54 protein-coding genes and 1 pseudogene (2 of these 55 cut by a window edge) are annotated in these 56609 nt (G+C 69.3%); 28 read left to right on the plus strand and 27 right to left on the minus strand.

The features are described 5' to 3' along the window. Positions 1–408, plus strand: partial view of an AraC family transcriptional regulator gene (locus HH310_RS31515; protein ID WP_169179410.1) — the final stretch only. 444 nt of this gene lie to the left of the window's left edge; 408 of the gene's 852 nt are visible here — the last part of the coding sequence; its start codon lies beyond the left edge, outside the window; the stop codon is at positions 406–408. On the opposite strand, the gene HH310_RS31520 is transcribed toward HH310_RS31515, so the two are convergent. The 3 genes from HH310_RS31520 to HH310_RS31535 form a co-directional block, all read right to left on the minus strand. Beyond that, entirely contained in the window at positions 397–1221 is an 825-nt protein-coding gene (locus HH310_RS31520; RefSeq protein WP_169179354.1) for an alpha/beta fold hydrolase, read from the minus strand. The genes HH310_RS31515 and HH310_RS31520 overlap by 12 nt on opposite strands. A 164-nt stretch (positions 1222–1385) precedes the next feature. After that, on the minus strand, positions 1386–2066 hold the full coding sequence (locus tag HH310_RS31525) for a cytidylate kinase family protein (RefSeq protein WP_169179355.1): 681 nt from the start codon (positions 2064–2066) through the stop codon (positions 1386–1388). A gap of 118 nt (positions 2067–2184) precedes the next feature. Continuing rightward, positions 2185–4524, minus strand: a complete 2340-nt coding sequence (locus HH310_RS31535; RefSeq protein WP_248294617.1) for a LamG-like jellyroll fold domain-containing protein — start codon at positions 4522–4524, stop codon at positions 2185–2187. Between the two features lie 564 nt (positions 4525–5088). Between HH310_RS31535 and HH310_RS31540 the strand changes: the two genes are divergently transcribed. From HH310_RS31540 to HH310_RS44325, 4 genes and pseudogenes are all read left to right on the plus strand, one after another. Then, entirely contained in the window at positions 5089–5460 is a 372-nt protein-coding gene (locus HH310_RS31540) for a hypothetical protein (protein ID WP_169179356.1), read from the plus strand. Positions 5461–5525: 65 nt separating this feature from the next. Beyond that, positions 5526–6404 carry a helix-turn-helix domain-containing protein gene (locus HH310_RS31545; protein ID WP_169179357.1) on the plus strand — a complete coding sequence of 293 codons (879 nt, stop codon included), beginning with the start codon at positions 5526–5528 and terminating at the stop codon, positions 6402–6404. A gap of 206 nt (positions 6405–6610) precedes the next feature. Continuing rightward, positions 6611–7849: an NAD(P)/FAD-dependent oxidoreductase gene (locus tag HH310_RS31550; RefSeq protein ID WP_169179358.1), complete on the plus strand. Its 1239-nt coding sequence runs from the start codon at positions 6611–6613 to the stop codon at positions 7847–7849. Positions 7850–8231: 382 nt separating this feature from the next. Beyond that, positions 8232–8675 (plus strand): annotated as a pseudogene (locus tag HH310_RS44325) (BTAD domain-containing putative transcriptional regulator); the annotation flags it as partial. Positions 8676–9231: 556 nt separating this feature from the next. Here the strand turns inward: HH310_RS44325 and HH310_RS44330 are convergent. Beyond that, a complete protein-coding gene (locus tag HH310_RS44330; RefSeq protein WP_248294618.1) occupies positions 9232–9744 on the minus strand; it encodes a sigma-70 family RNA polymerase sigma factor in 513 nt (170 codons plus the stop codon). On the opposite strand from HH310_RS44330, the gene HH310_RS31560 reads away from it, so the two are divergent. Both HH310_RS31560 and HH310_RS31565 read left to right on the plus strand, forming a co-directional pair. Beyond that, positions 9706–10866 carry an AfsR/SARP family transcriptional regulator gene (locus tag HH310_RS31560; protein ID WP_169179360.1) on the plus strand — a complete coding sequence of 387 codons (1161 nt, stop codon included), beginning with the start codon at positions 9706–9708 and terminating at the stop codon, positions 10864–10866. The genes HH310_RS44330 and HH310_RS31560 overlap by 39 nt on opposite strands. A gap of 63 nt (positions 10867–10929) precedes the next feature. After that, positions 10930–11376 carry a MarR family transcriptional regulator gene (locus tag HH310_RS31565; protein WP_211192845.1) on the plus strand — a complete coding sequence of 149 codons (447 nt, stop codon included), beginning with the start codon at positions 10930–10932 and terminating at the stop codon, positions 11374–11376. A gap of 7 nt (positions 11377–11383) precedes the next feature. Here HH310_RS31565 and HH310_RS31570 read toward each other — a convergent pair whose 3' ends face one another. Continuing rightward, on the minus strand, positions 11384–12070 hold the full coding sequence (locus tag HH310_RS31570) for a pyridoxal-dependent decarboxylase (RefSeq protein ID WP_169179362.1): 687 nt from the start codon (positions 12068–12070) through the stop codon (positions 11384–11386). Between the two features lie 215 nt (positions 12071–12285). Here HH310_RS31570 and HH310_RS31575 point away from each other — a divergent pair, with 215 nt between their 5' ends. After that, a complete protein-coding gene (locus HH310_RS31575) occupies positions 12286–13260 on the plus strand; it encodes a zinc-dependent alcohol dehydrogenase family protein (protein WP_169179363.1) in 975 nt (324 codons plus the stop codon). 66 nt (positions 13261–13326) lie between these two features. On the opposite strand, the gene HH310_RS31580 is transcribed toward HH310_RS31575, so the two are convergent. After that, a complete protein-coding gene (locus HH310_RS31580) occupies positions 13327–14697 on the minus strand; it encodes a M20/M25/M40 family metallo-hydrolase (protein WP_169179364.1) in 1371 nt (456 codons plus the stop codon). A 494-nt stretch (positions 14698–15191) separates the two neighbouring features. On the opposite strand from HH310_RS31580, the gene HH310_RS31585 reads away from it, so the two are divergent. From HH310_RS31585 to HH310_RS31595, 3 genes are all read left to right on the plus strand, one after another. Further along, positions 15192–15641, plus strand: coding sequence for a hypothetical protein (locus tag HH310_RS31585; RefSeq protein WP_211192846.1), 450 nt, complete (start codon positions 15192–15194; stop codon positions 15639–15641). A 23-nt stretch (positions 15642–15664) separates the two neighbouring features. Then, positions 15665–17071, plus strand: a complete 1407-nt coding sequence (locus HH310_RS31590) for an amidase (RefSeq protein ID WP_169179365.1) — start codon at positions 15665–15667, stop codon at positions 17069–17071. 77 nt (positions 17072–17148) lie between these two features. Beyond that, positions 17149–18036 carry an NmrA family NAD(P)-binding protein gene (locus HH310_RS31595; RefSeq protein ID WP_169179366.1) on the plus strand — a complete coding sequence of 296 codons (888 nt, stop codon included), beginning with the start codon at positions 17149–17151 and terminating at the stop codon, positions 18034–18036. Positions 18037–18070: 34 nt separating this feature from the next. Here HH310_RS31595 and HH310_RS31600 read toward each other — a convergent pair whose 3' ends face one another. Both HH310_RS31600 and HH310_RS31605 read right to left on the minus strand, forming a co-directional pair. Continuing rightward, positions 18071–18532 (minus strand): MarR family transcriptional regulator, encoded by a 462-nt coding sequence (locus HH310_RS31600; RefSeq protein WP_211192847.1) that lies wholly within the window; start codon positions 18530–18532, stop codon positions 18071–18073. 46 nt (positions 18533–18578) lie between these two features. Next, the gene (locus HH310_RS31605) at positions 18579–19283 is read right to left on the minus strand and encodes an alpha/beta hydrolase (protein WP_169179367.1); all 705 of its coding nucleotides are present in this window, start codon (positions 19281–19283) and stop codon (positions 18579–18581) included. Between the two features lie 157 nt (positions 19284–19440). Between HH310_RS31605 and HH310_RS31610 the strand changes: the two genes are divergently transcribed. Then, positions 19441–20259, plus strand: a complete 819-nt coding sequence (locus HH310_RS31610) for a tautomerase family protein (RefSeq protein WP_169179368.1) — start codon at positions 19441–19443, stop codon at positions 20257–20259. A gap of 42 nt (positions 20260–20301) precedes the next feature. Beyond that, positions 20302–20919 (plus strand): TetR/AcrR family transcriptional regulator, encoded by a 618-nt coding sequence (locus tag HH310_RS31615; RefSeq protein WP_211192848.1) that lies wholly within the window; start codon positions 20302–20304, stop codon positions 20917–20919. Between the two features lie 786 nt (positions 20920–21705). Here the strand turns inward: HH310_RS31615 and HH310_RS31620 are convergent. The 6 genes from HH310_RS31620 to HH310_RS31645 form a co-directional block, all read right to left on the minus strand. Beyond that, positions 21706–22959 (minus strand): IS4 family transposase, encoded by a 1254-nt coding sequence (locus HH310_RS31620; RefSeq protein WP_169179369.1) that lies wholly within the window; start codon positions 22957–22959, stop codon positions 21706–21708. A gap of 451 nt (positions 22960–23410) precedes the next feature. Then, positions 23411–23620 (minus strand): hypothetical protein, encoded by a 210-nt coding sequence (locus HH310_RS31625; RefSeq protein ID WP_169179370.1) that lies wholly within the window; start codon positions 23618–23620, stop codon positions 23411–23413. A gap of 52 nt (positions 23621–23672) precedes the next feature. After that, complete coding sequence (locus HH310_RS31630; RefSeq protein ID WP_169179371.1) at positions 23673–24803, minus strand: Clp protease N-terminal domain-containing protein; 1131 nt, start codon at positions 24801–24803, stop codon at positions 23673–23675. Between the two features lie 3 nt (positions 24804–24806). Continuing rightward, positions 24807–25055, minus strand: coding sequence for a hypothetical protein (locus tag HH310_RS31635; protein WP_169179372.1), 249 nt, complete (start codon positions 25053–25055; stop codon positions 24807–24809). Positions 25056–25171: 116 nt separating this feature from the next. Then, positions 25172–26212 (minus strand): IS630 family transposase, encoded by a 1041-nt coding sequence (locus HH310_RS31640; RefSeq protein WP_169179373.1) that lies wholly within the window; start codon positions 26210–26212, stop codon positions 25172–25174. Positions 26213–26384: 172 nt separating this feature from the next. Next, entirely contained in the window at positions 26385–28790 is a 2406-nt protein-coding gene (locus HH310_RS31645) for a phosphoketolase (protein ID WP_169179374.1), read from the minus strand. A 142-nt stretch (positions 28791–28932) separates the two neighbouring features. Here HH310_RS31645 and HH310_RS31650 point away from each other — a divergent pair, with 142 nt between their 5' ends. Both HH310_RS31650 and HH310_RS31655 read left to right on the plus strand, forming a co-directional pair. Continuing rightward, complete coding sequence (locus tag HH310_RS31650; protein WP_169179375.1) at positions 28933–30546, plus strand: sulfatase-like hydrolase/transferase; 1614 nt, start codon at positions 28933–28935, stop codon at positions 30544–30546. A 4-nt stretch (positions 30547–30550) separates the two neighbouring features. Beyond that, positions 30551–31450: a nucleoside hydrolase gene (locus HH310_RS31655; protein ID WP_169179376.1), complete on the plus strand. Its 900-nt coding sequence runs from the start codon at positions 30551–30553 to the stop codon at positions 31448–31450. 266 nt (positions 31451–31716) lie between these two features. Here the strand turns inward: HH310_RS31655 and HH310_RS31660 are convergent, their stop codons facing one another. Further along, on the minus strand, positions 31717–31881 hold the full coding sequence (locus HH310_RS31660) for a hypothetical protein (protein WP_169179377.1): 165 nt from the start codon (positions 31879–31881) through the stop codon (positions 31717–31719). Between the two features lie 682 nt (positions 31882–32563). Here HH310_RS31660 and HH310_RS31665 point away from each other — a divergent pair. Next, positions 32564–33022, plus strand: a complete 459-nt coding sequence (locus tag HH310_RS31665) for a hypothetical protein (RefSeq protein ID WP_169179378.1) — start codon at positions 32564–32566, stop codon at positions 33020–33022. Between the two features lie 93 nt (positions 33023–33115). Here HH310_RS31665 and HH310_RS31670 read toward each other — a convergent pair whose 3' ends face one another. Further along, positions 33116–33472, minus strand: coding sequence for a metalloregulator ArsR/SmtB family transcription factor (locus HH310_RS31670; protein WP_169179379.1), 357 nt, complete (start codon positions 33470–33472; stop codon positions 33116–33118). Between the two features lie 114 nt (positions 33473–33586). Here HH310_RS31670 and HH310_RS31675 point away from each other — a divergent pair, with 114 nt between their 5' ends. Next, positions 33587–35386 (plus strand): heavy metal translocating P-type ATPase, encoded by a 1800-nt coding sequence (locus HH310_RS31675; protein WP_169179414.1) that lies wholly within the window; start codon positions 33587–33589, stop codon positions 35384–35386. On the opposite strand, the gene HH310_RS31680 is transcribed toward HH310_RS31675, so the two are convergent. Both HH310_RS31680 and HH310_RS31685 read right to left on the minus strand, forming a co-directional pair. Next, positions 35358–36194 (minus strand): serine/threonine-protein kinase, encoded by an 837-nt coding sequence (locus tag HH310_RS31680; protein ID WP_169179380.1) that lies wholly within the window; start codon positions 36192–36194, stop codon positions 35358–35360. The two genes, HH310_RS31675 and HH310_RS31680, sit on opposite strands and share 29 nt — an antisense overlap. Before the next feature lie 116 nt (positions 36195–36310). Continuing rightward, complete coding sequence (locus HH310_RS31685; RefSeq protein WP_169179381.1) at positions 36311–38062, minus strand: ABC transporter ATP-binding protein; 1752 nt, start codon at positions 38060–38062, stop codon at positions 36311–36313. 77 nt (positions 38063–38139) lie between these two features. Here HH310_RS31685 and HH310_RS31690 point away from each other — a divergent pair, with 77 nt between their 5' ends. The 4 genes from HH310_RS31690 to HH310_RS31705 all read left to right on the plus strand — a co-directional run bounded on the left by HH310_RS31690 (position 38140) and on the right by HH310_RS31705 (position 42462). Further along, positions 38140–39450 carry a sensor histidine kinase gene (locus HH310_RS31690; protein ID WP_169179382.1) on the plus strand — a complete coding sequence of 437 codons (1311 nt, stop codon included), beginning with the start codon at positions 38140–38142 and terminating at the stop codon, positions 39448–39450. Continuing rightward, complete coding sequence (locus tag HH310_RS31695; protein ID WP_169179383.1) at positions 39425–40051, plus strand: response regulator transcription factor; 627 nt, start codon at positions 39425–39427, stop codon at positions 40049–40051. Before HH310_RS31690 ends, HH310_RS31695 begins: the two co-directional genes overlap by 26 nt. A 183-nt stretch (positions 40052–40234) precedes the next feature. Further along, on the plus strand, positions 40235–41413 hold the full coding sequence (locus HH310_RS31700; protein WP_169179384.1) for a CdaR family transcriptional regulator: 1179 nt from the start codon (positions 40235–40237) through the stop codon (positions 41411–41413). 86 nt (positions 41414–41499) lie between these two features. Continuing rightward, the gene (locus tag HH310_RS31705) at positions 41500–42462 is read left to right on the plus strand and encodes a TIGR03619 family F420-dependent LLM class oxidoreductase (protein WP_169179385.1); all 963 of its coding nucleotides are present in this window, start codon (positions 41500–41502) and stop codon (positions 42460–42462) included. Positions 42463–43551: 1089 nt separating this feature from the next. Here the strand turns inward: HH310_RS31705 and HH310_RS31710 are convergent. Further along, a complete protein-coding gene (locus HH310_RS31710; protein ID WP_169179386.1) occupies positions 43552–44052 on the minus strand; it encodes a hypothetical protein in 501 nt (166 codons plus the stop codon). 200 nt (positions 44053–44252) lie between these two features. On the opposite strand from HH310_RS31710, the gene HH310_RS31715 reads away from it, so the two are divergent. The 4 genes from HH310_RS31715 (at position 44253) to HH310_RS31730 (ending at position 47558) form a co-directional block, all read left to right on the plus strand. Continuing rightward, on the plus strand, positions 44253–44750 hold the full coding sequence (locus HH310_RS31715; protein WP_169179387.1) for a hypothetical protein: 498 nt from the start codon (positions 44253–44255) through the stop codon (positions 44748–44750). A gap of 100 nt (positions 44751–44850) precedes the next feature. Next, the gene (locus HH310_RS31720) at positions 44851–45108 is read left to right on the plus strand and encodes a hypothetical protein (RefSeq protein WP_169179388.1); all 258 of its coding nucleotides are present in this window, start codon (positions 44851–44853) and stop codon (positions 45106–45108) included. Positions 45109–45327: 219 nt separating this feature from the next. Next, a complete protein-coding gene (locus HH310_RS31725) occupies positions 45328–46179 on the plus strand; it encodes a DUF4231 domain-containing protein (protein ID WP_169179389.1) in 852 nt (283 codons plus the stop codon). Positions 46180–46214: 35 nt separating this feature from the next. Then, the gene (locus HH310_RS31730) at positions 46215–47558 is read left to right on the plus strand and encodes a transaminase (protein ID WP_169179390.1); all 1344 of its coding nucleotides are present in this window, start codon (positions 46215–46217) and stop codon (positions 47556–47558) included. Here HH310_RS31730 and HH310_RS31735 read toward each other — a convergent pair. Next, positions 47555–47791 (minus strand): hypothetical protein, encoded by a 237-nt coding sequence (locus tag HH310_RS31735; RefSeq protein ID WP_169179391.1) that lies wholly within the window; start codon positions 47789–47791, stop codon positions 47555–47557. The two genes, HH310_RS31730 and HH310_RS31735, sit on opposite strands and share 4 nt — an antisense overlap. 100 nt (positions 47792–47891) lie before the next feature. On the opposite strand from HH310_RS31735, the gene HH310_RS31740 reads away from it, so the two are divergent. Then, complete coding sequence (locus tag HH310_RS31740) at positions 47892–49412, plus strand: methyl-accepting chemotaxis protein (protein ID WP_169179392.1); 1521 nt, start codon at positions 47892–47894, stop codon at positions 49410–49412. Between the two features lie 810 nt (positions 49413–50222). Here HH310_RS31740 and HH310_RS31745 read toward each other — a convergent pair. The 6 genes from HH310_RS31745 to HH310_RS31770 form a co-directional block, all read right to left on the minus strand. After that, a complete protein-coding gene (locus HH310_RS31745) occupies positions 50223–50456 on the minus strand; it encodes a hypothetical protein (protein WP_169179393.1) in 234 nt (77 codons plus the stop codon). A gap of 79 nt (positions 50457–50535) precedes the next feature. After that, the gene (locus tag HH310_RS31750; RefSeq protein WP_169179394.1) at positions 50536–50733 is read right to left on the minus strand and encodes a DUF1918 domain-containing protein; all 198 of its coding nucleotides are present in this window, start codon (positions 50731–50733) and stop codon (positions 50536–50538) included. 2 nt (positions 50734–50735) lie between these two features. Beyond that, on the minus strand, positions 50736–51959 hold the full coding sequence (locus HH310_RS31755) for an alpha/beta hydrolase-fold protein (protein ID WP_312034440.1): 1224 nt from the start codon (positions 51957–51959) through the stop codon (positions 50736–50738). Between the two features lie 62 nt (positions 51960–52021). Then, positions 52022–53407: an NAD(P)(+) transhydrogenase (Re/Si-specific) subunit beta gene (locus HH310_RS31760; RefSeq protein WP_169179395.1), complete on the minus strand. Its 1386-nt coding sequence runs from the start codon at positions 53405–53407 to the stop codon at positions 52022–52024. Next, positions 53404–53676, minus strand: a complete 273-nt coding sequence (locus HH310_RS31765; protein WP_169179396.1) for an NAD(P) transhydrogenase subunit alpha — start codon at positions 53674–53676, stop codon at positions 53404–53406. Before HH310_RS31765 ends, HH310_RS31760 begins: the two co-directional genes overlap by 4 nt. Then, positions 53673–54839: an NAD(P) transhydrogenase subunit alpha gene (locus HH310_RS31770; RefSeq protein WP_169179397.1), complete on the minus strand. Its 1167-nt coding sequence runs from the start codon at positions 54837–54839 to the stop codon at positions 53673–53675. Before HH310_RS31770 ends, HH310_RS31765 begins: the two co-directional genes overlap by 4 nt. A 52-nt stretch (positions 54840–54891) precedes the next feature. Here HH310_RS31770 and HH310_RS31775 point away from each other — a divergent pair, with 52 nt between their 5' ends. Beyond that, positions 54892–55626, plus strand: coding sequence for an acetoacetate decarboxylase family protein (locus HH310_RS31775; RefSeq protein WP_211192850.1), 735 nt, complete (start codon positions 54892–54894; stop codon positions 55624–55626). Positions 55627–55664: 38 nt separating this feature from the next. On the opposite strand, the gene HH310_RS31780 is transcribed toward HH310_RS31775, so the two are convergent. Continuing rightward, a complete protein-coding gene (locus tag HH310_RS31780; RefSeq protein WP_211192851.1) occupies positions 55665–55961 on the minus strand; it encodes a hypothetical protein in 297 nt (98 codons plus the stop codon). Positions 55962–56168: 207 nt separating this feature from the next. Here HH310_RS31780 and HH310_RS31785 point away from each other — a divergent pair, with 207 nt between their 5' ends. Beyond that, on the plus strand, positions 56169–56609 hold the 5' portion of the coding sequence (locus tag HH310_RS31785; protein ID WP_169179399.1) for a GNAT family N-acetyltransferase. Its footprint extends 39 nt past the window's final position; the window shows 441 of its 480 coding nt (coding positions 1–441); the start codon lies at positions 56169–56171; its stop codon lies off the right edge, out of view.

Raw genomic sequence — 56609 nt, forward strand, 5'->3', positions numbered from 1 at the left:
GCGCTCGCCCACCTGACGCTGCTGCTGGTGGACGTCGCGCGGCTCTCGACGGACGTGGCCGGCCAGTTACGCTCGGCCGACGAGCCGCTGCTCGCCGCCGTGTTCGACGTCATCGAACAGCGCTATCACGAGCCCATCTCGCTGTCCGATGTGGCCGTCTCGCTGGCACTGACGCCCGGGCATCTCACCACTTTCGTACGCCGCCGCACCGGGCGCACGGTGCAGCAGTGGCTGGCACAGCGCCGGATGCAGGAGGCACGCGCCCTGCTGACCGACACGGATCTGACGGTGGCGGCGATCAGCCGGCGAGTCGGCTACCCGGACGTGAGTTACTTCATCCGGCGCTTCCGATCCGACCACGAGATGACGCCGGCGCGGTGGCGCGCGGCGGCCGCCTCACGACCGTAGCCACTCCAGCAGGTCCCGGTTGATGACCTCGTGCTGCGTGGTGATCATGCCGTGCGGGTACCCCTGGTACGACTTGAGCGTGGCGTTCCGCACCAGCTTGGCGGTCAGCGGACCGGCGTCGTGGAACGGCACGACCTGGTCGTTGTCGCCGTGCATCACCAGCGTCGGCACGGTGATCTTCTGCAGGTCACCGGTGAAGTCGGTCTGCGAGAAGGCCACGATGCTGTCGTACGCCGCCTTCGCGCCGCCCATCATGCCCTGCCGCCACCAGTTCTCGATGAGGGCCTCCTGCGGTTCGACGCCGGGCACGTTGAAGCCGTAGAACGGGCCGGAGGCGATGTCTCGGTAGAAGCCGGAGCGGTTGGCGGCCAGCTTCGCCTGGAAGTCGTCGAAGACCTCCTTGGGCGTACCCTCCGGGTTGGCCTCGCTCTTCACCATGATCGGCGGAACCGCGCTGATCAGCACCGCCCGCGCCACCCGGCTCTCGCCGTGCCGCCCCAGGTATCGGGCCACCTCGCCGCCGCCGGTGGAGTGCCCGACGTGGATCGCGTCGTGCAGGTCGAGATGGTTGACCACGGCGGCCAGGTCGTCCGCGTAGTGGTCCATGTCGTGGCCGTCGGCGACCTGCTCGGACCGCCCGTGGCCGCGGCGGTCGACGCCGATGACGCGGTACCCGTGGTTCAGGAAGAACATCATCTGCGGATCCCAGTCGTCAGATGACAGCGGCCAGCCGTGGCTGAACACGATGGGCTGCCCCGACCCCCAGTCCTTGTAGTAGATCTGGGTGCCGTCATTCGAGTTGATGAAAGGCACTGCTCCCCCTTGAAGACGTGAGCGTCCGGACGCTCTCCGTTACGTCATGTCCCCAGCCTTCAAGGGACTGCCTGATCCGGCAAGACACGAGCGACTCAATGATTAGCTAGATCGGCTCAAACCCACCTCGTCGGGCAGATGCCGGACGAGGCGGTGCGGCCTGGTCATCGTCCCGGGCTGAGGCGGCTCTCCCAGACCGGCTGCCGCGGCTCGTCGTTGTGCACGATGAAGTCGGCGTGATCGGTCGGGCGGGCCCTCGCGAAGTAGAGCTGCTGCGCGGGGAGGTAACGCTCCCGCCAGCGTCGCTCGACGTCGGCCCGGGACGACACCCTGCGCTCCCGGGTCACCGCGCGAGCCACCGTCTTCTCGGGGGTGGTCGACACGAAGACGCGCAGATCCCACCGATCGATCAGTTCCGGGCGCATGAGGAAGACACCGTCGAAGACCAGCACGGCGCCGGCGGGTGCGGTCGTGACCGGCGGCGACACCACGCTGTCCGTGGTGCGGTCGTAGACCGCGTGCCGGAAGCGGCGATCCCCGCCCGGACCGAGCGGATCGAGCAGTACCCGGTTCAGCGCGTGGTAGTCGTGGGCGTCGAAGTAGCAGCCCTCGGCCGAGTACTCGCCGCGCCGGTAGCGCCGAGCTCGGGGAAAGAGGAAGTCGTCGATCGACGCCCGGATGACGTCTCGGCCCCGCGCGCTTAGGACGGCGGCCAGCTCATCGGCGAGCGTGGTCTTGCCCGCGGCCGGCGGCCCATCGACCGCGACCCGCGCCGGGTGGCCGAGCGCGACCGCATCGGCCAGTCCGCCGAGCAGCTCGTCGCGCGTGCCTCCCACGACGCTCATCGGCTCGCTGCGAAGTGCTCACGCAGCTTGTCCGCGTACGGCAGGCGCTCCTCGTTGAACACCCGCCCACCGTATCCCGTCTCCGGCGGCTCGCCCCGGAGACGGGAACGGCGGTGCGCTACTTGCCGATCATGAACTGGTCGACGGGCAGCGCACGGTTGACGATGCGGACGTCACCGACCGAGCCGTGGAAGATCTGGTCGATCTTGCCGCCGTACTCGTAGCCGCCCAGCATCCACTGCAGACCGAGCGTGGCGATGCCGTTGGAGACAGTGTCCGGGTTGTCGATGGTTTCGGCGCCCTCCACGTACAGCGTGGTGTGCCGGCCGTCGTTCACCACGGCCACGTGCCACCAGGTGTCCTCGGGCAGGCTGTGACCCCAGTTGGTCGTCGGGCTCTTCTGGTTCAGCGGGTAGACGTTGAACTGGGGTTCGCGGCCGTCGGAGAAGCTGAGCGAGGCCACCGGCTCCTGCAGGTCGGTGTTGGCGCCGCTCTTGCCGGCCTTGCCCGCCTCACCCCACCGGCTGAGGACCGCCGACCAGGCGTTGTTGCTGGAACTCCAGTCCAGCGGGAACTTCACGAACGCCTCGATGGTGAACCCGCGGCCGAACGTCTCGGCGTTCAGCGCAGCCTTCGCCGCGGTCGTCAGATACGCGCCGTGCAGCGGGTTCTTGCCGCCGGCGAAGGTCAGGCTGGCGTGCGCCGGCTGGTCGGGGTGGTGGTCGGCGGACCAGACCAGCGCGTGGTTCGCCCCGTCGCCGAGGTCCCATTCGCCGAGTTGCAACAACGCGTCGCCCGAGTTCGCGGTGATGGCGAGCCGGTAATAGGCGTACGCGGTCGTGTTGGTGAAGGTGTAGGTGTTGGTGGCCAGCCGGGCGCTGAAGCTCTGCCCGGTCTGCGCGTCCAGGTCGGTCCACGCGTTGCCGTCGGCCGAGCCCTGCAGCGTGAAATCCTTGGGATCGCGGCCCGGTTCGTCGTTCGCGGAGGTCAGCGAGTACGACCGCGCCACCACCGGCTTCGCCATGCGGTAGGTCACCGAGCCGGTCGTGTCGAACACCAGCCACTTGGACGACGGGTTGCCGTCCTTGAGGTTCACGGCAACCTCGTTCGGCGCGTTCTCGGCGCTCGCGGTTACCGCGCTGACCTGGTCGCGCAGGCTGCCGAGGACCGCGGCGCCGACCGACTCCAGCGTCAGGTCGTTGCCGTGCCCGGACAGGTCACGGATCGTCTGGTCCGCGGTGACCGGGGTGCCGGGCGCGCCGCCGCCGTCGAAACGCCAGTACGCCAGGGTGCCCGGCACCAGCAGCTTGCCGGCCGGCCGGGACGCCCGCTGCGGGACCGGGATGAAGCGTGCGAACCGCTGCTCGAAGTCGATCGGCACGGAGAAGTCGTCGGTGGCGGTGGTGAGCCGCGCCTGCTGGGCGGCGAGCACGTTACGCTTGTCCGGGTCCTGGGCCAGGATCCACGGCGCGACCGTCTCGACGTCGATGATGTTGCGGTCCAGGTCGAAGTGGTAGAGCCGCAGCATCGCGGCACCACCGTAGTAGCGATTCTGGTAGTTCGTGAGGTGCAGGTGCACGTCGTTGCCGGCGGCGTTCTGCCTGGTCATCCGCGCGGCCGGCCAGTAGTGGCCGTTGAGGGTCAGGAAGATCTGGTCGTTGTCATTGATCAGCTTGTTCCAAACCGTTTGCCCGTACGAGGACAGCGATGCGTTGTTCTCCGGATCCCCGTATACGTAGGGGAACACGTTGTCGCCGTAGTTCGGGGCGACGATCTCGTGCGTCGTCAGGATGACGGGGAGCTTCGGGTGCGCCTTGATGAAATTGTCGGCCCACGCGAAGCCCTGGTCGGTGGTCCGCCAGTCCAGCGCCAGCACTAACCAGTCCTGGCCGGCGGCCCGGAAGATGTGCGCGGTGTTGTAGCCGCTCGGGTCCGACCCGGCGAACGTCTTCGCGCGCTTGAACCGCTGCGGCCCCATGGTCTGCAGGTACGAGGTCGAGCCGCGGCTGTCGTCGCCGCTCACGTCGTGGTTGCCGGCCAGCACGCTGTATCCGACGCCCTGCGCGTCCAGCAGCTCGAACGCCTTGCCGACCTCCTGGAACGAGGACGGGTCGGCGTCCTCGGTCAGGTCACCGAGATGCGACATGAAGACGATGTCGTTGCCGATGATGTAGCGGAACGACTCCTCCTGCGGCTCGCGGTTGACGCTGTGCTGGCTGCCCCAGTACAGAAACTGCGTGTCCGGCATGACGGCCAGCGTGAACTGCCGGCTCGTCGTGTCCGGGTTCCACTTGCCCTTCTGCGCGGACGACCGCTCGGCGTCATCGGCGAACGCGGGCGTGGCGGCGGTCGCGCCCAGGGCGGCGGCTCCCGCACCGGCCAGCGCCGCGTTACGCAGGAACCCGCGCCGGCTCTGCCCCGCCTGCCGCGCGTCACCGCCTTCATGATGAACGGACATTGCTCTCCCCCTCCGGGCGAAAATTCAGCGACCGGAGGTTCCCAGAGCCGATCCAATGGGGAGCAGACACCAGGTAACACGTTATGATCAACTGGCTGACCAGCCTCAGCCCGCGCCGGAGCGTCCGCGTCCATTATGTGGGATGAACGTCCGCTGAGCGGGACCGGCGCCCACATCGTGGCGACGAGTTCACAACGTGAGATTTTGCTCCACTATGGACATCCTTTCCTCCCGTTTCTAGGCCTTTGTTCGGCTGGTTTTCCTGGCTTGACGCGGACCTTGGAGACTTATGGCTCGCATGTGGGCACAACTCTCCAAGGTCGCCGCAAAGTTCAGAGTGTGGTCGCGAACGCCACATTGTGGGATGCCGCCCGATACCAGGCAGAGCCCGGGCTGGCACGATGCATACCGGCGAGCGGACACCCCTCAGTGAGCCGTGCCGACAAAATCCGGATTTTTCGTATGACGACATGAAAAGTCATTCCAGGCCGCCCGCCGACACCCCGGCCGTCGAGGACGTGCGGCGTGAACGGGAAACCACCTGGCCCCCCGTAGCATTCGATCGTGACGGAGACGAGGCGGGTTCGGGGTGTCTTGTTCGATTCGGGTGGGGTGCTGTTACGGCCGGTCGGCGGGCGTTGGAATCCGCGGTACGACTTCGAGGAAATCGTCACGGCGCATCACCCCGGGACTCCGGTCGAACTGTTCCCCGCGGCGTTCGCGGCGGGCCGGCGGGTGCTGGACGCGAGCGCGACGACGGCCAACCGCACCGAATACCACCGGGCGATGCTGCGCGTGCTGGGCGTCGACGAGCCGTCCGCCGAGCTGCTCCGGGAGCTTGAGGCGCCGGCCGCCGGGGAGGTATCGGCACCGCCATCCGTCCCGGTGATCAGGTCACTGGACGAGTTGCCGTCGATTGTCTCTGGTACGTCCTAGCCGCGTGGTTGACGTCACCGGCGTTCCGGTGAACCACCGGAACCCGTTAGCGTCACATTGCCGTGGTGCTCGCATACCAATTCAACGAGCCGTACGAAATCCTGACGGCCGTCGCCGGCTTCTCCGGCCGGATCACCATGCAGGGGCTCGGCGACGGCGTGATGCTGACGCGGGTTCGATCCGACGGTTCGGTCCGGACCGTCCCGAGGAACCGCCCCGGAACCCGCACAATGGGCAACGACCTGCTGATCTTCGACATGCACTTGGGCGGCGGCGCTCACGTGCGCCACTACGGCGAGGAGTCCGAACTCACCGCGGGCACCGCCCTGCTGTACGAAGGGCGCGGCCCGTGGGAGCTGACCACCACCCGCGACGGCGACGACTTACTCCTGCAATTCCCGCGCGGCATGCTACCGCTGCGTGCCGGCGAGATCACCGAGAGCTGCGCGCGCGTGCTGGACCTCCGGGCGCCGGCCCTGCAGGTGCTGACCGGTCATCTCGAATGGCTCGAATCAGCCGCCGACGACTTGAGCGCCCGGCAGCGTGCCGACGGCGGCCGGGCCGCGCTGGACATGCTCACCACGATCCTGCAGAACGCCGAGACCGTGGCCGCCGAGGAGCAGGTGCGCATCGAGACGTTGCAGGCGTACGTGCTGGAGCATCTCGCCGACCCGGGCCTGACCACCGTGGAGCTGGCCCGCCGCCACCGCATCTCGCACCGGCAGGTCTACCGCCTTTTCGCCGGCACCGCGACGACGCCGAGTGCCTTCATCCGCGACCAACGGCTCCGCGCTGCACAATCCATTCTGACCGATCCCCGAAGTGCCGAGCTCGCCATCTCCACCATCGCGGAAAGCACCGGCTTCGTCGAGGTGCGAACCTTCGAGCGAGCATTCCGCCGCGCGTTCGGGCTGACTCCGGCGGCCTGGCGGCAAACACAATGAGCGCGCGGATGACTGAACGATGCGCGGTCCGGTGCGTTTCCCTTAGCGCGCGGGACGATCCGTACTCCGAAGCTTGAGGTGCTGTTGGAGCGACGCTTCACCCCGGCCACGTGGGTCGACACGTGGTGGTCTTGCCCGGCCTTCGTTAATCAACAGGCCGGGCAAGGCCCGCATCGTCATCGATGAATAGCTGAGGGAAACCGCACATGAAGCCGGGCGGCCAGGCAGTCGTCATCGGGGCAAGCGTCGCGGGACTGCTCGCGGCGCGCGCGTTGAGCCCTTTCTTCGAGACGGTGACCGTGCTGGATCGAGACACTCTCCCGTTGTCGCCGGTCCCACGGCGTGGGGTGCCGCAGGGCCGGCACGTGCATGCGTTGGCCGCCCGGGGAGCCGCGGGCCTCGAAGCACTGTTTCCCGGCTTCCTCGACGACCTGGCCGTGGCCGGCGTCCCGCACGGCGACGCTCAGGGCGATGCGGTGTGGTATCTGGACGGGCACCGGATGGCGCACGGCACGGTCGGTCTGCCGCTGTACCTGGTGACCAGGCCGCTGCTGGAGCACCTGATCCGGCAGCGCGTGCGGGACCTGCCCAACGTCGTGCTCCACCCGGAGGTCGAGGCGACCGGAGTGATCGTCGCAGGCGGGCGCGTCACCGGCGTCCAAGCCGGGCGTCCACTCCCGGCGGACCTGGTCGTCGACGCGGCGGGGCGCGGTTCGCGGGTGCCGGCGTGGCTCGGCCGGCTGGGCTATCCCCCGCCCGAGGAGACGACGATCCGGGAGAACCGGGTCTATGTGACCCGCCATTTCGAGGCGGACCCGGACCTGCTGGACGGCAAGCTGATGGTGGGCTCCACCTCGTACCCGGGCGTACCCCGAAGCGGCAGCGCCGTACGTCAGGAGGGCGACCGGATCGCGGTCATGATTACCGGCCGTGCCGGCGAGCAGCCACCCACCGACGACGACGGCATGATCGCGTACGCCACCACCCTCGCGGCACCGCAGATCGCCGAAGTCCTGCGGACGGCAAAGCCACTCGATCGACCGACCACGATGCGCTACTCGCAGAGCTCGCTCCGGCACTTCGAGAAGCTCGTCGAGGGCTACCTCGTCGTCGGGGACGCGTTGTGCAGCTTGAACCCCACCTACGGGCAGGGCCAGGCGATCGCGGTCCTGGAGGCGGAGCTGATCGTGTCGCTGCTCTCGACCGGGCACGGCGACCTGGCTTCTCGTTACTTCCACCAGGTCGCGACGTTGCTGGCCGAGCCGTGGGCGCTCACCGCCGGCCGGCCGGATCAGGCGGCGGGCGGTTACCTGACCCGGTTGCGCGCCGCGACGGCGACGGATCCGGACCTGAGCGGCGCGTTCCTGCGCGTGGCGAACATGGCGGCGCCGATCGCCTCCTTGTTCACCCCGGACGTACGACGCCGCGTCCCGCCGGCTCCGTGATTACCGGCACATGCCCTCATTTTCCGGCACATCACCGCTGTACTGTCACGTTTCGTAACCCCGGGGGGAACGGAGAAGGCGCACGACTAGCGGGAGCCTGCGTTTCAGCGTCCTGGGACCGCTGCGCGCGTGGCGCGGCGAGGTCGAGCTGGACCTCGGCCCACGCCAGAAACGTCTCATCCTCGCGTTGCTGCTGGCACGCGGCGACGACCCGACCGGCACCGGCGAATTTGTCCGCCTGCTGTGGAGTGAGGGCACGCCGCGCAGCGCGGTCAACACGGTCCACCGCTACGTCGGCGCGCTGCGACGGCTCTTCGAACCGGACCTGCCCGCCCGCACCCCCGGGCGCCGGCTGGTACGCGACGACCGGGGCTACCGGTTGATGGCACCGCCGGAAGCGGTCGACCTGTGGCTGTTCGCGCGCCGGCTGTCCGCGGCCCGGCAAGCGGCGGCCGACGGGGACCAGCAGGCGGCGGCGCGGCTCTACCCGAGCGCGCTGGCGCTCGTGCGCGGCCAGTGCGCGGCCAACGAGACGGCCCACGGCAACCGCCACCCGGCATTTACCGCGGTCGACCTGGAGGTTGTCGCGGCGGCGCAGGAGGCGGCCACGTCGGCGCTACGGGCCGGAAACACCGAACGCCTGCTGCCCGCGTTGCGACGGGTAGCCGCGCTGCATCCCCTTCACGAGCCCCTGCAGGCGGCGTTGATGACGGTGCTGGCTGCCGACGGCCGGCAGACCGAAGCCTTCCACCTGTACGAACAGAAGCGCGCACTGCTGTCCCGGGAACTCGGCGTGCGCCCGGGACCGGAGCTGAGTTCGGCTCACCTCGCCGTGCTGAGGCGACCGATCGCGCCGGCGTCGGGGGCCCGGCGCCCGGACAGGATGACGACGGACGGCCTCCATCGATTCACCGTGCTGGGCCGGGTCCGGGCCTGGCACGGCGATCTCGAGATCGACCTGGGCACCCGGCAGCAGCGCGAGGTCTTCGCCCTGCTGGTGCTTCGCGCCGGGCGGGTGGTCCCGGTCCAGGAGTTCGTGGTGTTGCTGTGGGGGGACGCTCCCCCGCCGAGCGCGGCCAACAGTGTCTATCGTTTTGCCGGTTCCCTGCGCCGGATCCTCGGCGGCGGGCCGGCCGTGCTACGTCCCGGCGACGGTGGCTATCGGCTCGATCTTCCGCCCGGAAGCACCGACCTCGACGTTTTCCGACGACTCCTCGGTCAGGCCAGGGCGGCGACATCCGGCGTCGAGGCCCGCGCCAAATTCGCCGCGGCGTTCGAGCTGGTCTCGGGCCGGTACGGCGGCCGGCCCGCCGACCGAGCTCAGCCCGCGGTCTTCGCCGCCATCGACGAGGAGATCGCGGCGGCGCTGCACGAAGCCGCGCTCACGCGGCGGCCTTCGGCTCCCGATCACGCACCCGGCGCGAGTGAGACGGCCGCGCCGCCGGCTCTTCGTCGCCGGTCGAGTAGGCACCGTCCCGCAGAGCCCGCAGCGCGTAATGGGCCCGGGACTTGACCGTCCCGATCGGTGTTCCGAGCCGCTTCGCGAGCACCTCGCTCGATTCCCCGCCGACGTGCACGTCCAGCAGCAACTGTCGCTGCCCCGACGTCAGGGCCCGCCACGCCAGCGGAATCGAGACGGCCGCCAGAGCACTCGCCATCGTGTCGTCGTCGGCCGGCCTGGTCCGCGCCTTGGCGAGCTCGACCTCGGGCGGCCGGGCATTCCGCCGCCGTACCGCGTCGATGGTGAGACGCCGCGCCACCGTGAAGAGCCAGCTCAACGTCGACGGATCGTCCTGAAGATCATCCACGTGTTGCCAGGCGCGCAACATCACCTCCTGGAACAGGTCCTCGGCGGCATGCCGCTCGCCGTTGGCCAGCTTGCGAAGAAAACGCATCAGCGGCGCCGAATGACTGCGGTAGATCTGCGCCATTCGCTCCCGGCGAGCCGAATCGTCGGGCGGCTCCGGCGAACGAAACGATTTCTCGGGTACCACGGTCGGACCTCTCAGGTCACGGAGGAACGAAGTCGTCACCCGCGACCTTACGCACCGGCCGGTGGATTTTTACTGAGCAAGGATCCCGCTCGCATTGACTACCGCATGCGACCGCGCCGAAACCTCACGTACCGGCGGGAAGATTGCGACGCGCGCGAACCAAATTTACCGCTGATACGCTTTCCGAACGAGTACAAAAGGGTGGGTGCCATCGATTCCGACCTGCGTTTCCAGATCCTCGGAAAGGTCCGTGTCCGCCGCGGCGAACGAGACCTGACGCCGACCGGGATGCAACAGAAGACAATCCTCGCCTTGCTACTGGCCAATGCCGGGCAGGTGGTTTCGCCGTACGCGCTGGTCGAGATTCTCTGGCCGGACGAACCGCCCGCCCGGGCGATGAACATTCTGCATCGGCACATCGTGGCGTTGCGGCGGCATTGGCAGCCGGATCTCCCGAACCGATCCGCGGGACGCTGGTTGCTGCGGCAGGCCGGTGGGTACCGGCTCGCCGTCGCCGAGGACTCGCTCGACCTGCTGCACTTCCGCCGGTTGATGACCGAAGCGGGCGCCGACGACACCGGGTCCGGTCTGCGGACATACGCCGAGGCCATCAATCTGTGGCAGGCGCCGGCGGCGGCGGACCTCGATCCCCGGGTCCGCGCGCACCCCGACATCGTCGAGGTCCGCTACGAATTCGGTGCCGCTTCCCGTGACTTCGCGCGCGCCGCCGTCCGTCTCGGCGAAGCGGCGTACGCGCTGCCGGTGCTCTTGCGGGCCATCGAATGCCAGCCTTTCGACGAGACGTTGCAGGCCCGGCTGATTCGCCTGCAGGCGGCCGCCGGACACCGCGCGGACGCGCTCGATCGCTACGAGTGGCTGCGCGAACGACTGGCCGACGAGTTCGGCGTCGACCCGGCGCCGGAGCTACGCGAGGCGTACGAAAGCGTGTTTTGCAACCGCGCGAACGACCCCATGGAAACGGGAACGGATGCGCGGGCAGGAAGTTGCCCGCCGCCCGAATAAGTGATTATGGGCACATGCCTGCATGTCCGGCATGCGGGCATCGGTCTCGTCGTTGCTCCCTGCGTGGAGACGCACGATGAAACGATCCGGCTGTGCTACGCGACGGCGACGCGAAAAGCATCGAGACGCCTGACCGCCCTGTATGACGAGGTGATGGCACCCTCCGGGCTGCGGTCGACCCAGTTCGCCATTCTCGGCGAACTCGCCCACGCCACGTCGCTCACGATCAACGAGCTGGCGGAACTCCTCGTGATGGACCGATCGGCGCTGGGTCACTCGTTGCGGCCGCTGCAGCGCGACGGCCTGATCAGCCTGGACAAGGACACCACCGATCGGCGCAGCGTGAACGTGTCGCTGACCCGCGAGGGCCGCCGGCGGTTCACCAAGGCAACGGTCCTGTGGAACGCGGCCCAGGAACGTGTCGAATCGGCGCTCGGCCTCACGCAGGCGGACCGGTTGCGCACCAAGCTGCTCGGCATCGCCACCGACGACCGCCTCACCACACCCTGACCCACATTCATTCCCGGTACGCCTCGACGACGCCCAGTGCGGCGCGATACGCCACCGGATGCCGGCAGATCGCGATGCCACCGTCGGCGGCGACGTTGAGCATCGGGTGACCGTCGGCCGACCACGAGTCCAGGCGGTTGAGACCGGCGATGGCACCGGTCATGTCCGGGGATGCGGCGGCCAGCAGCGTGACCGTGCCGTCGACGTGCACCCACGTCGGGTCACCTCCGGCCTCGTGCAGCTCCGCCAGGTCCGCGACGGCGTTCAGGTTGTCGAACCCACCGGCGCCGGCGTCGCCGCACTCCACCGCCACGATTGTCGGACCGTGTATCCGGGCCAGCGCCCGCCGTAACGCGTCCGGACTGATGCCGTTGCGGGTGTCGGAGTCCACGGTGACCACCGAACGGTCGCCGAAGCCGAGGATGCGCAGGGCCCGCCGCAGGTGGGCGGGCGCTCCGGCCTTGACGACGACGGTCACCGCCGGTGCCCCGATCAGTCCGTCGGCCTCGACGTCCCATCCCGCCTGCAGCAGCACCTCGTGCCGGGCGGCGGCGAGGCAGGAGACCGTAGCCATCTGACCACCCGTGACGAAATCGACGGAGCTCAGCGGCGGGAGCCCGAGAAGGTCGACGACGACCCGCTCGGCCGCCCGGCGCTCGGCGTCGAGTGCTGACTTCCGGTCGGAGCGCGGCATCGGTTACCCCGGGACGAGAACGCGGAACTTACGTACGGCCCAGAGTCCTTCGAATGTGGGCACACCCCCCAGTGATTACAGGCACATGCCCATACGAGAACTTTCGCCAGGCCGAGCACGTGGGGTGTCCGTCGTTACTAAGGGCGTATGCCCATTCTGAGGCATGCTGAAAGGGTGTCCACCCGAATTCGAGCCGAGGAAAAGGAGCTTGATCCATGCGAGCACTGCAATACGACGTATTCGGCGACGCCGTCGAGGTGCTGAAGCTCGTGGACCTGCCCGAGCCCGGCGCACCCGGCCCCGGCGAGGTCCAGGTCGCCGTGCTGTACGCGCCGCTCAACCACCACGACCTGCTGACCATCGCCGGGACCAAGAAGCCGAACCCCGCACTCCCGGCGGTGGCCGGCAACGAGGGCCTCGGCCGGGTGGTCGCGACCGGCCCCGGCGTCGGCAACGTCGAACCCGGCGACATCGTCGTGCTCCCACTGCTGCTGGGGACCTGGCGGGAGCGGATGACCGCGCCCGCGCACGGACTCACCCCGCTTCCCGACGGTGATCTGCAGCAGTTCTCCATGCTCGGCAGCAACACGCCCACCGCCGGGCTGGCACTGTCCGAGTACGTGCCGCTCGCCAAGGGCGACTGGGTCGCGCAGTCCAGCGGGAACGGCGGCGTCGGCCGCAACCTCATCGCCCTGGCCAAGGCGCGCGGGTTCCGGACGGCGAGCCTCGTACGCAGGCCGGAGCTCGTCGACGAGTTGCACGCCGCCGGGGCCGACGTCGTCGTGGTCGACGGGCCGCACGCCGCCGCCGAGATCGCGAGCGCGACCGGCAACGCCCCGATCCGGCTCGCCGTCGAGGGCGTCGGCGGCCGCGTCGCCGACGAACTGCTGGGCCTGCTAGCGCCCGGCGGCACGCTGCTGCGTTACGCCGCCCGGGACGAGATCGACCAGGACGGCAGCGCGGCGGCCCGCGGCATCCACATCGACCGGCTCTCGGTGGCCGGCTTCGACTACGCGACGAAAATCGTCCCGGTCATCGCCGAAGCCGTGCCGTTGATCGAATCCGGGGCGCTGCGGGTGCCGGTCGAGGCCGTCTACGGCCTCGACGAGATCCGCACCGCCATCGCCCACCTCAAGCGCGGCGGCAAGATCATCCTCCGGGTTCCGGACCAGGGCCAGAGACCCGCCTGACCAGCGCCGCCCGCGGACTGCCGGGTCCGGGGACAGCCGGCCAAGGAGGCGGCAGGACTCACCCGCTCAGCTTTGCGCGTGCACGGCCAGCAACAGCGCGATCGCCTCGGTCAGGCGGTACGCGTACGGCAGGTTCAGGAACTCGTCGAGCGCGTGCATGTTCGAGTCGGGGCCGACCGCGCCGGTCACCACGAACTGCGCGGCCGGGAACCGCTCGGCCAGCATGCCGATGAACGGGATGCCGCCGCCCACGCCGACCGTCGCGTTCGGCTTCCCGAAAACCTGCGAGCCGATCTCGTCCAGCGCCGCGGTCAGCCACGGCGCCGGCGCGGGCGCGTCCCAGCCGTCGATCAACATCAAATCCGAGACCTCAACCGTCGCCCCGTACGGGACATCGGTGGTCAGGATTTTGGTCAGCGCGCCGGCTGCCGCCTCGGCGGAGACTCCCGGAGGCGTACGGAAGCTCAAGCGCAAGGTGGTCGCGGAGCGCAACACCGCACCCGCTACCTCCGGTGCCGGCATGCCCGCGGCGCCGATCACCGAGAGTGTGGGCCGCCACGTGCTGTTGAGCAACAGCTCCACGTCGTCGTCGCTGACCCGCCGAGCCGTCCCGGTCAGCGGGAACGAGGCGCCGACGCCCGGCTGCAGCGCCGCCAGCAGTGCTGCCTCCTCGCGCCGGATCGCGGGGATCGGCACGTTCATCTCCGGAACGGTCACCGCGCCGGTCGCCGAGTCCTCGACCCGGTCCAGCAGCTGGCGCATGATCCGGAAGGAGCTGGGCACGATGCCGCTGGCGACACCCGAGTGCAGCGGCGTGTCCAGGATGCGGACCGTGACGGTGGCCTGCACCGCGCCGCGTAGCGAGGTGGTCATCCACAGCCGCTCGTAGTCGAGGCCCATCGAGTCCAGGCAGATCACCAGCGAGACCTCGCCGATCCGGTCGGCCAGGTCGGCGAGGTAGTCCTCCAGGCCGACGCTGCCGGACTCCTCGCAGGTCTCGAGCAGTAACACCGTACGGGCGTGCGCGCGCCCCGCCGTCAGAGCGGTGACCGCCGCATATGCCGCATAGCCGTCGTCGACCGAGCCGCGCCCGTAGAGCCGCCCGTCCCGGACCACCGGCTGCCACGGGCCGAGACCCTCCGACCAGTCACCCAGCGGCGGCTGCTTGTCGAGATGGCCGTAGATGACGACGGTCCCGCCCTCGGCCGGTCCGGCCGCCTCGGCGAACAGCAGCGGCGTCCGGCCGGGACGCTCGATGACCTCCGCGGTCAGCCCGTCGTGCGTGGCGATCCATTGCCGCACGTGCTCGGCCGCCGCGAGCAGATGACCTTTTTCCCACCATTGCGGGTCGTACGCCGGGGACACCGCCGGAATCTCGATCAAGCCCGACAGGCTGGGCAGCACGTCGGACTCCCACCGGCTCGCGATATCAGTCATTGCCGTTACTCCGTTTCCTGGCACCGCCGGGCACACGCTGGGACTGGTAGTGGGGACGCCGTCCAGCGAGCAGACAGTACAAGTCAAGCGTCCGGACGTCCCCGGACAGGATGGGCATGTGCCCGTGATCACCCGTCCGCCGGGTGGTTCGAATCACGCCGCCCGCCGCGACTGAACAGATCGTGGGTTGGTGCGTTCCCCTCAATCGCCGCCGCGGCTCGATCATCAGAATGCCCTCCGCGGCCGCGGCGGCGCCCGGCCGGATCGAGGTATCTCCACCCTCGATCCGGTCCGGCGCTCAGGACCGGCACCGACGTCCGACAGTCAGGCCGATACGGGACGGTGACGAATAATCCGCGCGGCACGAGTGAGCGATCATCGCGCATCTATACCGGGGTGTCGGCCGACACCTTTCCCCGCCATAGCCAAACGACGGCGATCGCCTTTACCTTGGTTAAGGGCACATGCCCACATTAACCAAGACGGGAGGGGTCATGACCGACACGAAGCATGACGTCCACAATGCCCACGAGCACGTCCATGGCGAGGACTGCGGACACGCGGCCGCCGAACATCTCGGCCACGTCGACTACATTCATGACGGCCATCGCCATCACGCGCACGAGGGCCACTACGACGAATGCCACCTCGAAGCGCACGAGACCGCGAACGAACGGCACCCGCACGTGCACGGCCCCGGCTGCGGACACGCCGGCGTCCAGCACGGCGATCACGTCGACTACCTGCATGACAACCACGTGCACCAGGAGCATGACGGGCACTACGACGAATGCAGCTCCGAGACGCACGTGACGGCCGAGACCCACGACCACGTGCACGGCGACGACTGCGGCCACGAGGCGGTCACCCACGCGGATCACGTCGACTACGTGCACGACGGCCACCGGCACGCCGCCCACCAGGGCCATTACGACGAGCACTGACAAGAAAAGGGAAGGGATTCGCCATGTCCACTGATCTGACGCGCTACGACGCGACCGAACTCGCCGAATTGATCCGCAAGGGAGAGGTCTCCTCGGTCGAGGTGGTGCGCGCGCACCTGGACCGGATCGCGGCTGTCGACGGCAAGACCAATGCGATCGTCACGATTGCCGGCGGCGCGCTGGAAGCGGCCCGGGCCGCGGACGCGCAGCAGGCCGCGGGCGCCGAAACAGGGCCGCTGCACGGCGTGCCGTTCACCGTGAAGGACGGCTACGACACCGCGGGTGTACTGACCCAGCGCGGTTCCCCCATTTTCGCGGGGCGGGTGCCGGACACCGATGCCACGGTGGTGGCGCGGATGAAGCGGGCCGGCGGAATTCTGCTGGCGAAGACTAATCTGCCCGAATTCTCGTACTGGATCGAGTCGGAGAACCTGCTTTCGGGTGCGACGAACAACCCGTACGACCTGAATCGCAGTTCCGGTGGTTCCAGTGGTGGGGAGTCCGCGGCGATCGCGGCCGGGCTGTCGCCGATCGGTATCGGCAGTGACCTTTCCATTTCGGTACGGGGTCCGGCCGCCGATACCGGAATCGTGGCGCTCAAGCCCACGCACGGGCGCATTCCGATGACCGGTTTCTGGCCACGGGAGCCGCGGCGTGACTGGCATGCCGGTCCGATGGCCCGCACGATTCGGGACCTCGCGCTGGCCTACCCGCTGCTGGCCGGCCCGGACGGCGCCGACGGCTTCTCGGTGCTGCCGCCCGAGTACGACACCGGCCTGGGCACCTCCCCGAGCCGGCCGGTCCGGGTGGGCTGGCTTGTCGACTCCGGCCTCGGCCCGGTCGACCCCGAGGTCGCCGCCACCGTACAGAAGGCCGCCGCGGCGCTGCAGGAGGCCGGGGTTCAGGTCGACGCGGTGGACATCCCGGCCCTCAAACGCGACAACCCCCTCGATCTGTGGAGCCGGCAGCACATCATGGAGATGAAGCCGCCGGTGCGGGAGGTCACCGCGGGTCACGAGGACCAGATGTTCACGCCGTCCAAGACCATGCTGTCGACCCCGGACACCCCCATCGCCGAGTACGTGGACGCCGAGCAGGGCGTGGAACGGCTGCGGGACGGCTTCGCCGACTACTTCCAGCGGTACGACGCCCTGCTGCTGCCGGTCACCACGATCCCCGCGCACGAGCACCGGCTGGCCCAGATCACTCTCGACGGCAAGACCGTCAGCGCCTTCCACGTCAGCTCCACGACGGTTCCGTTCAGCGTCACCGGCCTGCCCGCCCTGGCCATGCGGTTCGGCACCACGCGCGACGGGATGCCCATCGGCGTGCAGCTGGCGGCCAGCTGGTACGCGGAGTCGACGATCCTCTACCTCGCCTCGCTGCTGGAGTCGCTCAGCCCGGTCCGCGGAGTGTTTCCCTCCCTCTGACCTTCGCGTGCTATATAGGGGCATGTGCCCGTAACTACCGCATGCGGGCACGAACGCTCTGGAAAGGAAGTCTCGCAATGGCAAGAAGCATCCTGGTCACCGGCGCGACCGGCAAGACCGGCGAGTACGCGACGGCCGCGCTGCTGCGGCGGGGCCTGCACGTCCGGGCACTGGTCCACCGGGCCGGTGAGCGCTCCGAGAAGCTCACCGCGGCCGGCGCCGAGGTCGTCGTCGGCGACCTGTTGGACCTGGACTCGGTCAGCCGGGCGGCCGACGGTGTCGACGCCGCATACTTCGTCTATCCCGTCGCGCCGGGCCTGCTCGAGGCCACCGCCACGTTCCTGCAGGCCGCCGAGGAGAACGGTGTGCGGTCCATCGTGAACATGTCACAGATCTCGGCCCGCCGCGACGCCGTCAGCAACGCCGCCCGCCAGCACTGGGTGGCCGAGCGGCTCCTCGACCACTTCGGCGGCACGGTGACCCACCTGCGGCCGACCTTCTTCGCCGAGTGGCTCATCAGCACGTTCGACCGGAGCACCGGCGAGCTTCGGCTGCCGTTCGAGGACGCGCGTCACGCGCCCATCGCGACCGAGGATCTGGGCCGCGTGATCGCCGCGGTGCTGGCCGACCCGGAACCGCACGCCGGCAAGAGCTACCCGCTGTACGGTGCGGTTGAGCTCGATCATCACCAGATGGCCGAGATCATGACCCGGGTTCTGGGCCGGCACGTCACCTATGTGCCGGTCGAGCTCGACGAGTTCCAGGCGGGTCTGGAGAAGCGCGGCGCCGACCCGCACTTCGTACAGCACATGGTCAACATCGCGATCGACTACCGCAACGGGATCTTCACCGGCAACAACGACGTGGTTCGTACGATCACCGGTACCGGCCCGCTGATGGTCGACGCCTTCATCGAGCGGAACAAGCCGGCCTTCGCCGACAGCGCGAACTGGAATCGACGCTGACACACGGCCGCCGCCGACGTGTTCGGCGGCGGCCTCACAGCGACGTGAGCCGGTCGTCCTGAGCGATCCGGAGCAGCCGGCCGCGCAGCTGGTCGGCCTGCTGAAGCCCGACCACCTCGGCGACCCGGTCCTGGGCCGAGCGCCAGAGCACCATGCCGCTCGCCAATCGCTTGCGCCCCACGGCGGTGATGGTGACGTTGACGCTGCGCCGGTCGGTGGTGTCCTGGTCCAGGCTGATGAGCCCGTCGCGCTGCAACGGCCGTAGCGAATGCCCGAGTGCCGAGCGATCCATGACGAGGGCCTCGGCCAGCTCGTTGATCGAGATCGGGGCGCTGCGGGCGAGTTCGCGGAGAATGGCGAACTGCGTCGACCGGAGACCTGACGGGGCCATGACCTCGTCGTACAAAGCGGTCAGGCGCCGTGACGCCTTGCGCATCGCCGTCGCGTAGCATTGGGGGCCGGTTTCGCCGGCTTCATTCGGGGACTGTTTAGCCACGAGGATCTCCCTTCCGCACACAGTCTATAACGGCATGTGCCCATAATCACCGCTTCTCGACGTCGGCAAGGTCTTGCCGCAGCAGTTCGGCGAGTTCCCGGGGCCGGTTGAGGAACGGCGAATGCGCCGTCGCGATCTCCCGCACCCGGTGCGCACGCTTCGCGAAGGGGCCGAACCGCGCGACCTGGGCCTCCCCCGTGGTCCGGATGTACGTGGTGTCGATCGTGCGCCACGCCGCCTGAGTCAGCGACTGCTCCATCGAGGCCGCCGATTGCGGGCCGAGAGCGTCGACGGCGATCTTCGCCTCGGCGGGGTCGAGGTCCGGATAGAAGATCGCGACGGGATCGGTCATCTCGAAATAGCCCTCGTCGTAGTGATCGGCTCCGAAATAGTAGGGACGCTTGCCCTCGGAGCGCGACAGCATCGACTCGCCGACATCCAGCTGGAAGCCGGCGAGGGAGACGATCCGGACGACGTTCGCCGAGCCGGCCAGGCCTTGGTTCGCCGGGGCGGCGCCGTAGGAGTGGGCCACCACGACAACCGGTCCGTCGACGGCGTCGGCCGCCGCGCGGATCGCGTGCGCGTCGTCGTACAGATCGCCCAGTTCGGACGCCGGAACGGGCGCGCTGGACGGCGACTGCAGGATGCGCACGTCCAGGTCGTCGGGCAACTGCTCGATCAGCTTCCGCCACATCTGCATGCGATGCCAGGCTCCGTGCACCAGCAGCATCGCGGGCTTGCGCTCACGCATGTCTTCCCCCTTGGAAAATGAGTGGTCGCATCGATCCTCACATAAAAGGGGCACCTGCCCCTATGCCCTGGATCGATGGGGCTCCTCACACTCCTTTCCATGTATGTACGCATGCATAGTAAGTTGGACTCGACACAAGGTCAGGAGAGGAGTTGCCATGCCGTTCGTTGACATTTCGCTGGCACGGGGGAAGTCGGCCGACTATCTGCGGGCCGTCTCGGGGGCGGTGCGCGACGCGCTGATCGCCGAGTTGAGCATGCAGCCCGAGGACGACTTCCAGCTGATTCACCAGTTAGCCCCTGAGGAGATGGTCTTCAGCCGGGAGTTCCGTGGCGGCCCCCGGTCGGACGACTGGATCGTCTTCAAGATCACCGAGGGGATCGATCGGGGCGCCGCAGCCAAACGCCGGTTCTATCAGACCCTGGTCCGCCTGCTCGAACAGGGGCCGAAGGTCCGCCCGGCCGACGTCTTCGTGATGTTCACGCTGACCCCGGCCCAGAACTTCTCGTTCGCCGACGGCGCGTTCGGGCCGGACGTCGCGGCCGCCGAAGCACTCGACGCCGACGCGAAGAACGGCGGCCGCGCGGCCTCCTTCACCCGGCCCGAGATGGTCTACGCGCTCGAGCGGCTGTTTGCGCACCGCGATCTCGCGCCCATCCTGCCGATGCTGCGCGCGGACATCGTGCTCAAGATGCCCGCGTCCCTGCCGTGGGGCGGCGAGTTCGTCGGCGTCGAGCCGTTCACGACGCACCTGGCCGGCGTCCCCGGCGGCGGCAAGGCGTTCGCGTCGTTCGACATCCGCGTCGAGCAGATCATCGAGTCCGCCGACCACCTGATCGTGCCGCTGGTCAACACGGCCGTGACCAAGGCCGACGGCAAGACCGTGGTCTTCGAGAACCTCTGGGTGTTCGGCACCGCCGGCGGCCGCTTCGTCAGCGCGCAGCTCTACGCCGACACCGCCGCCGTCACCGCCTGATACTATGCACGCTTACATACATATCTTGGAGAGGTCGTGCCCGTGGCCCGGCGATCGGATGTCAAGCAGCGAATGGTCCAGGCCGGCAAGCAGCTGATCGCTGAACGCGGGTTCGAGAAGACCGCCTTCTCCGACGTCCTCAAGGCCACCGGCGCGCCGCGGGGGTCGGTGTACCACCACTTCCCCGGCGGCAAGACCCAGCTCGGTATCGAGGCGGCCGAGTTGCACGCCCACGAGCAGGTCGCCCTCCTCGACCGGATCGCCGAACAGAGCGCTTCGGGCGCCGAGATGGTCGGGCGTTACCTCGACACCGGCCGCGACAACATGGTCGGCAGCGGATACAGCCGCGGCTGCGGGATCGCTCCGCTGGTCATCGACGGCGCCGCCGCCGAGTCCGCCGAGGTCGGTGACACAAGTCGGCGCGCCTTCGGCCAAATGATCGACCGGCTCGCCTTCCACCTCGCCGCGTTCGGCCTCGACCGCCCGGACGCCCGGGCGGTCGCCGACGCCGTCATCGCCGGCGCCGAGGGCGCCATGGTGACCTCGCGCGCCCTCGGCAGCCCCGCCCCGTGGGACGCGATGCGCACCGCCTTGGTCGCCCTCGCCGACGCGAAGACCCCGAAGCCGACGAAGCGGGCAGTCAGGGTAACGAGGCCTTGATCGCGGCTGGCGGTTACGAGCCGGAGACGTTCGCCGCCGACGTCGCGCTGCTGCTCACGAGTTCGGCGTGCCGCCCGTGGTCGCTGCCGGTCACTCGATCGGCGGCCTGATCGTCTCGGCTCTCGCCGTCGAAGCTCGTTCGGGCCGTCGTGGCGTAGCCGCGACCTACGGGTACGCGAGCAGCTTCTGGTCGAGTACGCGCAGCGCATCGGCGAGGCCAACGCCCGGCCGATCGCGGTGGGCATCGCCGAGCTCGGTGACGGGCCACGCGCCCCCGACTTCGCCAAGGGCGCGCAGCCCCCGAACGCGCTGGTGCCACGCGCAGGGTCAGCGCCACCCGGGCCGGCGGGTTCCTGCACTGCTGACCGTGCCGCGGCGGGTCTGGCCGGCGACTGGGTGCGACCCGCTCAGTTCGGCGGCCGCGCACAGTCGACCCGTACCTGGATCGGCGCACCTGTCCCCTGCCGACCACCGTGTCGGGTGGGCACACCGACGTTCCGCAGTGGCTTCCACGCGTTGTCTCCGGTCCCACTATGTGGCAATCGCGGCCACATTCTGGGCTTTCGCGAGACCTTGGAGCAATGCCGTTCAGTTTGGGGGGTTTGGCCTGGCCAGTTGGGGTGTGGCTGGTCCTTTGTGGCGGGTGTTGCGGTGGGTGGGTCGTTTGACGAGGTAGGAGTTGTGGCGGGCGCGTTTGACGACGCGGGGGCAGGTGCGGTGCCGGCGGGGTGGGTTGGGCTGAGCCCGGATTTCGTCGAGTGTGTCGGTGGTGGCGGCTAAAGGTGTTCAGGGGGTGATGGCCGCCTGGTCGGTGACCTGGCGGCGGACGACGCGAAGGCCCTTTATGAACGACATGCGGTCGGGGTCGTAGCCGGCCGGGTCGGCGGCATCCAGGAGCAGGGCGCGGATGGCGTAGTGGGCGAGCAGTAGTCCCCACAGTTGTTGTTCGACCAGCTCAGGGGTTTTCGATCGGAGGACTTCGCCTTTGCCGCGTAGGTCGGTTTTGATTTCGTCGAAGACGGATTCTTCTTCCCAGCGTTGGTGGTAGGCCGCGGCCAGTTCCAGGGCGCTGATGTCGTGCGGGTCCAGCACGGTGGTGACCACGACGATCAGCTCACCGGCCGGGTTGCGCTCGGGCACGCTGTATTCGACGACCCGCACCAGCCGGGCCAGATCGGCGGGGATCTCGGCGCCGTTGCGGGTTTCTGCGGCCAGCCGGGCCCGGCGGGCCTCACCGAGGCCGGGTGCATAGATCAACGCCAGGTAGGAGCCATCGGCGAGCCAGCCCAGGTTACCCAGCGACACCTGCGATCCGACCCGCCACGCCAGATCCGCGCCGGTCGCGGCATAGCGGTTGAACCCGTCGAAGGAGAACAGCCCGGCATCGGCCAAAACCAGCATGCCGGGACCGACGTTGCCGGCCAGATCGGTGATCAGGGTGCGTTCCCCGTCGCGGGCCTTGCCGATCACCGCCCCCACGAGCGCGTGGCTGCCGCACTCGGCCAGCCCGGCCAGATTCAGTTTCGGGTAAGCCGAGGCTTTCGGCCCGGAACGGGTGCGGCCGAAACGTTGCAGGTTCGCCTCGGTGTCGGCCACATCGAAACTGGTCACGTCGATGGCCATCAACCGGCGACCAGCCAGCCACGCCCCCTTGGTCCCCGGCCCCGCCAACGGCATCGCGGCCCGCTCGAACAGCAGCTTCATCGGCGCTGATCCCAGTCGTTGCCGGGCCTGGGTGATCGCCGATTTGCTCGGCACCTGCCAGTCGTCGTCCCACGAGCCGAGTCTGCGCAGGTTACCGACCAGCCGGCGCATCACCTCGTCATACGACTCGCTGAAGAACAACCCCATCGCGATCACAAACCGCATCACCACATGAGCCGGCAACCTGCGCGAGCGTTTCTCCCGCCCAACCGCACGGTTGAGCACCTCTTCGAGCAGATCCCGGCTGAACCGGGCCGAGACCACACCAAGTCCGATGTAGTCAGTCAACCGGCCCCACGGCCGCGACCCGCCCTCTGACACCACCGCTGACGTCACGACCCGCGACAATACCGGCCCACACCACCGGACCCGACATCACCACCCCGACCAGCACAAACACCCTAAACTGAACGGCATTGAACCTTGGAGAGTTACGCCCACATACGAGCCACAACTCTCCAAGGTCCACGAAATATGGAGAAAAGCGGGGTAACAAAGGCCGCAAGAGGAATGAAATTACACTCTACTGTGAACTCCAGTCCCGCATGCTGGGCTAGGTGACCACGATGTGGCCGCGAGTCCTGCACAGCGAACCCAGATCCCACATCGTGAAGCCTGTGCGGCGACCGACACTCGGTTTACCAGAGCCGACGCCATGCCCGCGCTGCCGGCGAAGCCGATCAGCACCGGGACCTCTAACGCCAACAGCCGTTGGTCGACGACCCGGCGCCTGCTTGGCAATCGACCCAACCGCCTCCGTAACGCAACGTGAAATCTCGGTCCGCGTTCAGTCGTCCTGAGCCGAACTGGACCGAACGGCATCGGCCATCGCGTCCATCAGGGACCGGTATCCTTCCCTTGACAAGCCGACATATTCTTGGAATGCCAGGTCCGAAGGGACCAAACTGTCGGTCCACCCCAACGCGCAAATCAACACCACCAACTCTTCGCGAGTAAGCGCAAGATTGAACTTTCCATCGTCAAACTCGATCTTCATTCATCTGCTTTCGGGAATTGTGTGCGGCAGTTTCGGGCCCGTCGCGGCTCCGTCATCGCCGCGAGATCCCCAGGCGGTCGGCCAGCATTCCGCGAACGACAACCGGATCAACGAGGTTCTCCGCCAGCAGTCGGCGACCCGAATCGTCCGGGTCGGCGAGAGCGGCGTACAGGAGATGGGCACTCCCGGCGCCTGGGCCTCGTTGTCCACGTGCCACAAGCCTCGCTTGGTCAGCTGCTCTTGCCGCCGATGCCGTCCATGGCGGGTTCTTCGGGTTGCGGCGCCACGCTCGGCGGCGCTGCGGGAGCGCCAGGGCATCGTCCTGGAAAGGCGGCAGGACAACGGTTTTTCTCTCAAGAGAGAGGTCGCGCAGAACGAAACCACACGCCTCGAGCCACTCACTTGCCGGATGCAAGCCGCTCGACGTCATTTCGTGTTCCAGAACGAGAACCGCAAGAACGAGATGTGCAGGTGTTGTCCGGTCATGGCCAAGACGAACGGTCTCGGCAGTCGACTCTTCCTCAAGGGCAGCCAATACGGGACTGGCCTGGGCGAACAGCGACGTGGCGCCTGCTACCACCCGCTGCGTCAACGCGGTTGACCGTGACCGGTTTTCGCCCTGCGGCCCGGCCAAAATGCCGATGCGGTTCAACGGGCCGGCAAGTCCTCGGTACGGCGGTTCGCCGCCGTCAACCGGCCACGTCCGACGAGCGACCTCGGTCAGCAGGTCGAGATCGACCCCTTGACCCCCGACGAGACTGCCCGCGGTGTTTGACGGGTCGGCCAGAAGCGCCTCCAGTAAATGATCGGGTCCCACCCATCGCGCACGGCGAGCCACGGCGATCGCCATCGCAAGACGCGCGGCCATACGAGCCTCGTCCGCCCAACCCGAATCAGCCTGTCGAGACCATCCGAACGCTCGCCAATGCGTCTCTCTCAGCGTCCGCGAGAGCTCAAACTCCGCGTCGGCCGGCAATTCGACGCGACGTACGCCGGCGTCGCTGCGTTCGTTTGGCGCCCTCTCGGTCGGCCTCGAGCTGAACAATGGGCGAAACGCGGGAAAGTTGTTGATCAGGCTGATCAGCATGGTGTTCGCAGCGATCACCGGCTGACGGAGAGCGACGGCGGCCCGACCTGCTCCACGGAGCACCCAGTAGAAACCTCCTCCGACTTCGGTCGGCATCGTTCAGCCCTTGCGAAGAAGACGGCGCAGGCCGAGATATGTGTAGAGACCTCCGCCGGCCGTCATCACCGCGCCGAGCAAGATCACCGGAATCTGGTGGGAAAAACTGGTGGGATCGATGACCAGCCCAAAAAGCAGAAGCAGCGTGACCACCGCCATCAGCAGCGTGATCACTACCCACAGGCCAAAGTAGACGGTCATGCCGGCGCGCCCGGCCGGGGAGGATGGAGCCTTGAGTTCGGGGAGTTGCACGACGCTCAGCGTAAATGATCACTCCGTGGTGGATGTCGGGAAAGGCCGTGCGCCGACCCGCACGTCCCGACCGGCCGGCGAGCCTTCGCCCAAATGATCGACCGGCTCGCCAGACCCTAAGCCCCTGGCCAGAAGTTCTTCCCGTAACCCTCGGGTAGCCAGGGCGAGGTCCAGGGTGCTGCGGTGGTCAGGTTCTGCGCGTCGGAGCGGTGCTGGAAGAACGCGTGGGCTTGCTGGATCCGGTCGATGATCGTGACGGTCGCGGTGTTGGCGATCTGGCGTTTGAGCGCGGCCCAGATCCGTTCGACGGGGTTGTCTTGCGGGCTGTATTTCGCGCCTTCGATGACCTGGATTCGGGGATGGGCTGCAAGCCAGCGTTTGGTGATGCCGCTGTGGTGGGTGCTGCCGTTGTCCGTGATGACCGCGATGAGCGGGGCGTTGGGGTAGGCGTCGAGTAGTTGCTGCAGGAAGTAGCAGAACACCACGGAGACGTTGCGGACGCTGATGTGGTGGTGCCAGGCGCCGGTGGCCAGGTTGAGCGCGCCGTGCACGGTGCGGCGCACGTTGGTGCCGGGGGTCAGGATGCGATGCCGAAGGCCGAGCGGCATCCAGCAGGAGCGGACGCGGGCGAGCAGGTCGAGGTGGGTTTCGTCTTCGGCCAGTACGACCGAGCCGTCGGGCAGGCGGCTGATGCGCTCGCGGATGTCGGCGCAGATCTGCTCGCGGTTGGGGTCGCTTTTGGCGATCAGGCGGGGGCGGGCCCAGCGGGCTTGTTCGCGGATGCGGCGGCGCATCGTGGACATGCTCAGTGCGGGGCGGCCGAGAGCTTTCCAGATCCGGGTGGTGGTCCACGATCTCGGCGTCAGGAGCGGGGCGTGAATGCGGGCGCCGAGCCGCGGGCTGCCTTTGCGGGGGCGTCCCGAGCGGGGCCGGTCAGGTAGGCCGGTCATGCCTTCGGCGTGGTGGCGGGCGATCCAGGAGCGAACGGTTTTCGGGTCGTAGTGCAGCAGGTCGGCGATCTCGCTGGCGCTGAAGCCGGCGGCGGACAGCACGACCATCATGATCCGGGTGGCGTTCCGCCAGGGTCCGTGCAGGGCGTTAATCAGTTCGGTGTGTTGCTGCTCGGACATGCTGGCGTAGATGTGCGCGGGGCGCATACTGGCGGTGACCTCGTCGTGGATCGTGTTCCTGTGTGGAAACTTGATCCGATCTCACGGCGAGGTCTTTGCGTTGCTATGTCCTTCTTGGTGAGCGTGTCCACCTACGGGCCGTGACCTGATTACGTACCGAACTATTGCCTACGTGCTTAGTCAGGTGGCCACGGGCGACTCAGCCGCGGGCCGCCCAATCTCCCAGCGTCCAGTCGCGCACCTCGGGCATGTCCTCCAGGTGCTCCACCACGTACTCCTCGTGGCGCCGCAGCTGGCTCTCGCACCACTCCTTCAGCTCGGTGGCGCCGCGCGGCAACCGGCGAGCGTTGTTGAGGGCGTCCATCACCAGGTGGTAGCGCGACGCCTTGTTCCGTACGGTCATGTCGAACGGGGTCGTCGTCGTGCCCTCCTCGATGAAGCCGCGCACCCGGAAGCGGTCCGCGTCGGGGCGGCCGTGCACGAGCTGGTGGATCGCCCCGGGGTAGCCGTGGAACGCGAAGACCACGTCCACGTCGTCGGTGAACAACTCGGTGAACATCGTCGAGCTCATGCCGTGCGGGTGGTCCTTCGGGCGTACGAGGGTCATCAGATCGACCACATTGACCACCCGCACGCGCAGGCCGGGCAGGCGATCGCGCAGGATCTGCGCGGCCGCGACCGTCTCCATCGTGACCACGTCGCCCGCGCACGCCAGCACGATGTCCGGGTCGCTGGTGCCGTCGTCGGTGCCCGCCCAGTCCCAGATCCCGGCGCCGCGCGCACAGTGCTCGATGGCCTCGTCGATGGTCAGGTACTGCAGCTGGGGCTGCTTGTCGATCACGATCAGATTGATGTACGAGCGGGAGCGGAAACAGTGATCGGCCACCGACAGCAGGCAGTTCGCGTCCGGCGGGAGGTAGATGCGGTTGACCGTGCCGCGCTGGGTGAGCACCACCTGGATGAGCCCCGGGCCCTGGTGCGAGAAGCCGTTGTGGTCGTTGCGCCAGGCCGTCGAGGTGAGCAGCACGTTCAGGCTGGGCACCTTGGCCCGCCACGGCAGGTGCGCGGCCTCCTCCAGCCACTTGCCGTGCTGCACCGTCTGGGAGGCGCTGACCATGGCGAACGCCTCGTACGTGGCGAACATGCCGTGCCGGCCGGTGAGCGTGTAACCCTCCAGCCAGCCGTGGCAGTTGTGCTCGGACAGCACCTCCATGACCCGCCCGTCGGGACCGATCGCCGTGTCGGTGGGGTAGACGCGTTCCATGAACGTGCGGTCGGAGGCCTCGAAGACGGCGCCCAGGCGGTTGCTGTTGGTCTCGTCGGGGCAGGTCAGCCGGAAGCTGTCCGGGTTGTTCCGGTAGATGTCGCGGATCATCTCGCCGAGCTTGCGGGTGGACTCGGCGTGGTCGCCGCCCGGCCGCGAGACGTCGATCGCGTAGTCGCGGAAGTCCGGCAGGTCGAGATCACGGGTGAGCAGGCCGCCGTTGGCGTGCGGCGTGGCGCTCATCCGCAGATCACCACGCGGTGCCTGGTCACGCACGGTGCCGACCGGCACGCCGGCCGCGTCGAAAAGTTCCCCGGGCCGGTACGACTCGAGCCACTCCTGCAGCAACGCGAGGTGTTCCGGGTTGTCCCGCACGCCGGACAGCGGCACCTGATGCGCCCGCCACGTCCCTTCGACGCCGACCCCGTCCACCTCCTTCGGCCCGGTCCAACCCTTGGGCGTACGCAGGATGATGAGTGGCCAATGCGGGCGGTTGCCGTCGGCGGAACCGTCGCGAGCGGCCCGCTGGATCTCCCGGATGCGTCCCCACGCCTCCGCCAGGACCTGCGCGAACCGCTGATGCATGCCGGGCAGATCGTCACCGCCGACCTCGAGGACCTCGTAGCCGTGCCCGCGCAGCAGCGACCGCACCTCGTCGGGGCTCTTGCGGCCGAGCACGGTGGGCCCGGAGATCTTCATCGAGTTGAGGTGCAGGATCGGGAGCACGGCCCCGTCCCGTACGGGATTGAGGAAGGAAATGCCTTTCCACGACCCTTCCAGAGGGCCGGTCTCGGCCTCGCCGTCGCCGACCACCGCGACGGCGAGCAGGTCCGGGTTGTCGAAGACCGCGCCGAACGCGTGCACCAGGGCGTAGCCGAGCTCGCCGCCCTCGTGGATCGACCCGGGCGTGGTCACCGAGACGTGGCTGGGGATGCCGCCGGGCGTGGAGAACTGCCGGAACAGCCGCTCCAGGCCCACCGTGTCCATGGTGACCTGGGGATAGATGTCGGTGTACGTGCCTTCGAGGTAGCCGGCGGCGACCAGCGCGGGCCCGCCGTGTCCCGGCCCGGCGAGATAGATCGTCTGCTGGCCGGTGTGCCGGATCAGCCGGGACAGGTGCGCGTAGACGAACGACAGGCCGGGGCTGGTTCCCCAGTGGCCGAGCAGGCGCGGTTTGATGTGCTCGGGCTTGAGCGGTTCGCGCAGCAACGGGTTCGCCCGCAGGTAGATCTGGCCGACGGTGAGATAGTTGGCGGCCCGCCACCAGGCGTCGAGCCGGTCCAGGTCGTCCCCGTCGGGCTCGGCGAGGGTGCGCAGCAGGTCGGATTCCACCGTGGGCACGTCCGGTTCCTCTCGTCGCGGGTCGGTCCATGGGCCACCCTAGGTCGGTCCCTTGACTTCCACGTTGCGCTGAACCAAAACAACGGCATTTTCCGTACGGGAGGGCGTGCGTCCTTCCCCTCCGCTTTCCTTGCGTACGCCGGTGCGCCGTGCCCTGACCTCGTTCGCCGTCATTTTCCTGGTCGCCGCGCTGATCTTCCCGAATATCGTGTCCCGCCTCACCGTCGCGGGGTTTCTGCGGATTCCCGTGGAGGGGGCCGTGGTGATCGCGCTGATGCTGGTGCTGCCGCGGCGCGGGCGCCGGATCGCCGCGGTGGTGCTGGGCGTGCTGGTCGGCTGGCTGGTCGTGGAGAAGTGCCTGGACATGGGGTTCTTCCAGGAGCTGAACCGGCCGTTCGACCCGGTGCTGGACTGGGTGTTGTTCGACGACGGGTACAACTTTGTCGTCGACTCGTACGGGCGGGTGGCGGCGGTCGGGGCGGTACCGGCCGTGCTGCTGCTGGTCGCCTCGGTGATGGCGCTGACGGTGTGGTCGCTGCTGCGGGTCGGGGCGCTGATCGGGCGGTACCGGCGGCGGTCGCTGTTCACCGCGGGCGGGGTGGCGGTGGCGTGGGGGGTGACGTTCGCGCTCGGGGTGTCGATCACGGGCGGGGTGCCGGTGGCGGCGCGCAGCACGGCGACCTACGCGTGGGACCGGGCCCATCAGGCGCGCGCGGGACTGCGGGATTCGGCTGCGTTCGCGTCCGAGGTGCGCACCGACGCGTACGGGGGAACGCCCGCCCAGCAGATGCTGACCGCCCTGCGCGGGAAGGACGTGGTCTTCACGTTCGTGGAAAGCTACGGGCGCAGCGCGGTGGAACATCCCGCGCTGGCGCCGGCGATCGACCCGGTGCTGGATCAGTCGTCCGCGCTGCTGCGGCAGGCCGGGTTCGCGTCGCGCAGCGGCTGGCTCACCTCGCCCACCTTCGGCGGCGGCAGCTGGCTGGCGCACTCGACGTTCGAGTCGGGGCTGTGGATCAACAACGAGCAGCGGTACCGCAACCTCGTCTCCAGCGACCGGCTGACGATGACCCGGGCGTTCCACGACGCCGGCTGGCGGACCGTGTCGGTGATGCCCGGCACGACGGGGGCCTGGCCGGAGGGGCGCTTCTACGGCTACGACGCGGTGTGGGACTCGCGCAACCTGGGCTACCAGGGGCCGAAGTTCAGCTGGGCGCCGATGCCCGACCAGTACACGTTGAAGCAGCTCAACACCATCGAGTACAAGAAGCCCGGACGCGGACCGCTGATGATCGAGATGCCGCTGGTGTCCAGTCACACGCCGTGGGCGCCGATCCCGTCCTACCTGCCGGACTGGAACCAGGTCGGGGACGGGTCGATCTATCAGGCGATGGTCACCGACGGCAAGAAACCCAAGGCGCTGTGGGCGAACCCGCGCGACGTGCGGCCCGAGTACGGGAAGTCGATCCAGTACTCGATCACGTCGCTGGTCAACTGGATCCGGCTCTACGGCGACGACAACCTGGTGATGGTGTTCCTGGGCGACCATCAGCCGTCGCCGATCGCGGCGGGCGCGAACGCCAGCCACGACGTGCCGATCAGCATCGTGGCGAAGGATCCGGCGGTGCTGTCCCGCATCGCCGGTTGGGGCTGGCAGGACGGGCTGCGGCCCACGTCGGCGACGCCGGTCTGGCCGATGAGCATGTTCCGGGACAAGTTCTTCAGTGCGTTCGGACCCGGGACACCGGCATCCTGAGACCATGCTGATCTATCTGGATTGCGATACCGGGATCGATGACGCGCTGGCGCTGGCGGTTCTCCTCGCCCGGCCGGACGTGACGCTGGCCGGCGTCGGCACGGTGGACGGGAACACGACGGCGGTGCAGGCGGCGGCGAACACGCTGGGGTTGCTGGCGCTGGCGGGCCGCTCGGTCCCGGTGTCGGTGGGCGGTGGGGTTTTCCTCGGCGGGTCGGAGACGGTGCACGGCTCCAACGGTGTCGGTGGGGTCTCGCTGCCTGGGGGATCGGTCGACCCGCGGCCGGCCCCGTCGTTGCTGGTGTCGCTGGCCGCCGCGCATCCGGGTGAGTTGCACGTGGTGGCGCTGGGGCCGTGCTCGAATCTGGCGGCTGCGCTGGCCTTGTCGCCTTCGCTGGCGTCGCAGGTGGCGTCGGTGACCGTGATGGGCGGGGCGGTGCGGGTGCCGGGCAATGTTAGCGGCCGGGCAGAGTTCAACATCGCGAACGACGCGCCCGCGGCCGCGGCCGTCGTGGCGGCGGGCTGGCCGGTGACCTTGGTGCCGTTGGATCTGACGATGGGCTGCCGGTGGGATGCTTCCGCGATCGCCGCTTTAGCCGCCGACGGCCGGCCGTTGACGACGGCTTTATCCCAGATAATCCCCCTATATTACGATTTTTATGAGGAAGAGAGCGGGGTGCGCGAGATCCCGTTGCACGACCCGACCGCGGCGGCCCTGGCCGTGGGGCTGCTGACGCCGTCGGATGCGCCGGTCCTCGGGTTGCGGGTGGACCCTTCGTCGGGCGCGACCATTGAGGACCCGTCGGCCGCGACGCGGGCCCGGGTCGTCTTCGAGGTGGAGGGTCGCCCCGGCCCGGCGATCCTCGAGACCATCCTGGCGGGCGACTGGCCACCGTCCACCTGACCAGTGCTTGGTCCCGCGAGGGCTGCTGTTTCTCAGGAGTCTTCCCGTCGGCCCGTTTCTTAGGGCTCTTCCCATCGGCGACCGCCCGGGGCGCCCGGGCGGTCGAGGCCGAACGCGGCAAATGGGAAGACCAGCCGGTCGATCATTTGGCCGCATCCGGGTGGTCGAGGGCGAACGCGGTGGGGCGGATGGTCGGGCGGTCGATCATGTGGCCGCGTCCGGGTGGTCGCGGGCGAACGCGGTGAGGCGGAAGGCCAGGCGGTCGATCATGTGGCCGCGTCCGGGTGGTCGAGGCCGAACGCGGTGAGGCGGATGGTCGGGCGGTCGATCATGTGGCCGAAGGCGCGCCGGCCGGTCGGGACGTGCGGGTCGGCGCCCACCGGGCCTTTCCGGCATCCACCACGGAGTGATCCGAGTGTCGGTCGCCGCATGGAGTCCACGATGTGGGATCTGGGTTCGCTGTGCGGGACTCCCGGCCATATCGTGGTCACCTGGCCCAGCATGCGGGACTAGAGTCCATAGTAGAGTGTCATTTGTTCCCTCTTGCGGCCTTTGTTACCCCCCTTTTCTCCATATTTCGTGGACCTTGGAGAGTTGTGGCTCGTATGTGGGCGTAACTCTCCAAGGTCTCGCGAAAGCCCAGAATGTGGCCGCGATTGCCACATAGTGGGACCGGAGACAACGCGTGGGGGCCACCTCGGAGACGGAGGTGCGGCAATTGCGGACCTGACGGCGCCGTGGTCGACTCGGCGGCCGGCGCCAAGAAAGCGCGCTGCTCGGCGCGGGAAAGCGCGCTGCTCGGCGCGGGAAAGCGCGCTGCTCGGCGCGGGAAAGCGGCGCCTCGGCGTGGGAAACCGCGCAGCTCGGCCCGGGAAAGTCTGCAGCTCGACCAGGAAAGCACGCAGCTCGGCCCAGGAAAGCGGGCAGCTCGGCCCAGGAAAGCGGGCAGCTCGGCCCAGGAAAGCGGGCAGCTCGGCCCAGGAAAGCGGGCAGCTCGGCCCAGGAAAGCGGGCAGCTCGGCCCAGGAAAGCGGGCGGCTCGGCCCTGTGGCCGGCGGAGCCTGCGGTGCCGTGAAGCGACCCCGCCCTGGCGTGCCGTCGGTAGCCTCGAGGGATGTTGACCGCTGAGCGGACGAACATGTGGCGCGGCCGGTACCGGCTGGTCGCCGACGGGCGTGAGGTCGCGGTGTGGGACCCGAAGTGGTGGCGCAGCGGTGGCGACTTCGTCGTCGACGGGCGGCGCTTCGAGGTGCGGGCGAAAGGCCTGGGCATGAGTTACCGGATGATCGACGACGCCGGTAACGAGGTGGCGCTCGTCGAGAAGCCGGGGCGCAAGCACTGGACCGCCCAGGCCGACGGCCGGGTGTACGAGTTCCGCCGCAGCTCCCTGTGGGGAAATCAGCAGGAGATGCTCGTCGGTGGCGTCGGGGTGGGTTCGATCCGGCGGACCAGCCCGTGGAAGGGCAACGTCGAGGCCAACCTGCCGGGGATGCCGCTGCCGATCCAGATCTTCGTGGTGGGCGTGCAGATCGCCCGGTGGCAGAGTCAGCAGGCGGCCGCCACCAGCGGCTGAAGCGCGGCCGATGTCGGCTGCGGGTTGCCCAGGCGCGGGCCGGGCCCCGATCGTCAGCTGCGCGGAGCGGGCCGCCTGGCGGAAGAGCACGCCTTACTCGGCGACGCCGTCCTGCTTGCCGAGGCGTAGGTGTTCGATGTGGTAGATCGCCTCGTCGAGCAGCTGCGCGACGTGGTTGTCGAACAACGCGTACACGATGCTCTTGCCCCGCCGCGTCCCGGTGACCAGGCCCAGGTTGCGCAGCAACCGCAGCTGGTGTGAGACGGCGGACTGCTCCATCTTCACCTCGGCGGCGAGGTCGCCGACCGAGCACGGCCCGTGCCGCAACGTGGTCAGGATCAGCAGCCGGCTCGGGGTGGCGAGCGCCTGCAGCGTCGAGGCGACCTTTTCCGCCGCGTCGGCGTCGAGGCGCGCGGCCGTCGTGACGCGCCCGTCCACCCCATGACCCATGCACGCATACTATCGGGTCAATCACATGAAGACCTCTTCATATGAGCTGTTAGTCTTCCTTCGGTGAGCACCGCGACCCGGGTGAAAAAGACCCGGCTTTTCGACCTGCCCGAGATGCGCTGGGCGGCGGCGTCCCTGGTCCTGTTCCTCGTCGGGCTGCTCGCCCACGTGAGCCACGCGCCCGCCTCCCGGTGGGGCCCGCTGTTCGCCGCCTGCTACCTGGCCGGCGGCTGGGAACCGGCTCTCGCCGGCCTCAAAGCCCTGCGGGACAAGACCCTCGACGTCGACCTGCTGATGATCGTCGCGGCGATCGGTGCCGCCGCGATCGGCCAGGTGATCGACGGCGGGCTGCTCATCGTCATCTTCGCCACCTCGGGCGCGCTCGAGGCGCTGGCCACGGCACGCACCCAGGATTCCGTACGCGGTCTGCTTGATCTTGCTCCGGAGACGGCCACCAGGATCGACGCGGACGGTGAGTCGACGGTGGCGCGAGCCGACCTCGCGATCGGTGACGTCATCCTGGTACGCCCCGGCGAGCGCATCGGCGCCGACGGGCGAGTCGTCACGGGCGCCAGCGAGGTGGACCAGGCGACGATCACCGGCGAGGCCCTGCCGGTGGACAAGTCCGCGGGCGACGACGTGTTCGCCGGCACCGTGAACGGGACGGGTGCGCTGCGCGTGCGGGTCGGCCGGGCGGCCGGTGACTCGGTCGTCGCCCGGATCGCGTCGCTGGTCGAGCAGGCCGCCACCACCAAGGCCCGCACGCAGCTGTTCATCGAGAAGGTCGAGCAGCGCTACTCCGTCGGCGTGGTCGCCGCGACCCTGGCGTTGTTCTTCCTCCCGCTCGCGTTCGGCCGGCCGCTGACCGAGACGCTGCTGCGGGCGATGACGTTCATGATCGTGGCCTCGCCCTGCGCCGTGGTGCTGGCGACGATGCCGCCGCTGCTGGCCGCGATCGCCAACGCCGGACGCCACGGTGTGCTCGTCAAGTCCGCCGTCGTGATGGAGCGCCTCGGCTCGACCGATCTGGTGGCGTTCGACAAGACCGGGACGCTGACCAGGGGCACGCCGAAGGTGGTCCGGATCGTGACACTGGACTCCGCGCCCTGGACCGAGAACGAGGTGCTCGCGTTCGCCGCGGCGGCCGAGCACCCCAGCGAGCATCCCCTCGCCACGGCCGTCGTCGCGGCCGCGCGCGAACGCGGGCTGCCGATCGGCGACGCCCAGGACTTCGTCGCGCTGCCCGGCCGCGGCGTCCGCGCCCGCGTCGACGGCTTCGTGGTGGAGATCGGGGCGGCCACGGGTGATGTGCGGACCACCGGATACACCACGGTGGTGGTGATGGTCGACGGGCACGAGGCCGGGCTCCTGGCCATATCGGACGAGATCCGCGCCGAGTCGATCGGCGCCGTCGAGCGGCTGTCCGCGCTCACCGGCCGCCCGCCGCTGCTGCTGACCGGCGACAACCAGGCCGCGGCCCGGCGGCTGGCCGATGTCGTCGGCATCCGGGACGTCCGGGCCGGGCTGCTGCCCGCGGACAAGGTCACTCAGGTCCGGGCGCTGCAACGCGACGGTCGCCGGGTCACGGTGGTCGGCGACGGCGTGAACGACGCACCCGCCCTGGCCGCGGCACACGCGGGCATCGCGATGGGCGGCGCGGGCGCCGATCTCACCGTGGAGACCGCCGACGCCGTTGTCGTACGCGACGACCTGCACGCCATTCCGGCGGTCGTCGACCTCTCCCGGCGGGCGCACCGGGTGGTGGTCGCGAACCTGGTCATCGCCGCGACGGTGATCGTCATCCTGGTGGCTCTCGACCTGGCCGGCCGGCTCCCCCTCCCCCTCGGCGTCGCCGGGCACGAAGGCTCCACCGTGATCGTAGGGCTCAACGGTCTCCGACTACTGCGCCGGTAGGCACGGCCCACGAAGGCCACGGCCGGGCATCTTCCGGCAGCATTCCACGAAGCAGCACGTACGCCTCGGCCAGCCCCGGCCGATCTCCCGGCGAAGCGGCGCACAACCGGTCGATCACGTCGTGCACCGGCGCCGGGGGCACACCCTGAACCGGCGGGTCTCCGGTCAGCGCCTCCCGCAAGGCGATACCGAGCCCGTACACGTCCATCCCCGTCCCGATCGGTTCGCACGCCTCCATCTCGGGCGCCGCGTACCCGGGCGTCCCGACCGGGCGGCCCGCCGGCTGGGTGGCGCCCAGTTCCCGTGCCTGCCCGAAATCCACCAGCACCGGCCGCCGGTCGCGCAGCACGATGTTGTCCGGTTTCACGTCGACGTGCGCCAGGCCGCGCCCGTGCAGCGCGCGCAGCCCGGTCAGCAGTTGCAGGCCGAGGATCGCGACGTCGGTCTCGACCAGCTTCCCGTTGTCGTCGATCTCGTCGGCGAGGGTGGGACCGTCCACATACTCCAGTGCGATGAACGGCACCGGCCCGGCCACGTCCGAGGCGTACAGGCGGGGTAGTACCGGGTGTGGGTTGTCGTGCAGCGCGCGCACCTCGCGGGTCAGGGCCAGGGCCGCCCGCGGGTGCGTGACCATGTGCGGCCGGGCGAGTTTGAGGACCGCCGGGCTCCACAGGCTCGGTGACCAGACAACCCACGTCTCGCAGCGCTTGCCCACCGCCAGCCGGTCCCAGGACAGGAACCCGCCGGGCATCGGCGCGTTCTCGCCATAGGGCCAGATCGGTTCGCCGTCGACGTCGTCAAGGGTCATCCTGGTCTCCGATGCCGAGATTGCGGAGGTCCACCCGGTTGGTCGTCCCCGGGTGGACCTCCGCTACTTGATAACCGCGGAGTTTCTAGTCGCAACGCGACTTGCTGCGCGACTTGCTACGCGAATCGCTGCGGCTGTGGTCGTGCTTGCCGTGGTGCTTCTTCCAGTACTCCAGCGGCGTCTGAATCCGGCCTGCCATGCTGTCCACCTCCCCTCAGCGGCTCGATGTTCACGACACGGTCGGCGATCGCCGCCGTGCCCTGGTCGTGGGTGACGAGCAGGACCGTGCGGTCCGCTGTCGCGGATCGAATCGCTCGCATGATCGACGCGGCCGCGGCCGGGTCCAGCGAGGCGGTCGGCTCGTCCAGCAGCACGAGCGGTGCGTTCGAGATGGCGGCCCGGGCCAGCGCGACGCGTCGCCGCTGACCGCCGGACAGGCGTACGCCACCCTCGCCCAGCGAGGTGTCGTAGCCGTCCGGCAGCCGCTGCGCGAACTCGTCGACCAGGGCCGCCCGGCTCGCGGCGAGCACGTCGGCTCGGGTGGCGTCGGCCGAGCCGAACGCGATGTTCTCGGCCAGGCTGCCGTCCAGCAGCCACGGGTCCTGCGGCACGAAGGCGATCCGCTCGCGCAGGCTCTGCAGCTTGCAGTCGCGCACGTCCACACCGTCGATGCGCAGGCTGCCGGACTCGACGTCGTACAGGCGCAGCAGCAGATGCAGGGTGGTGCTCTTGCCGGCGCCGCTCGGGCCGATCAGGGCCACCGTCTCGCCGGCGCGGATGCGCAGGTCGAAGTCGTGCAGCACGGGCCGGTCCCGGTCGTAGCCGAAGCCGACGGAGTGGAAGCGCACCTCATCACGCAGCATCGGGGCCGTGGTGGCGTCCGGCCGCTCGACGATGGCGTCGTCGCTGTCGAGCACCTCGGCCACCCGGACCGCGCTGGCCGAGGCCTTGGCCAGCGTGCTGGACAGCCGGGTCAGCGCCCGCACCGGTGAGTACAGGTCGGCCAGGTAGGCGACCACCACCAGCAGTTCGCCGGTGGTGAGCTGCCCGGCCAGCACCTCCCGGCCGCCGACCACCAGCACCAGCCCGGCGCCGACCGCCAGCACCACGTCGGCCAGCGGTGCCCAGCGCGCCGAAACGTCGATCGCCTTGACCTCGGTCCGCAGCAGCGCGCTGTTGCGGATGCCGAACACCCGTGCGGCCCGATCGGTGCGTCCGAAGGCCTGCACCGCCCGTACGTTGCGCATGAGATCGGTGGTGGTGGCGGCCAGCCGGCCGGACTCGGCCCGGGCGTCCTGCTGCGCCGCGCGCACCCGCCGCCGCTGCCGGATCGCGAGCAGGGCCAGCGGCGGCAGGACCGCCACCGCGACCAACGCCAGACCCAGGTCGAAGAAGAGCAGGATGACCAGCACCGTGACCAGCATGATCACGCCGGGTACCAGGATCTCGACCAGCGCCACGACCGCGTCCAGCATCCGGCCGACGTCGGTGGTGAGGCGGGACAGCAGCTCCCCGCTGGGCATCCGGTCGTGCCAGCGCAGCGAGCGGGTCACCGCGTGGTCGAACAACCGGGCCCGCAGCCGCGCCCCCATGCGTTCGGCCGCGCGTTCCACGCTCATCACGGCGGCCATGTCGACCAGGCCGGACACGGCGCTGAGCCCGACGGTGGCGGCGGCCGCGACCACCAGCAGGATGGGACGCGGATTCTCGGCGCCGATCACCTGATCCACCGCGTACGCCAGCGGCCACGGCTGGGCCAGCGCCAGCAGAACCTGCAGCACGTTCAGCCCCGCTCCCGCGGCCAGCGCCGGCACCTCTGCCCGCACCGAGGGTCCCGCCACGGTCACGGCGAGTGGGATGAACGGCATGGGAAGGACTTTCGTCGGCCTCCGGTCCGACCGCCATTGCACCTTGGTACTAGTCCCCGAGTCCCTAAGCTGCGGATATGACCTCGACCGCCGGGCTGGTCGCCCGTTTTACCGCGGTCGGGCTGGCGGTGCTGGCCGCGCTGGTGGTCTTGCTGGCGATGGCGACCCGCAAGGCCGGCGCGGATCAGGCCACGAAGGCCGTGAGCGAGGTCGCCTTGGTGACCGCCAAGGGCGTGGTCGAACCGCGGCTGGACGCACAGGTGGTCGCCGGCGACCCGCTCGCGCTGCGCGGCTTCGACGATGCCGTGCGCCGGTACGTGCTGAGCCCGATGCTGGTGCGGGTGAAGCTCTGGGACGACACCGGCAAGATCGTCTACTCGGACCAGCCGCAGCTCATCGGCACCCGCTGGACGTTCGACGACCACGAAGTCGACGCCTTGCGGCAGCAGCGGGTCAACACCGAGATCAGCGACCTGTCCCAAGCCGAGAACCGGTACGAGACCGGCTACGGCAAGCTGCTCGAATGCTATGTCCCGGTGCGCGCCGCCACCGGGCAGAACATGCTGTTCGAGGTGTATTTCCGGTACAACGCGGTGGACCAGGCGGGGCAGGCGGCATGGCGCCAGTTCGCCCCGATCTCGCTCGGTGCCCTGGTCGCCCTGGTGGTTCTGCAGATCCCGCTGGCCTGGTCGCTGGCCCGGCGCCTGCAACGCCAGCAGCGCGAACGCGAGGCGCTGCTGCGGCACGCCGTGGAGGCCTCGGACGCCGAGCGCCGCCGCATCGCCGGCGAGCTGCACGACGGGGTGGTCCAGCAGCTCACCGGGGTGACGTACGCGCTGGACGCGGCCCGGCTCGGCCGGCCGGACGCGCAGCGGCAGACCGAGGTGATCACCGAGGCCGCAGCCGAGTTACGGTCCGGGATCGGCGCCCTGCGTTCGCTGCTGGTCGACATCTATCCGCCGAACCTGGCCGAGGAGGGGCTGGTCTCGGCCCTGGTGGAGCTGGCCGGCGGGCTGGAGCGGACCGGGATCCAGACGAACCTGGACCTGCCGGACACCGACGACTTCCCGGAGGTCACCGCGGGCCTGCTGTTCCGGGCCGCGCAGGAGACGTTGCGCAACGTCGTCACGCACAGCGGCGCCCGCCAGGTGGACATCAAAGTCAGCGTTCAGGACGGGACGGTCCGCCTGGTGGTGGATGATGACGGCCGGGGTTTCGACGGCGACCTGCTCGCCGAACGCAGCGGGGGCGGCCACTTCGGCCTGCGGGCCCTCAGCGACCTGATCGCCGGAGCGCGGGGCCGGCTGCTGATCCGGTCCGGCCCGGCCGCCGGAACCCGAGTGGAAGTGGAGGTTCCGGTCGATGATCCGGGTGCTGATCGTCGATGATCACGCGGTGGTCCGGCGTGGCCTGGCGCAGCTCCTGGCCACGACCGACGACCTGATCCTGGCCGGCGAGGCCGCGGACGGCGAGGTCGCCGTCGGGATGGCCGCCGAGCTGCGCCCCGACGTGGTGCTGATGGACCTGTCGATGCCGCACCTGGAAGGCGTCCACACGATCGCCCGCATCCTGGCCACCCAACCGGAGCTGCACATCCTGGTGCTGACCTCGTTCAGCGACCACAACCAGATCCTCGACGCGCTGCAGGCCGGCGCCAAGGGTTACCTGCTCAAGCACGCCGAGCCGGAGACGATCCTGTCCGGCATCCGCGAGGTGGTGGCGGGCCTGTCCCCGCTCGACCCGAAGGCGGCCCGCGCGCTGCTCACCGGCCGCCGCGCGCCACGACCCGGCCCCGAGCTGAGCGACCGCGAACGCGAGGTGCTCGAACTGGTCGGCGAGGGCCTGCCGAACCGGTCGATCGCACGCTCGCTGGGCATCACCGAGCGCACCGTCAAGGCCCACCTGACCAGCATCTACCAGCAACTCGGCGTCACCGACCGCACCCAGGCCGCCCTCTGGGTCCAGCGCCAGACCCACACCGAAACCTGACCCATCCGGTACGCCGCCGCCCCGCCCCCCACCGCACCAAATCCCCACCCCGCCTCCGGCGGCTGCCGCCGCGATCTGACCGCGCCGGCGCGCCTTTGCCGCGCGCGCCGGGCGCAGCGATTGACGCGTGGCTTCCGACACCATCGTCTGGTACCGAACGAACACCCGCCGTACCTTTCGAGCATGGGTAAGGCAATGCGGGCGAGTCTTCTCGAAACGTTGAATAGCCAGGTCGACGAAATCGCCGAGCACGTCGCGGCCGTGTTACTGAGTTCCATTCCGGGATTTGCCGATCGCGGAGACGACCTGCACAAACTCACCACCCTCACGCTGACGGATTTCCTCCGGCATGCCGACGGGGCCAGAACGGAGCTCGACCCGCTGCTGATCGACCGCGCCCACGAACTCGCCCGGAGCGGACTCGACGGCGGATCGGCCGCCCATTTCTGGCGCGTCATCAGTCAGGAGCTCTGGAGCTGGCTGACCGTGCGAAACTCCGCGATCTTCGACCTGCGCGGCGACGGGTTAGCGGTGTGGAATGGTTTCCTGGCGACCCACGAACGCTACGCCGCCGCTTTCATGGACGCCTTCTTCGAGACGCAGAGCGAGCTTCGCGCCGCCGAGCTGTCCTGCCGCCGCGTTTCGCTCGACGACCTTCTCGCCGGTAAGTCGCCGGACCAGACCGAAAGCATGCTGCAGGTCCTCGGCATCCGGACGGAACAGGTGGTCATCGCGCGGTTCTCTTTCACCGGCGACGCCCCGAACGATCCGTCCGATCCGGGCTCCCGGTTCCAGCCGCTGATCCGCGAGATGCAGGCACACACCCGGCGCTTACCGTGGACGGTGTCGGACGGCAGCCTGGTCCTGTGCCTCCCGTACGACGAGCGCACGCGGGACAGCATCCGGCGGCTGTCCGAGCACCTCGACACCAACGTTCGCATCGGGATCAGCCGTCCCTGGCCGGTGGCCGGCAGTCTCGCCGCCGCCAACCGGCAGGCCGAACTGGCCCGCCGCGGTGCCGGCGCGACCACCCGGATCGTGGATTTCGGCACGCTCTCGCTCATGCAGGTCGCCGCGCTGCACGTCGACCTGCCGGCCGACGACGTTCCCGAGTCGCTGAACATCCTCTTCACCGAGGACGCGAAATCGGATCACGAATGGCTCCGCACCGCCGAAGCGTTGCTGCAGGCCCACGGCAGCATTTCCGGAGCGGCCAATCTGCTCCGCGTCCATATGAACACCATTTACTACCGGATCGCGGCGGCCCGCCGGGTCACCGGTCTTGACCTTCGCAGTCCCGGTGTTCTCGCCGACATTCAATTCCTGCAGACGTGCCGGAGCTTCGGGCGATACGTCGCCTGAGCGTTGTGCGATCGCACAGCGAGCCGGCGATTTCTCGTGAAGTCCTCCCAATGACGCCGCCCCGGTTCGCGCACATAGTTGACGCCATGGAACTCGGTCTCGCCTTACCCACCGCCGGTCCGCAGACGTCCCCGGAAACGATCGTCAAGGTCGCTCAAGAGGCGGAAATGATCGGTTACGACGCCCTATGGACGTTCGAGCGCCTGCTCCGCCCGCTGGAGAAGGTGGTGCTGTGGACCGGCGGCGAACCCCAGATGGTGCCCGAGTTCTACCGCTCGACGTACGAGCCGCTGGAGACCCTGAGCTATGTCGCCGCGGTGACCGAGCGGGTCAAGCTCGGCACCGCCGCGCTGGTGGCGCCGCTGCACGTGCCGGTGATGCTGGCCCGCCGGTTCGCCACCCTGGACCAGCTCAGCGGCGGCCGGGTCATCGCCGGGGTGGCGCAGGGCTGGGAGCCGCACGAGTTCGAGACGGCGAACGTGCCGAGCCGCCGCAAGGGCGCCCGCACCGAGGAGTTCATCGCGGCGATGCGGGCCGTGTGGGGTCCGGACCCGGTGCAGCACGAGGGCGAGTTCTACCAGATCGCCCCGTCGCAGGTGAACCCGAAACCGGTCCAGGCGCACATTCCGGTGCTGCTGGGCGCGACGTCGCCGGCCGCCGTCAAGCGCGCCGCCCGGATCGCGGACGGCCTGCTCCCGCTGACCTCGTCGGCGAAGGAACTGCGCGACATCGTGTCCGGCTTCCACGACGCGGCCCGGGCGGAGGGCCGCAACCCCGCGGACCTCATGGTGGTCCTGCAGGCGCCCTGGCCGACCCCGCTCACCCGCGACCCGATCGGCGACGGCCGCCCCTTCCTCGGCGGGTCGCCCCGGCAGGTCGCCGAGGACCTGCTGACCGCCCGCGAGATCGGCGTGACCCAGGTGTACCTCGCCGGCGGCCAGGGCCTCGGCCTTGAGCTGGGCATGCAGGCCGCGGACGTGGACGAGTGGCTCGGGCTGCTCGGCGAGGTGATCGTGGCGGCCGGCCGCCTCGGCGTCCTCGAGCCGTGACGATCGGACGGTAGCGACGTTTCCGGGTCAGGGCCCGAATCCCGCGTTGCTCCCAAGCCGGGCCGCGGCGGATCTCGATGCCGCACGGACCGGGTGCCGACCGACGCGACCCGCCCGGCGAAACGCAGCAATACCCACCCCCGCGCTGCGATCCCAGTCGCCGGCGTGTGGAAGTCGTTCGGTGCCGACGTCACCGTCCTCGAGGCGCTGCCCATCGGCGGAGCCGACCCGCCCAGACGACGCGAGCAGCAACAGTCGACACGACCACATGGGGTGGCAGCAAGTCGATCGGCACCGAGACCTCTGACGCGAAGGTCTCTAGATCATCTCCAGACGAGTAGGTGGTGGTCGGCGGTGAGTGACCGGGTCGCGGTGTGGCGCGGTGGCGCGGCGGTGTCAGAGCTGAGGCGCTGTGGCGATCCGTTCGCCGCCGGGCGGTCTCGCTATGTGGACACCGCGATCACATGATGGATTTTTGTGAACCTTGGAGAGTTGCGCCCACATACGAGCCATAACTCTCCAAGGTTCACCTTCGGCCGGAAAAACTGCCGGGCGAAAGCCTCGTTACGTGACAAAGATACTCTCTACAATGGACGCCGGTCTCACATCGCGGACGGTGGGTCCATGATGCGGACGCGGGTCTCAGCAGGCGGTCACCCGTCTCACGGAATGGAAGCGCCGAGCGCCCGCGCGCCGAGTCCGCCCGTCCGGCGGCTCAGTCAATCCAGGAAATTTCGTGAAATGTCGGACATGCTAGAGGGGCGACCGGGCGACCGGGCGACCGGGCAGGCTGGCGACCGGGCAGGCTGGCGACCGGGCAGGCTGGCGACCGGGCAGGCTGGCGACCGGGCAGGCTGGCGACCGGGCAGGCTGGCGACCGGGCAGGCTGGCGACCCGGCGGGCTGGCGGACGGACGACCGGGCGACCGGGCTGGCGGACGGACGACCGGGCTGGCGGACGGACGACCGGGCGGGCTGGCGGACGGACGGCGATCAGATCGCTGATCGCCTACGGTCACTGATTCACGATTCGCCTACGGCCGCTGGCTCGCCTGCGGCCACTGACTCGGCTTAGGACTTACTCGTCTAATTAGTGGCCGGCCTCGTACTCCGCGATCGTGAGGTGGCCGATCGCCCGCTGGCGGTGCCGGGCGTCGGCGCTCGTGCCGGTGCCGACGTACGAGGCCGCGCACATGATCACGACCCCGAACGTGAGCAGCGTGACGCAGGTGCTCACCGAGAGGGCGAACGGCTCCGGGGTCGTCCGGATGAACGTCAGACCGAACACGCCGAGCGCCATGGCCAGCGCGGCGAGCAGGAAGCCCAGCCAGTGGTCGACGTTGCGCCCGAGGACGGCCGCGACGACCAGCGCCAGGCCCATCAGCACGCTCAGCAAGCCGAAGGTGCCGTTGGCCTGCAGCCCGCCGACCGACGCGCCGTCGCCGCCGAAGCCGTCGGCCACGATCCAGAGGACGCCCCAGATCGCCAGGAGCAGGCCGCCGATGGCGATGACCGTCCGGTAGAAGCCGCGCAGATCGTGGTTGAGGGGAAGGTGCCCGATGATGGTGAGGCGACGACTCGTATCGACCATCGTCACAGCATAGTGGCCGACATCCACTGTGGTCAGTGCCTCAGCGGCCAATGGCACCGATGGTGATTTATCATGCCGAGCCGGGCAGCGAGTCCGCAGGGAGTTGAGGCGCTCGGCTCTTCTCGTCTCGCCCGGTGACGTTGCTGTGGGTACGCTCGCGGTAACACCGGGCAAGCCAGACGGCGCGGACGGGAGACGCGATGCAGGCCCTGCTGGGATCGCTGACCGAGAAAGAGCAGCTGCTCGTGGCCGAGACCGAGCGTGAGCAGCTCGCCGAGCTTTCCGAGGACGACCTCGTCGAGCTCCACACCCGCGTGCGGCGGATGCGCGACAAGTACGTGTCGATGTACCGGCGGAACTCGGCCGGCCGGGTCGACGAACTCGGCGGGCGCGGCTTCGCCTACCGGAAGGGCACGCGCGACCGGGCGAAAGCCGAGGTCTTCGAGGATGCCCTGGCCCGGGTGAGCCGGCAGCTCGCGGCCGCGGCCCGCGCATCGGCCCGCGCCCTGCGCGCCGAGCGGCTGGCCGAAGCCCGTGCCATGCGCAACACCGACGTGCCGGTCTCCGAGAAAGCGGCGTCACCCCTGCCTGCCTCGCAGCAACTCGACCGGCGGCCACGCACCCCGGACCGCGTCAAACGGCACTCCACCACGCGCGCCGCCACCGGCCGCGTGCAGGCACGCCGCGACAGTCGGTGACGCGACCCGCACGGTGTGCGGTGACCGGAACGATGCGACATGCGAGATTGTTCGCCTCTCGTTTGGAGATCAAGACGGGGTGTGGCCTTATGGTTACCCCATGGTGGTGGAGGACATCGGCCCGTACGCGAGCCGGGAACAGGTCATGACCGCTCTAGCCCTGGTGGTTCACGAACCGGGCGTCCGGCCCGAGATGGCGGCGACCACGACGCTGGGGCACGCGCTGAACGCAGCGGGTCTGCAGACGACGGATTTCGAGCAGAAGGTCCTCATTGACCTGGCGCAGAAACTGCCGCCGACGACCGCGCAGGTCATCGCCGGGCTGATTCTGCGGGCGGCCCGCACGGCGGCTTCCTGACTTTCGCTGGCCCGGACCGCGCGGGCAGGGCTACGGTGGGGCACCGCTGTGAAGTGACCGACGACACACCGTCGTCGCCGATCACGGAGGCCCGATGCCCCCCGAAAGTGAATCACTGCGCGTGTTCCCGCGACGGCAGTCGTACGTGTCCGAAAAGGTGCGCGACTGTCGGGTCTACATCGGACAAACGCTCCTCACCCTGATCGGCGGGCGCCGGCGATGACGGCTCAGCTCGCCTGGGCCTGGGAACAGCAGCGGATCTGGTCGCTTGCCGCCACCCGGCTCAAGCGTCGCATCGACCGCGCCCGCCTGACCGCTCTCATGCTCGCCGTCGCCACCGCCGCGCTCGCCGTCGCCGCCGACCAGGTCGGGGGCCTGTCGGAAACCGCGGGCCGTGTCCTCAGCGTCCTCGCCGCCGTCACCGTCGGCGTCGCCACGCTCGTGCAACGGCAGGTCAGCACCGAGCAGATCCGGGACTGGACGCGCGCCCGCGCCACCTCCGAGGGCCTCAAGAGCGAGATCTACGGCTACCTCGCCGGCAGCACGGCGTACAAAGACGACAACCGCGACCACCACCTCGGGGACGAAAGCCGCAAAATCGTCGACGCCGTGGGCGACCTGCAACGCCACACCATCGGCATCCACCCCGAGCCGCGGGGCCTCCCGGCCGTGCACGACCTCACCACCTACATCGCCGTGCGCGTCCGCGACCAGATCGACTTCTACCACCGCAGGGCCGGGCACTATGAAACCCGCGTACGGCAAATGCGCCTTGCCGGTGATCTCCTCGGTCTCGCCGCGGTGGCCCTGGCCGCGGTCGGCGCGTCGTTCCGGCTGGACGGCTTCACCGCCTGGGTGCCGGTCGTGACCACGATCGGCACCGCCGTCGCGGCCTACACCGCGGCGGCACGCTACGACCATCTCGTCATCGAGTACCTGCGGACGGCCCAGCGACTGCGCGGCATCACCGACAATCCGGGCACAACGGTCATCGACGACTGCGAGGCCGCTATCGCGATGGAGAACCAAGGGTGGATCGCGCGGTGGGAGCCGCCCCGGCAAAGCGGATGATGTTGCTATCCGCGCGCAGGTTGTAGCGTCCATCCATGGATCGCAACCGCCTCGCCGACCTCGCCGCGCGTGAACGGGCCACCTTCGCCGAGCGCAACCCGCGTTCGGCCGCGGCCCATCGCGGAGCGGCTCATCTGTTCGGCCGGGTGCCGATGACGTGGATGAGCAAGAACGCCGGCGGCTTCCCGGTCTACGTCGAGAGCGCCGCCGGGGCGTACCTGAAAGATATCGACGGCAACGAGTACGTGGACTTCTGCCTGGGCGACACCGGCGCGATGGCGGGCCACTCCCCCGCGCCGGTGATCGAGGCCGTCGAGCGGCGCCTGGGCCGGGGGGTCACGACCATGCTGCCGACCGAGGACGCCGCGGTCGCCGGGGCCGAGCTCGCGCGCCGGTTCGGGCTGCCGTACTGGAGTTTCGCCCTCACCGCGACCGACGCGAACCGCTGGGCGATCCGGTTGCTGCGCGCGGTCAGCGGCCGTTCGAAGATCCTGGTCAACAGCTACTGCTACCACGGCTCGGTGGACGAGTCGCTGATCGTCGTGGGTGCCGACGGCGAGGGGCGCAGCCGCGACGGGAACGTGGGCGCCCCGGCCGATGTCACCACGACGAGCCGGGTCGCCGAGTTCAACGACCTGGACGGCCTCGAACGGCAACTCGCGCACGGCGACGTCGCGGCGGTGCTGATGGAGCCGGCGCTGACCAACATCGGGATCGTGCTGCCCGAGCCGGGTTATCTCGACGGCGTGCGCGAGCTGACCCGCGCGTACGGCACTTATCTGATCAACGACGAGACGCACACGTTCTCGGCCGGGCCGGGCGGCGCCACCGCGGCCTGGGGGCTCACGCCCGACGTGGTCACCATCGGCAAGGCCATCGGCGGCGGCATCCCCGTCGGGGCGTACGGGCTCAGTGAGGATCTTTCCCGTACGCTGCTGGACCGCACCGATCTGGACCTGGTCGACATGGGCGGCGTCGGCGGCACCCTGGCCGGGAACCCGGTGTCGATGGCCGCCACGGTCGCCTGCCTGACGCACGTGCTCACCGGCAACGCCTTCGCCATGATGATCGACACGGCCACCGCCTTCGCGGACGGGGTACACAAGATCATTGACCAGTACGCCCTGCCGTGGTCGGTGTCGCAGCTCGGCGCCCGGGTCGAGTACCGGTTCACCGCTCCCGCCCCGCGCAACGGCACGCTGTCGGCGGCCAGCGCGGACAGCGAGTTGGAGGACTTCCTGCACACGTACCTGCTCAACCGAGGCGTGCTGCTGACCCCGTTCCACAACATGGCCCTGATGTCCCCGGCCACCACGATGCAGGACGTCTTCCGCCACCACGAGGTGTTCGCCGCCGCGATCGCCGAGCTGGCCGGCTAGTCTTCCCGGTGCGGCCGCAAAATCGTCTCCCTGCCGCCGGAGGACGCGGGTCGCTCGGCGTCGCCCACGGCAGGCGGCCCGGGCGGCGGGGGCACCGGCGGCTCGACCATGTCCACCGCGACCTGCGTGCCGGGTGGGACCGGTGTGCCCGGCGGGACGGCCTGGCGCCTCACCACCGCGTCGCCGGCCTTGCGCGCGGTGCGCCCGGAGGACACGACGTCACGAATACCCACGGCAAGCACCGCATTCAAAGGTGCCGATCTCCACGGCCCGGCCGCACGCCGTTCCTCGCAATCGCCGTAAATACCGGCATTTCACTCGTAGCCTTACCCCATGGGTCTGTTCGGCGGCCGCTCATCCGGCCCACCACCCGCGCCCCAGCCCGTGCCGCAGGACATCGAGGCGCTCCAGGAACTGGTCAAGAACCTGGAGTCCGCGACCGACGAGGCGAGCACCTGGCGCATCTACTGCTCCACGCACGCCGAGTTCTACAACCTGCCGTACGTCGCCGCCTGGGTCGTCACCGCCGGCACGCCACGGCTCGAGTATGAGACCGGCGCGCAGAAGGCCGCGATGAGCGGCACCACCGCACACGCCGGCCTGGTCACCCGGGCGGTACGCGCGGGCCGCCCGCTACACGTCGACGAGACGAACGGCGAGTCCGACCTGCGGTTCGACGCCGCCAAGCGGGCCGGCATGCGCTCGGCCACGGTGATCCCGCTGGTCGACCACGGCCAGGTGGTGGCCGCCCTGGAGTACTTCGACCGCGAGGCCATCAGGGTCGACGACGCGCTGCTGTCGAAGTGGGCCGCGCTCGGCCGGGTCGCGCAGCAGGCCCGGGTCGCCGCGCTGTCCGCCTTCTACACCCGGCAGGTCGCCGACGACCGGCTCGCCGTCACCTCGGTGGTCGGCGCGCTCGGGCACACCGAGGACTCGAGCCTGGCGATCCGGTCCGCGCTGGACGCGGTCCGCAAGGCCTTCCATTGGGCGTACGGATCGTACTGGGAGCTCGACGAATACGAGAACGTCCTGAAGTTCAAGGTCGAGTCGGGCAACGCGGGCGACGAGTTCAAGAAGGTCACGCTGGCGGCCACGTTCGCCGAGGGGGTCGGCCTGTCCGGGCGCGCGTGGCGGGCGCGGGACCTGGTCTTCGTACGGGACATCGGCGAGCTGACCGACTGCGTACGGGCGCCGGCCGCGCAACGTGCCGGGGTGCGTTCCGGGGTGTGCTTCCCCATCGTCATCAACGATCGCATCATCGGCACCATGGACTTCTTCACCACCGACTTCGTGGAGCTCTCCGAGTCGCGGACGTCGGCGCTGCGCAACGTGCAGCAGCTGGTGTCGCAGCGCCTCGAGGTGGTGCACGCGGTCGAGTCGTCCTCGAACAACGCCCGGAACCTGCTGGACACCGTGTCCCGGCTGCGCGATGCCACCACCGACGCGGCCCGGGTCGCCGACGAGGCGGTCAGCCGGGCCTCGGACATGACCGGCGACGTGAACGCGCTGGGCGACGCGTCGGCGGCCATCGGCGACGTCATCAAGATAATCTCGTCGATCGCCGACCAGACGAATCTGCTGGCACTGAACGCGACGATCGAGGCGGCCCGCGCCGGAGAGATCGGTAAGGGCTTCGCGGTGGTCGCGGGCGAGGTGAAGGAGCTGGCCCGGGAGACGGCGGAGGCGACGAAGAAGGTGTCCGAGCAGATCGCGGCGTTGCAGGCGAGCGCCGACTCGGTGGCGGCCGGCATCGGCACGACAAGCGAGACGATCGGGCAGATGGACGCGGTGCAGGCCCGGATCGGCGAGGTCCTGGAGGAGCAGGCGACGATCGCCCACACGTTCGAGCGCTGACGGGGTTTCATCGCGGCCGATAGAGTCCCGATCGTGGTGGCTCCCCTTCCGCTGGGCACGTTTCCGACGTCGATCGGCGGGTGTAGGGACTTTCTCACGCTGGGACGGGGTGGGGCGGGGGATGCCTCACGCAGCCCGGTCAGGCTTGATGTCTGCGTGAGTCATCCCCCGCCCCACCCCTTGCATGGGATTTCCGTGCCGGCCAGGTGGTGGCTTACTCGTCGCTGGCCGCATGGCCGGGCTCGGTCGCTTCCCTCCCGGTCGGCGGTCCGGCTGCCGCGCTGTCGTCGCCCCAGGACTATCGGTCCGGCGAGCAGGCCTGAGCGGTGGGTCAGGCAACCGAACCGTGCCGCCCACCCTCAGAACCAAACCCGCATCGGCGATTAGCTCTCGCCCGGCGGCGGGTGTAGGCCCGCTGTGGCCGAGCCCGGCGAGTAGGTTGCGCCCGGTGGTGGGCGTCAGCCCGCTGGGGCTGGGGTTGGCGAGTAGCTTGCGCCTGGTGGTGGGGTCGGGGGGTGAGGTGCGGCGGGTTTGACTCTGAGGGTGAGCGGCGCGGTTTCGTCGCATGACCCACCACTGAGGTCCGCTCGCCGGGGTGATAGGCCTGGGGTGACGACAGCGCGGCAGCCGGACCACCTGCCGGGAGGGGACCCGGCAAGCCCGGCCATGCGGCCAGCGGCGAGTAAGCCAACGCCTGCCCGGCGCGGATATCCCATGCAAGGTGTGGGGCGGGGGATGACTCACGCAGGTATCAAGCTTGACGGCCTGCGTGAGGCATCCCCCGCCCCACACCGTCCCAGCGTAAGAGAATCACCCCACCGATTGAGCAGCCTCGGCCATCTCTTTGATGGCAACAGCAGCACGAATAAACTGGTTGTCGGCCAAGTCTCGAATGGTGACGATGCCGAAGGCCAGCCGCAATCCTTCAGCCTCCTCTTCGGAGACACCGGACAACGCCGACACAGGCGCATTAACGAGATCCACCAACTGGCTGTTCTGAAACTCCGGGTCGAGAACCGCGTCGAGGTTCACGGAGACCGCCATTGCTGTGCCCTCCCTCGTGCGCCCGCCAGGTGAGGGCGCACTCACATGCTGTCACATCAATGCGACGCGGCGTCAGTCCTCAGCGGACGGTGCCCTCCGGCTCGACGTGACATTCAGGCCCCGGGAAGATCAAGCCCTCGTGCCCGTCGTCGAGCCAGCGAACCTCGTACGGCGGGCTCCCGTCAGCATGCCGCAGCGCCGTCACCACCGCCACCCGGGGCGTGTCGCCCACATGGACTCCCTTGACCACGATCCGGTCGCCGACCTGCGCGATCATTGTTACCTCCGCGACGATTCCGGCGCGGGCCCGGCGCCCGCGGTGCCCCTCTGCGCAGCATGCCCGGCCGGGGAGCCGGACGGAACCCCCGCCACGGCGATCATCGCGTCGGCGAACGTTCGACGCCAATTTATGTAGTCGTGGCCGCCGGTGTACTCCGTATAGGTCACCTTGTATCCGCGGTCGCGCAGAGTGTCGCGCATCGCCCGGTTCACGAACAGCTGGGTGGGCGCGCCGGCGACGGCGAACCGGGTCTCCAGGGTGCCGACGTCGAGGTAGAAGTGGACGTCCGAGCGAGGCTGCAGCGACGCCGAGCGGATCAGCCAGCCGGGCTCGCCCTCGTCCGGGGCCGGCCACCAGAAGCTGCCGGACTGGGCGATCACCGCGCCGAACGAGGACGGGTGGTGCAGACCGAGGTATGCGGCGGCGAGGCCACCGCGGGACTGGCCGGTCACGATGTTGCGGTGCTCGTCGCCCGCGCCCAGTTGTGCCCGGGCCCACGGCAGCAGTTCGGCCGTCACGAAAGCCCCGAGCGACGGCGTCGGGCTCAGCTCCTCGTCGCGCGTGCCGTCGAAGTTGCTGACAAACAACCCGACAAAGGGGGGAATCAAGCCTGAAAATAGCAAATTATCCAAAATGTCGGGCATGCGGAGCAGCGTACGGGAAAGGAAGCCGTCGAAAACCACCAGAATGGGCAATCCGGCGGCGGAAACGCCGTGCGGCCGGTAGACGGCTACCGACTTCGCCCGGCCCAGCACGGAACTCCACAAGGTCGTCGAGGTCACGCTTCCCGGCCGCGTGGGAGTGCGCGACCACGGCTCGGCGGGCGCATCGGGCAACGCCAATTCGGAGAGCCACACTTCCCGATCGCCCGGATCCTCCGGATCGGCCGGAAAATGCACCAGCGAGCTGTTCAGTGGATCGACGAATCCCGGCCCGTCCCCATTCCGGGACCGCGGCGCGGCTTGGGCGCCGTCGCGCTCGAAACAATACGTGGTGCGCAGATCGGCCGGGAACACCGCCGACCCGGCCCACAGATCCGTCTCCGGCACCCGCGCCATCGGGACATCGACGCTCCACCACGCGCGCAGCCGCGACGCCTGCCCCCGCCACAGGAACGTGACCAGGCGAGACGTCGCGTCAAACGGTTCGATCAGCGGTGATCCGAGGGTGAGCGGGTCGGCGGAAGAACCGGCGAGCATGCGGGCAACCTCGGGACTCTTCACGGCGACCACCTAACCGAAAGGATCTGGACCGCCACGAAGCGTTTCAAGCTGATCTATGCGTGTCAAGGCGCGTAAGCGTGCAATCCGGCGAGCAATGCGGCCAATCCCGCTTTCGCGTCGGAGAACAGCATTGCGGTACGCGGATCCGTGTACAGCTCGTTGTCGATGCCCGCATACCCGTGCCCCAGCGACCGTTTGATGACGATGACGCTGCGCGCCTTGTCCACGTCGAGAATCGGCATGCCGGACACCGGATTCCCGGGGCGCCGCGCGGCCGGATTGGTGACGTCGTTCGCACCCACGATCAGCACCACGTCCGTACGGGAGAACTCGGGGTTGCTCTCTTCAAGATCTTTGAGCTGGTCGTACGGGGCGTTCGCCTCGGCCAGGAGCACGTTCATGTGCCCCGGCATGCGCCCGGCCACCGGATGGATCGCGTAGCTGACCCGCACGCCCTGCTCGGTCAGCGCCTGCGCCAGCGCCACCGCCTCGTGCTGCGCCTGCGCCGCCGCGAGTCCGTAGCCGGGCACGATGACGACCTTCCCCGCGTACGCGAGTTGGATCGCCGCGTCGTCCACGGTCACTTCGCGTACGGGCTGGGACGTCGCCGAAACCGCAACCGCGTCGCCGGTGCCGTAACCACCCGCGATGATCGCGCCGATCGACCGGTTCATGGCATCGGCCATGAGCTTGGTCAGGATCGCGCCCGCCGCGCCGACCAGAGCGCCCGCGATGATCAGCGGAGTGCTCTCCAGCACGAAGCCGGCCATCGCGACCGCCGTGCCGGTGAAGGCGTTGAGCAGCGAGATCACCACCGGCATGTCGGCGCCGCCGATCGGCAGCGTGAACAGCACGCCGGCGACCAGGGCGCAGGCAGCGATGCCGTAGAGGCTGGCCACCGGTCCGTCAAAGCCGACAAAAAGGACAGCAAACAGGGTCGCTATGGCGGCCAGAGCGAGCGTGATGATGCGCCCGAAAGGCACAATCAACGGCTTTCCCGGTACGCGTCCGGCCAGCTTCCCGGACGCGATCAACGAGCCGCTGAACGTCACCCCGCCGATCGCCACGTCCAGCACCGCGGTCACGGTCGCCTCGGTAGTCGTAGCCCGGTCACCCAACGCGATCAGCGCCGCCGCCCCGCCACCCACCGCATTGAACAGGCTGACCAGTTGCGGCATCGCGGTCATCTTGACCCGCCGGGCCGCGATCAGGCCCGCGACCGCCCCCGCCACCCCTCCGATGATCAACGCCCACGCCGCGCCCGCCCGTACCGAATGATCGTGAATCAGCACCACGGCGGTCGTCAGGATCGCCACGCCCATGCCCGCCGCCGACACCCGGTTGCCGCGTTTGGCCGTGGCCGGCGCGTTCATCTGGTGCAGGCCGATCACGAAGCACGTCGCGCACGCGAGATAGACCAGGTGGACGACCGCGTCGAAGGCGCTCACGACCGGCTCCGGAACATCGCGAGCATCCGGTCGGTCACCACGTACCCGCCGGCCACGTTCATCGCGGCGAAGAACGCGGCGACCGCGAGCAGCGCGTACCCGGCCACGCTCGACACCGTGGCGGCCAGCAGCATCACGCCGACGATCACCACGCCGTGGATCGCGTTCGCGCCGGACATCAGCGGCGTGTGCAGCGTGGCCGGCACCTTGCTGATCACCTCGAAGCCGACCAGCAGACTCAACAGGAAGATCGTCAGGTCGGCGATCATGCGCGTTCTCCTCTGATCTGCCCGCCGTGGCAGGCGACGACCGCGGCCTGGATCTCGTCGTCCAGGTCGAGCGTGAGGACCCCGTCCGGCATCAGGTGCGCGAGCAGGGCCAGGACATTCCTCCCGTACGCCGTGGACGCCGCCCCCGGCACCGTGGAGGCGAGATTGCCGGCGCCGATGACGGTGACGCCGCCCTCGGTGACGATCCGGGTGTCCGGGAGTGAGCCCTCGACGTTCCCGCCGGCCGGGCTCGCGGCGATGTCCAGCACGACCGAGCCGGGCCGCATCCCGTCCAGCGCCGCGGCGGGGACGAGCAACGGGGGTCGCCCGCCCGGCACCTGGGCCGTCGTGATCACCACGTCGAAGGCGGGGATCTTGGCGGCGAGGGCGCTGTTCTGGCGGCGGGTTTCGTCCGCGGTCAGGGCGCGCGCGTAGCCGCCCGCCCCTTCGGCGGTGAGGGCGGTCGCGTTGGTGCCCTCCCCTTCGGCGGTGAGGGCGGCCGCGTTGGCGCCCTCACCTTCGGCCGCATGCGTGCCGAGATCGAGGACTGCCGCTCCGGTCGACTCGATGTCCGCGCGGGCCGCCGGCCGGACGTCGAATCCGGAGACCATCGCCCCCAGCCGCCGCGCGGTGGCGATCGCCTGCAGCCCCGCCACGCCCGCCCCGAGGACCAGCACCTGCGCCGGCCGAGTCGTGCCCGCCGCGGTCATCAGCATCGGGAAGAATCCGCCGTACGCCTCGGCCGCGACCAGCGCCGCCTTGTAGCCGGCCACGTTCGCCTGCGAGGTCAGCGCGTCCATCGCCTGCGCGCGGCTCAGCGTGCGCGGCAGCCTCTCCAGGCCGATCGCGGTGACGCCTTTGCCGGCCAGCCGCTCGGGATCGGTCCGCAGCCCGATGATCACCTGCCCCGGTCTCAGCGCGTCCTCGTCGCCCGGCGGATGGATGCCGACCAGCACGTCCGCCCCGGCGACCACCTCGTCCCGGCCCCGGATCTCGGCGCCCGCCCCGGCGTATCCCACGTCGTCGAACCAGGCCTGCTCGCCCGCCCCGGCCTCGACCAGCACTTCGATGTCCTGTTTACGCAGGCGCGCGACACCGTCCGGGGTGAGCGCGACGCGGCGCTCCCGCGGAACGGTCTCGCGCAGCACGCCGACCGTCGTCATGAGATCGATGCTGGCCTGTTCTCACGCTGGGTGCAAAGGTTATCGTCTCCGCGTGGCGGAACTGGTCGGGCCGGACACCTGGGCGATCCAGGGCGAAACGATCACGCTGCCGTTGTCGTTGCACGACGCCCGGCTGACGGCGGCGGTGTTCACGTGCCCCGCCGCGGGTGCCTCCTCGGTGCTCGCGCCGACCCCGTTGAAGCCGCTGGTGGTGGGCGGCCGGGCGATCAGCGTGCTCATGTGCATCCACTACGGCGAATGGCCCCTCAAGGCGTACGACGAGGTGGGGGTCGGTGTGTTCGTCCGGGGCCGGCCCCCGGGGCTGCACATCGTCGATCTCCCGGTGACCGGCGCGTTCACCCGGGAGGCCGGCCGGGATTTCTGGGGGCTGCCCAAATGGGTGATGGACGCCGACCTGTCCTTTGCTTCGGACCGCACGTCGGTGGTGGTGCGCTCGGCCGAGGGGGCTGAGGGCGCCGAGGTCATGCGGGCGGAATTCGCGCACGGGCGGCGGTTTCCGGGCGTGCCGGCGGCGCTGCCGGCGTGGTCCTATCTGGAGGAGGGCGCTCAGGCAGGCCGCCTGCTGCGGGGCTGGCTTCCGGCGCGGCTGTCCCGCGTGCGTCTGGGTCGAGGTCCCTTCTCCGTACGCCTCCCGTCCGGTCCCGGGCACCCGATGGCGGCCCGGATGCGGTCGTTGGGGATGCTGGGCAGGCCGCTGTTCACGGTCCACGCGGAGCGGCTGTCGGGCAGGCTGGGCTCGTTCACGCCGGTGGCGTCACGGGCGTGAGGGTTCAGCGACCGCCCTGATCGCGGCGGCCTGCCTGCTCAGGCGACCAACGCCCACGTGCCCCGTGAGCCGGCGTTCGGGCCGCGCCGCTCGTCGTACAGCTGCTCGACCACGTGCCGGGCCCAACGCATGCGCGGGGCCGCGACCTCGGGATAGTCGCCATATTCGCGGGCGACGTCCGCGGCGCATCCCCGGACGCCGCCGTGCGTTCGCACCGCGAGACGGATCGCTTCGTCGGCGACGGCATACGCCGGGTGGCTGCCGGTGGTCAGCGCACTGGTGAACAGCGCCTCCGCGCGTGCCGCGGTCAAGATCGCAGTATTGGTGATCATCATGATCTCCTCCTTCGTCGAATGCCTTCGTCAGTTGAGACCGCCCGTCTCTCCGGGATTCATCGCTCAATCTAGGGGTGGGGTACGACATTTTTATCTCGGTGATCGTTTCGCGGCGCACCCGGCTCCCCGCAGTCATGACGGCGCCGCGCGCGGAATTGTGACGTCCGAACACGGCCGCGGCCGCCCGCGACGCACTACTGTCGCCAGGTGCCCGAGCTGATCGCTCCCACCGTCCGCCTGCACCGCGCCTGGCTGGAGGCCCACGCCGAGTGGGGACCCGGCCTGCACGAGGACGGCTTCGGGCTGACGGCGACGGACGAGGTCGAGACCCAGGCGGGGTTCGCCGCGTGGGTGCGCCGGCTGGACGCCAGGAGCGACCGCTGCGTCTTCCGCTGGATCGTCGAGGACGGCAGCGTGCTTGGCGGCCTCGCCCTGCGCCACGGCGACAGCGAGGCGATCGCCCGCGCGGGCCACGTCGGCTACGGGCTCCGCCCCTCCGCTCGCGGCCGCGGCCTCGGATCCTGGACCCTGGCCCGGGCACTCGACGAAGCCCGCATCCTGGGCATCCCCCGGCTCCTCGCGGTCTGCGCGATCGACAACCAAGCCTCCGCCCGCACGATCGAGCGCGGCGGCGGCGTCCTCGAAGGA

The organism is Actinoplanes sp. TBRC 11911, assembly GCF_012933445.1.
Taxonomy (GTDB): Bacteria; Actinomycetota; Actinomycetes; order Mycobacteriales; family Micromonosporaceae; genus Actinoplanes.

Excerpts from the sequence above, each read along its gene's own strand:
- HH310_RS31675 (WP_169179414.1), top strand. The coding sequence starts at position 33,587 with ATGCGCTGGGCGGCGGCGTCCCTGGTCCTGTTCCTCGTCGGGCTGCTC.
- HH310_RS31725 (WP_169179389.1), top strand. The coding sequence starts at position 45,328 with ATGACGGCTCAGCTCGCCTGGGCCTGGGAACAGCAGCGGATCTGGTCG.
- HH310_RS31770 (WP_169179397.1), bottom strand. The coding sequence starts at position 54,839 with ATGACGACGGTCGGCGTGCTGCGCGAGACCGTTCCGCGGGAGCGCCGC.
- HH310_RS31595 (WP_169179366.1), top strand. The coding sequence starts at position 17,149 with ATGGCAAGAAGCATCCTGGTCACCGGCGCGACCGGCAAGACCGGCGAG.
- HH310_RS31715 (WP_169179387.1), top strand. The coding sequence starts at position 44,253 with ATGCAGGCCCTGCTGGGATCGCTGACCGAGAAAGAGCAGCTGCTCGTG.
- HH310_RS31640 (WP_169179373.1), bottom strand. The coding sequence starts at position 26,212 with ATGCGCCCCGCGCACATCTACGCCAGCATGTCCGAGCAGCAACACACC.
- HH310_RS31630 (WP_169179371.1), bottom strand. The coding sequence starts at position 24,803 with ATGCCGACCGAAGTCGGAGGAGGTTTCTACTGGGTGCTCCGTGGAGCA.
- HH310_RS44330 (WP_248294618.1), bottom strand. The coding sequence starts at position 9,744 with ATGCGTTTTCTTCGCAAGCTGGCCAACGGCGAGCGGCATGCCGCCGAG.
- HH310_RS31550 (WP_169179358.1), top strand. The coding sequence starts at position 6,611 with ATGAAGCCGGGCGGCCAGGCAGTCGTCATCGGGGCAAGCGTCGCGGGA.
- HH310_RS31700 (WP_169179384.1), top strand. The coding sequence starts at position 40,235 with ATGGGTAAGGCAATGCGGGCGAGTCTTCTCGAAACGTTGAATAGCCAG.
- HH310_RS31705 (WP_169179385.1), top strand. The coding sequence starts at position 41,500 with ATGGAACTCGGTCTCGCCTTACCCACCGCCGGTCCGCAGACGTCCCCG.
- HH310_RS31710 (WP_169179386.1), bottom strand. The coding sequence starts at position 44,052 with ATGGTCGATACGAGTCGTCGCCTCACCATCATCGGGCACCTTCCCCTC.
- HH310_RS31665 (WP_169179378.1), top strand. The coding sequence starts at position 32,564 with ATGTTGACCGCTGAGCGGACGAACATGTGGCGCGGCCGGTACCGGCTG.
- HH310_RS31780 (WP_211192851.1), bottom strand. The coding sequence starts at position 55,961 with ATGATGATCACCAATACTGCGATCTTGACCGCGGCACGCGCGGAGGCG.
- HH310_RS31585 (WP_211192846.1), top strand. The coding sequence starts at position 15,192 with ATGACCGACACGAAGCATGACGTCCACAATGCCCACGAGCACGTCCAT.
- HH310_RS31680 (WP_169179380.1), bottom strand. The coding sequence starts at position 36,194 with ATGACCCTTGACGACGTCGACGGCGAACCGATCTGGCCCTATGGCGAG.
- HH310_RS31685 (WP_169179381.1), bottom strand. The coding sequence starts at position 38,062 with ATGCCGTTCATCCCACTCGCCGTGACCGTGGCGGGACCCTCGGTGCGG.
- HH310_RS31535 (WP_248294617.1), bottom strand. The coding sequence starts at position 4,524 with ATGTCCGTTCATCATGAAGGCGGTGACGCGCGGCAGGCGGGGCAGAGC.
- HH310_RS31745 (WP_169179393.1), bottom strand. The coding sequence starts at position 50,456 with ATGGCGGTCTCCGTGAACCTCGACGCGGTTCTCGACCCGGAGTTTCAG.
- HH310_RS31670 (WP_169179379.1), bottom strand. The coding sequence starts at position 33,472 with ATGGGTCATGGGGTGGACGGGCGCGTCACGACGGCCGCGCGCCTCGAC.
- HH310_RS31560 (WP_169179360.1), top strand. The coding sequence starts at position 9,706 with ATGCCGCTCGCCGTTGGCCAGCTTGCGAAGAAAACGCATCAGCGGCGC.
- HH310_RS31610 (WP_169179368.1), top strand. The coding sequence starts at position 19,441 with ATGCCGTTCGTTGACATTTCGCTGGCACGGGGGAAGTCGGCCGACTAT.
- HH310_RS31655 (WP_169179376.1), top strand. The coding sequence starts at position 30,551 with ATGCTGATCTATCTGGATTGCGATACCGGGATCGATGACGCGCTGGCG.
- HH310_RS31525 (WP_169179355.1), bottom strand. The coding sequence starts at position 2,066 with ATGAGCGTCGTGGGAGGCACGCGCGACGAGCTGCTCGGCGGACTGGCC.
- HH310_RS31765 (WP_169179396.1), bottom strand. The coding sequence starts at position 53,676 with ATGATCGCCGACCTGACGATCTTCCTGTTGAGTCTGCTGGTCGGCTTC.
- HH310_RS31625 (WP_169179370.1), bottom strand. The coding sequence starts at position 23,620 with ATGAAGATCGAGTTTGACGATGGAAAGTTCAATCTTGCGCTTACTCGC.
- HH310_RS31690 (WP_169179382.1), top strand. The coding sequence starts at position 38,140 with ATGACCTCGACCGCCGGGCTGGTCGCCCGTTTTACCGCGGTCGGGCTG.
- HH310_RS31580 (WP_169179364.1), bottom strand. The coding sequence starts at position 14,697 with ATGACTGATATCGCGAGCCGGTGGGAGTCCGACGTGCTGCCCAGCCTG.
- HH310_RS31570 (WP_169179362.1), bottom strand. The coding sequence starts at position 12,070 with ATGCCGCGCTCCGACCGGAAGTCAGCACTCGACGCCGAGCGCCGGGCG.
- HH310_RS31695 (WP_169179383.1), top strand. The coding sequence starts at position 39,425 with ATGATCCGGGTGCTGATCGTCGATGATCACGCGGTGGTCCGGCGTGGC.
- HH310_RS31575 (WP_169179363.1), top strand. The coding sequence starts at position 12,286 with ATGCGAGCACTGCAATACGACGTATTCGGCGACGCCGTCGAGGTGCTG.
- HH310_RS31750 (WP_169179394.1), bottom strand. The coding sequence starts at position 50,733 with ATGATCGCGCAGGTCGGCGACCGGATCGTGGTCAAGGGAGTCCATGTG.
- HH310_RS31730 (WP_169179390.1), top strand. The coding sequence starts at position 46,215 with ATGGATCGCAACCGCCTCGCCGACCTCGCCGCGCGTGAACGGGCCACC.
- HH310_RS31605 (WP_169179367.1), bottom strand. The coding sequence starts at position 19,283 with ATGCGTGAGCGCAAGCCCGCGATGCTGCTGGTGCACGGAGCCTGGCAT.
- HH310_RS31720 (WP_169179388.1), top strand. The coding sequence starts at position 44,851 with ATGGTGGTGGAGGACATCGGCCCGTACGCGAGCCGGGAACAGGTCATG.
- HH310_RS31740 (WP_169179392.1), top strand. The coding sequence starts at position 47,892 with ATGGGTCTGTTCGGCGGCCGCTCATCCGGCCCACCACCCGCGCCCCAG.
- HH310_RS31590 (WP_169179365.1), top strand. The coding sequence starts at position 15,665 with ATGTCCACTGATCTGACGCGCTACGACGCGACCGAACTCGCCGAATTG.
- HH310_RS31660 (WP_169179377.1), bottom strand. The coding sequence starts at position 31,881 with ATGCGGCGACCGACACTCGGATCACTCCGTGGTGGATGCCGGAAAGGC.